The sequence below is a fragment of the Nocardia pneumoniae NBRC 100136 genome, from assembly GCF_000308755.1.
Lineage (GTDB): Bacteria > Actinomycetota > Actinomycetes > Mycobacteriales > Mycobacteriaceae > Nocardia > Nocardia pneumoniae.
Window position 1 is genome coordinate 1 of record NZ_BAGF01000067.1, and the last position, 46522, is coordinate 46522.

Annotated in this window: 38 protein-coding genes and 1 tRNA gene; 21 read left to right on the forward strand and 18 right to left on the reverse strand. The window is 68.2% G+C overall.

The annotated features are described in order from the left end of the window. The first annotated feature begins 11 nt into the window (after positions 1–11). Entirely contained in the window at positions 12–149 is a 138-nt protein-coding gene (locus ON34_RS36210) for a hypothetical protein (protein WP_245548122.1), read from the forward strand. A 130-nt stretch (positions 150–279) separates the two neighbouring features. Here the strand turns inward: ON34_RS36210 and ON34_RS21250 are convergent, their stop codons facing one another. Continuing rightward, complete coding sequence (locus tag ON34_RS21250) at positions 280–1380, reverse strand: 4Fe-4S binding protein (RefSeq protein WP_063821719.1); 1101 nt, start codon at positions 1378–1380, stop codon at positions 280–282. A 271-nt stretch (positions 1381–1651) separates the two neighbouring features. On the opposite strand from ON34_RS21250, the gene ON34_RS21255 reads away from it, so the two are divergent. Then, positions 1652–1996 carry a hypothetical protein gene (locus tag ON34_RS21255; protein ID WP_040782125.1) on the forward strand — a complete coding sequence of 115 codons (345 nt, stop codon included), beginning with the start codon at positions 1652–1654 and terminating at the stop codon, positions 1994–1996. Positions 1997–2153: 157 nt separating this feature from the next. On the opposite strand, the gene ON34_RS21260 is transcribed toward ON34_RS21255, so the two are convergent. Then, positions 2154–3062, reverse strand: coding sequence for an SMP-30/gluconolactonase/LRE family protein (locus ON34_RS21260; RefSeq protein WP_040782062.1), 909 nt, complete (start codon positions 3060–3062; stop codon positions 2154–2156). A gap of 107 nt (positions 3063–3169) precedes the next feature. On the opposite strand from ON34_RS21260, the gene ON34_RS21265 reads away from it, so the two are divergent. The 4 genes from ON34_RS21265 to ON34_RS21280 are packed head-to-tail and all read left to right on the forward strand — an operon-like array spanning position 3170 to position 6485. Then, on the forward strand, positions 3170–3883 hold the full coding sequence (locus ON34_RS21265) for an alpha/beta hydrolase (protein WP_040782064.1): 714 nt from the start codon (positions 3170–3172) through the stop codon (positions 3881–3883). Between the two features lie 37 nt (positions 3884–3920). Further along, the gene (locus ON34_RS21270) at positions 3921–4355 is read left to right on the forward strand and encodes a hypothetical protein (protein ID WP_083889607.1); all 435 of its coding nucleotides are present in this window, start codon (positions 3921–3923) and stop codon (positions 4353–4355) included. Further along, a complete protein-coding gene (locus ON34_RS21275; protein ID WP_157172366.1) occupies positions 4348–5643 on the forward strand; it encodes a WXG100 family type VII secretion target in 1296 nt (431 codons plus the stop codon). Before ON34_RS21270 ends, ON34_RS21275 begins: the two co-directional genes overlap by 8 nt. Then, positions 5625–6485, forward strand: a complete 861-nt coding sequence (locus ON34_RS21280) for an ESX secretion-associated protein EspG (RefSeq protein ID WP_245548120.1) — start codon at positions 5625–5627, stop codon at positions 6483–6485. Before ON34_RS21275 ends, ON34_RS21280 begins: the two co-directional genes overlap by 19 nt. A gap of 97 nt (positions 6486–6582) precedes the next feature. On the opposite strand, the gene ON34_RS21285 is transcribed toward ON34_RS21280, so the two are convergent. Further along, on the reverse strand, positions 6583–6930 hold the full coding sequence (locus ON34_RS21285; RefSeq protein WP_040782131.1) for a DoxX family protein: 348 nt from the start codon (positions 6928–6930) through the stop codon (positions 6583–6585). 178 nt (positions 6931–7108) lie between these two features. Between ON34_RS21285 and ON34_RS21290 the strand changes: the two genes are divergently transcribed. Next, entirely contained in the window at positions 7109–7633 is a 525-nt protein-coding gene (locus ON34_RS21290) for a gamma carbonic anhydrase family protein (RefSeq protein ID WP_040782070.1), read from the forward strand. A gap of 6 nt (positions 7634–7639) precedes the next feature. On the opposite strand, the gene ON34_RS21295 is transcribed toward ON34_RS21290, so the two are convergent. Further along, complete coding sequence (locus tag ON34_RS21295) at positions 7640–8263, reverse strand: phosphoribosyltransferase (protein ID WP_040782072.1); 624 nt, start codon at positions 8261–8263, stop codon at positions 7640–7642. A gap of 11 nt (positions 8264–8274) precedes the next feature. Then, positions 8275–9129, reverse strand: a complete 855-nt coding sequence (locus ON34_RS21300; RefSeq protein ID WP_083889608.1) for a carbon-nitrogen hydrolase family protein — start codon at positions 9127–9129, stop codon at positions 8275–8277. 62 nt (positions 9130–9191) lie between these two features. Between ON34_RS21300 and ON34_RS21305 the strand changes: the two genes are divergently transcribed. Both ON34_RS21305 and ON34_RS37710 read left to right on the forward strand, forming a co-directional pair. Continuing rightward, on the forward strand, positions 9192–10979 hold the full coding sequence (locus ON34_RS21305) for a DEAD/DEAH box helicase (RefSeq protein ID WP_040782074.1): 1788 nt from the start codon (positions 9192–9194) through the stop codon (positions 10977–10979). A gap of 214 nt (positions 10980–11193) precedes the next feature. Further along, positions 11194–15105, forward strand: a complete 3912-nt coding sequence (locus ON34_RS37710; protein ID WP_245548123.1) for an AAA domain-containing protein — start codon at positions 11194–11196, stop codon at positions 15103–15105. A gap of 6 nt (positions 15106–15111) precedes the next feature. On the opposite strand, the gene ON34_RS21320 is transcribed toward ON34_RS37710, so the two are convergent. After that, on the reverse strand, positions 15112–16290 hold the full coding sequence (locus tag ON34_RS21320) for an alanine racemase (RefSeq protein ID WP_040782076.1): 1179 nt from the start codon (positions 16288–16290) through the stop codon (positions 15112–15114). Positions 16291–16339: 49 nt separating this feature from the next. Then, positions 16340–16822, reverse strand: a complete 483-nt coding sequence (locus ON34_RS21325; RefSeq protein ID WP_040782078.1) for a hypothetical protein — start codon at positions 16820–16822, stop codon at positions 16340–16342. Between the two features lie 413 nt (positions 16823–17235). Between ON34_RS21325 and ON34_RS21330 the strand changes: the two genes are divergently transcribed. Further along, positions 17236–17982 carry a tyrosine-protein phosphatase gene (locus ON34_RS21330; RefSeq protein WP_040782080.1) on the forward strand — a complete coding sequence of 249 codons (747 nt, stop codon included), beginning with the start codon at positions 17236–17238 and terminating at the stop codon, positions 17980–17982. A 7-nt stretch (positions 17983–17989) separates the two neighbouring features. Here the strand turns inward: ON34_RS21330 and ON34_RS21335 are convergent, their stop codons facing one another. Both ON34_RS21335 and ON34_RS21340 read right to left on the reverse strand, forming a co-directional pair. Beyond that, entirely contained in the window at positions 17990–19246 is a 1257-nt protein-coding gene (locus tag ON34_RS21335) for a class I adenylate-forming enzyme family protein (protein WP_040782082.1), read from the reverse strand. 92 nt (positions 19247–19338) lie between these two features. After that, the gene (locus ON34_RS21340) at positions 19339–20133 is read right to left on the reverse strand and encodes an enoyl-CoA hydratase/isomerase family protein (RefSeq protein WP_040782084.1); all 795 of its coding nucleotides are present in this window, start codon (positions 20131–20133) and stop codon (positions 19339–19341) included. 107 nt (positions 20134–20240) lie between these two features. Here ON34_RS21340 and ON34_RS21345 point away from each other — a divergent pair, with 107 nt between their 5' ends. From ON34_RS21345 to ON34_RS21370, 6 genes are all read left to right on the forward strand, one after another. Then, a complete protein-coding gene (locus ON34_RS21345; RefSeq protein ID WP_040782086.1) occupies positions 20241–21266 on the forward strand; it encodes a glutathione S-transferase family protein in 1026 nt (341 codons plus the stop codon). Positions 21267–21407: 141 nt separating this feature from the next. After that, the gene (locus ON34_RS21350) at positions 21408–22139 is read left to right on the forward strand and encodes a hypothetical protein (RefSeq protein ID WP_051022941.1); all 732 of its coding nucleotides are present in this window, start codon (positions 21408–21410) and stop codon (positions 22137–22139) included. Beyond that, the gene (locus ON34_RS21355) at positions 22136–23128 is read left to right on the forward strand and encodes an ATP-binding cassette domain-containing protein (protein WP_040782090.1); all 993 of its coding nucleotides are present in this window, start codon (positions 22136–22138) and stop codon (positions 23126–23128) included. The genes ON34_RS21350 and ON34_RS21355 overlap by 4 nt, the downstream gene beginning before the upstream one ends. Next, the gene (locus tag ON34_RS21360; protein WP_040782093.1) at positions 23125–23907 is read left to right on the forward strand and encodes an ABC transporter permease; all 783 of its coding nucleotides are present in this window, start codon (positions 23125–23127) and stop codon (positions 23905–23907) included. The genes ON34_RS21355 and ON34_RS21360 overlap by 4 nt, the downstream gene beginning before the upstream one ends. Positions 23908–23958: 51 nt before the next feature. Further along, positions 23959–28176, forward strand: coding sequence for an ABC transporter ATP-binding protein (locus tag ON34_RS37715; protein WP_085997120.1), 4218 nt, complete (start codon positions 23959–23961; stop codon positions 28174–28176). Between the two features lie 105 nt (positions 28177–28281). Beyond that, positions 28282–32070, forward strand: a complete 3789-nt coding sequence (locus ON34_RS21370; RefSeq protein ID WP_063821720.1) for a multifunctional oxoglutarate decarboxylase/oxoglutarate dehydrogenase thiamine pyrophosphate-binding subunit/dihydrolipoyllysine-residue succinyltransferase subunit — start codon at positions 28282–28284, stop codon at positions 32068–32070. 229 nt (positions 32071–32299) lie between these two features. Here ON34_RS21370 and ON34_RS21375 read toward each other — a convergent pair. The 5 genes from ON34_RS21375 to ON34_RS21395 form a co-directional block, all read right to left on the reverse strand. Beyond that, positions 32300–32365 (reverse strand) — tRNA-Asn (locus ON34_RS21375). Positions 32366–32644: 279 nt separating this feature from the next. Next, a complete protein-coding gene (locus ON34_RS21380; protein WP_040782097.1) occupies positions 32645–33379 on the reverse strand; it encodes a DUF7873 family protein in 735 nt (244 codons plus the stop codon). Positions 33380–33579: 200 nt separating this feature from the next. After that, entirely contained in the window at positions 33580–34824 is a 1245-nt protein-coding gene (locus ON34_RS21385; protein ID WP_157172367.1) for an ABC transporter substrate-binding protein, read from the reverse strand. Positions 34825–34912: 88 nt separating this feature from the next. Then, on the reverse strand, positions 34913–35662 hold the full coding sequence (locus ON34_RS21390; protein WP_040782102.1) for an ABC transporter ATP-binding protein: 750 nt from the start codon (positions 35660–35662) through the stop codon (positions 34913–34915). Then, a complete protein-coding gene (locus tag ON34_RS21395) occupies positions 35659–38601 on the reverse strand; it encodes a branched-chain amino acid ABC transporter permease/ATP-binding protein (protein WP_245548121.1) in 2943 nt (980 codons plus the stop codon). Before ON34_RS21395 ends, ON34_RS21390 begins: the two co-directional genes overlap by 4 nt. A 355-nt stretch (positions 38602–38956) precedes the next feature. Here ON34_RS21395 and ON34_RS21400 point away from each other — a divergent pair, with 355 nt between their 5' ends. From ON34_RS21400 to ON34_RS21415, 4 genes are read left to right on the forward strand one after another with little or no spacing between them, the layout of a single operon-like run. Beyond that, positions 38957–39295 carry an ESX-1 secretion-associated protein gene (locus ON34_RS21400; RefSeq protein ID WP_040782105.1) on the forward strand — a complete coding sequence of 113 codons (339 nt, stop codon included), beginning with the start codon at positions 38957–38959 and terminating at the stop codon, positions 39293–39295. Beyond that, on the forward strand, positions 39292–39597 hold the full coding sequence (locus tag ON34_RS21405; protein WP_040782108.1) for a WXG100 family type VII secretion target: 306 nt from the start codon (positions 39292–39294) through the stop codon (positions 39595–39597). Before ON34_RS21400 ends, ON34_RS21405 begins: the two co-directional genes overlap by 4 nt. Further along, the gene (locus ON34_RS21410) at positions 39594–40955 is read left to right on the forward strand and encodes a hypothetical protein (RefSeq protein ID WP_051022942.1); all 1362 of its coding nucleotides are present in this window, start codon (positions 39594–39596) and stop codon (positions 40953–40955) included. The genes ON34_RS21405 and ON34_RS21410 overlap by 4 nt, the downstream gene beginning before the upstream one ends. Positions 40956–40965: 10 nt before the next feature. Then, entirely contained in the window at positions 40966–41262 is a 297-nt protein-coding gene (locus ON34_RS21415) for a hypothetical protein (protein ID WP_040782111.1), read from the forward strand. Between the two features lie 180 nt (positions 41263–41442). On the opposite strand, the gene ON34_RS21420 is transcribed toward ON34_RS21415, so the two are convergent. The 3 genes from ON34_RS21420 to ON34_RS21425 all read right to left on the reverse strand — a co-directional run bounded on the left by ON34_RS21420 (position 41443) and on the right by ON34_RS21425 (position 43491). Further along, complete coding sequence (locus ON34_RS21420; protein WP_040782114.1) at positions 41443–42351, reverse strand: phosphotransferase; 909 nt, start codon at positions 42349–42351, stop codon at positions 41443–41445. Between the two features lie 102 nt (positions 42352–42453). Further along, on the reverse strand, positions 42454–42588 hold the full coding sequence (locus tag ON34_RS38140) for a hypothetical protein (RefSeq protein WP_281032459.1): 135 nt from the start codon (positions 42586–42588) through the stop codon (positions 42454–42456). A gap of 57 nt (positions 42589–42645) precedes the next feature. Beyond that, positions 42646–43491 (reverse strand): helix-turn-helix domain-containing protein, encoded by an 846-nt coding sequence (locus ON34_RS21425; RefSeq protein WP_040782117.1) that lies wholly within the window; start codon positions 43489–43491, stop codon positions 42646–42648. A 608-nt stretch (positions 43492–44099) separates the two neighbouring features. On the opposite strand from ON34_RS21425, the gene ON34_RS21435 reads away from it, so the two are divergent. Continuing rightward, positions 44100–44315: a hypothetical protein gene (locus ON34_RS21435; protein WP_040782119.1), complete on the forward strand. Its 216-nt coding sequence runs from the start codon at positions 44100–44102 to the stop codon at positions 44313–44315. A 322-nt stretch (positions 44316–44637) separates the two neighbouring features. Here the strand turns inward: ON34_RS21435 and ON34_RS21440 are convergent. After that, positions 44638–46522, reverse strand: a 1885-nt coding sequence (locus ON34_RS21440; protein ID WP_218003921.1) for a nuclease-related domain-containing protein, incomplete at its 5' end; no start/stop codon positions are given.

Consider the following 46522-nt stretch of genomic DNA (forward strand, 5'->3'; position numbering starts at 1 on the left):
AAGTCGGCGCCGTGACCCTGGACTGCGACGTCCTCAGCGTCGACGGCAGCGACCTGCGCATCATGATCTACACAGCCCAACCCGGCACCGAAGACGCCGCCCGCTTGGCGCTCCTGAGCGTCATCGGGACGCAGACCCTCGTCGAATAGCCCCCGGGGCGATGCGGAGCGCGGACATGTGTGCCAAGGGTCGTCAACTCCGAATACCTGTGATCTCGCCGAGGCGTCAGCCCGTGTGAACACCCGCTCCGCGGTGGGGTCCCCCCGGCGAGGCCGGTGATCAGTCCGGGGCGTTACGCGGGCGAGGCCGGGGGCCGATCTGATCGAGTAGCGCGTTGACCTCGTCCGGGAAGCCATTGGTTACCGGCTTCGGGGTCTTGTTCGGAAAGCGACGCGCGACGTGTTCCTCGGCCGCGGATCCCGGGAGCACGTAGACGGGTTCCGGTTTGTTCTGCAACGGACGCACGACCTCGTCCAGATGCCCCTTCCGGTCGTCGAGGAAAGCGCCGATCACGTCCTCACCGGCCGGGCATACGGCCATGCAGTAACCGGCCTTGTAGCTGGGTTTGAACGACAGGCTCTGCCACATCGAAAACGACTCGCCCGTGGTGACGCGTTCGCGATACTCGTCGCGGTCGGCGCTGTCGGCGATGGTTTCGGCCCAATCGGTGAAGCCGCCCATGAACTCGCGATAGTTGTGCGTGTAGCACGCCTGGAAATCGAAACCACCGTCATTGGTGATCGCGCCGACCGGGCACGCGGACACGCACAGCTTGCACTCGAGACACGGGTTGAAATCCAGGGCCGCGCTCGGCTCATCGATCACGGCATCGGTGACGACTGTGCCGAGCAGGATGAAATTGCCGAACTTCGGGTGAATAACGTTGCGGTGTATACCCATGACGCCCAAGCCCGCGGCCTGCGCCACCACCTTGTGGGCGATCACCCAGATGCGCCCCGGGAACTGAGCGACCTCCATCGGATATCCGGGCGCGGGGTAGACAGCGCGGTAACCGGCATCTTGGAGCGCCCTGGTGATGCGGCGCGACACTTCGTTGGTTTCGTCGTCGGCGTGGTTGAACTCGGTATTGGCGAGGCTGCGCTGCGGACTGCGCAGATTGTCGCGATTCATCCGCACGCAGAACGCCACGAACGTGCGGGCTGCGGGCAGGATCCCACGCGCGTGCTCGAATTCCTCCGCCACCCGCGGATCGTCGACCGGAACGAAGCCCACGTCGTCCGCACCGGCGGCGAGACAGATCTCGCGCAGGCGGGAGGTGGTCAGTACCGGATCGGGCGTCGTCCGCGCCCGATCGGTCATCTTCTTGACGGTCGGGTGGTCCGCCAGCCGCCGCCTCGTTGGTTCCTGCTCCGTCGACATCGGTCCCTCCTGATCTTCACGAGACCGAAACGGCCTCAACAAGATAGACCCCGCGAGTCACCGAAACTCATCGCTGGCTCGCCGCCGTTTCCGGGCTGATCGATCGGTCCAGGTGCGGGGACACCGAAGCGTGACTGTTCGCAGCCCGGGATTCGCACGCCTCGCTGGGCGGGCGTCGTTCCGGATGTCACTCACCCTTCCCGATTGCCGAGGGCGCACTAGGTTGGATTCGACACTTGTTCGGCGATCACGACAACCGATGGAGCTGAGAATGGCGTTCGGAACGGTAGCGCGCGGATTCAACGCCGGGTTCATGGCACTCACCAAGGCGCCGTGGATCGGGCCGCTGGTGAGCCGGAACATCACGGAGATCACCTACGTCGGCCGACGGTCCGGACGGACGATCAGCACACCGGTCGCATTCCGGCGCTCCGGCGACGAGGTCACGATCAATGTGGCCCTGCCGGACCGGAAGACGTGGTGGCGCAACTTTCTCGGCGCGGGCGGTCCCCTCTCGCTGCGGCTGGACGGCGTCGAACGATCCGGGCATGCCGTCGCCCGGCGCGATGACAAGGGCCGGGTCAGTGTCGAGGTGCGCTTGACCGACGGCGACTAGCCTGCGGCAATGCCATCCCCGGCTGGAGCCGACGGCTCGGCAAGACGACAACGTGGCGGCAAAGCGGAAGAGTCGAGCACCGGCAGGCCGGCGGGAACGGCGGGGTCGACCACCGATCTCCGATCGCCGCCGTACCCGCCCCGAGGGAACCAGTAGCCTAGTGCGCCAGGCGGATTCGCAGAATCGTGCCACCCTCGGTGCTCGCGAGCAGTTCATCCGGGCGGCCGGGGATGGCGGCGACGGCGGTCAGCGGCTGGCCGTTGAGGACCGCGCACGCGGCGCCGGTGGCGGGATCGACGCGCACCAATTGGCCTGCGAGGGTGCTCACGTAGAGGACGCCCGCCTGGTCGGCCAGGAGGTCGTCGGCGAAATCCGGCAGACCGGGCAGCGGCGAGGTCAGGTCGGCGACGGTGCCGCGGTCGGCGGGCGCGGCGAGCGGGATGCGGACGATCCGGCCCAACGGGCCGCCGTTGGCGGTCACGTAGAGCACGCCGTCGTGGACGGCCGCGCCGTTGGCGGCCAGCCCGGCGACCGACTCGCTCCACGCGGCGTCGACGACTCCGTCCGGACGCACCTTGACAACGCCGGAAAGGGTCGCGACGTATAGGTTTCCGGCCGGGTCGAACACCGCGCCATTCGGCATCGTGAAGCCGGAAACGAAGATCTCCGGCTTCGGCACGGCCGCGCTCGGATCGAAGCGGATCACCCCGCCGGGCCGGACGACGCTGACCGGCGCGTCACCGTAGACCACGTAGAGCAGTCCATCCGGGCCGAGCCGGACCGCGCCGGGAAATTCCACCGGAACGGTCGCGGTCAGCCTGCCCGCGGCGTCGTAGCGCTGGACCTCGTTGCGGTACAGCCGGGAAACCCACAGATTGCCCTGCGCGTCGTACCCCAGGTTCTCCGACCAGTCGAGCACCGGCAGTCCGGCGGGCACGGCGGTCGCCGCCACGGCGGGCGCGCAGGAAGCGACGGACGGCGCCGCGGCGGCGGGCGCGAACGCACCGGCAAGGATTACCGCGGCGGCGGACAACAGCAAGGCGCCTGGACGGCAGAACGTTCGCAACGGGCACCTCGGCTCGGGATAAGGGGCGGTTCGCCGCGCAGTGTAGCCGCCATTCGCCGAAAATCGTGCGACACCATCAACGACACGATTTTTGGCACTATCGGTGCATGCCCTTCTTCGACGGCACGCGCGGCCGGATGCACTATCGGCGGTGGCCGATCGGAAACGCGCTGTACAGCGTGGTTTTGTTACCTGGCATCGGGCAGCACAGCGGTCACTATCACCGCTTCGCGCGCGCCATGAAATCCGCCGATGCCGAAGTGTGGGCGTTGGACACCTTCGGACATGGGTTGAGCGAGGGCGATCCACAGCGGCCGGGCACTCTCACGGAGCTGGTGGAGGACGCGACGCGGTTCGTCGAGCTGGTCCGAGCTGAACGGCAGCCCGTGATCCTCATGGGTCACTCGCTCGGCGCGGTCACGGCGCTGGCCATGTTGGGTGCCGCCGTGCCGGACCCAGCGGAGGCAATACCGGATTCGGCCGCCAGGGACTACCCGCTGCGACCCGCCCTGCCCGCGCGGGAACTGGCGGGACTCGTACTGTCCGGCGTCCCGAAGCGCGCGCTCGGCGGTGGAGCGCCGGGCGCGCCGGGAACCCCACTGCCACGCGAACTTCCAGTGCTCGCCGTGCACGGCGTGGATGATCGGCGCGCGCCGATCGATGCGATCAGGGTATGGACTAACCGCCACGAATCGGTAGATTTGCGGGAGTACACCGACGCAGGGCACGACCTGCTGCACGAGCCGGTGCATGCGCGAGTCACCGCCGACATCGCGAACTGGATGCAGGGTGTCGTCGTGGGGTTGGCACGACATCCGTGAACCGAACACGCTCTTCGGATGAGGAAGGGGGACGCAGATGCCATCGCAGGAGAACGGGTTCGGCGGAGAGCCACCCGCGGAGGTCACCGCGCCCGGTATCGATGTCGCCGCGCTGAACCGGGCGGTCGACGAGGGCGCACTGTGGATCGACGGCCTGCTGGTCGCCGACGGTGCGCACGAGCGGTGCGCACGACAGTACGAGCAACTCGCCGACCGCGTCGAGGCGCAGATTCGTATCCTGAGCGCGGCCACCTCGCTACCCGGTTTCGGCGGATTCGCCTCGGGTGACGCGCTGCGCGGCGGCTTCGAGCGCAAGGCCGACGGCGCGATCGCCCGGCTCGCCGAATACGCCGCCGGGGCACGGGAACTCGCGCAGACCTTCCGTGCCGCCGCAGCCGCGTATCAGAACGCCGACCACGCGCTCGCGGTGGCGGTCGAACGGATCGACGTGACGGGAGCCGCTCATGCGTAGGATGCCGCGCGCCGGTGAGCGGGCCACGCACCGGCGCACCGACCCCGCCTACTCGCCGAACGTCGAGGTCTTCGACAACCTCACCCACGCCGAGATCCACGCCAAGGTCCAGCTGCTGGATCCCGGCGTTCTCTCGGGTGGCCAGCAGGCCTGGAGAGACGCGGCGGCGAACCTCGCCGACGCGATCTGCCAGGCGCACACCGAGATTCGCGCCGCCATCGCCGACGGCTGGCGCGGCACGGCCGCCGAGAGTGCGGACGCGGTGGTGCGCGTGTTCGAGCACAACGGCCAAGAACTGGCCGACGTGTTCGCCGTGGTCGCACAACGCCTCGGCCAGGCGAGCGACGCGGCGGAGGCGCTGCGGGCCGCGGTATCCGAACCCGCCGACGGCACGCCGGATCTCGGTGCCGCGCTGCTGGATCCAGATCGGGCGACCAGCAATGTCGAGGGCCAGAAGGCCAGCGAGCACGCGCGTCAGGATGTCGTGCGCGCGATGAACGACATCTACGCGGGCGTGTTCATCCGGACCGGCACCGACGTGCCCGCGTTCCCCGACGAGCTGGACGACCCCGCGCCCGCCCCGTCCGCTGCCGCACCGGCGAACAGAATCACCGGAGCCGAGTCGATTTCACGTGATGGGCAGGCTTTTTCGCTCGAGAACACCCCGCAGGGGCTGAACCGGACAGCGGACTCGAGTCCGAGCTCGAGCGCGGCAACCACCGCGACAACTCCCGCTGACGACAATCCGGCGACGACAACCGCGGGCGTCACGCCGACCGGCGCCCCGGTCGCGGGCGACTCACCGACGGCCACGCCCCGGGTCGTGCCCGCCGCCGATACCCCGCTCTCGACGGTCCCGGCCGCATCCGGAGTCCGCACCGTTCCCACCGCGAGCGCACCAGCACCGACGACCGCCCCTGTCTCGGTGAGCGGCGAGCCGGTCATCGTGCCCGGCTCGGGGAGCCAACTCGCGCCCGAGGACCAACGCAAGCGTGACGAGCGGCGCAAGGACAACGACGGCGGCGACGCGGTCACCGGCCTCGGCGCGGGCGCGGTGGGCGGTCTGATGGGCGGCGCGCTGGCCGCGACCGACACCCCGCGATCGGGAGCGAGCCCGGCCGCGAACGCGGCGAGCGCACGAGCCGTGCCCGTCGACGACGAAGACGACGAGTTCGACCTGGACGACGTGCCGACCTTCTTGGAGCCCTCCGACGACGGCGGTGAACTCATCGGCTCGATGGATCCGACCACGCCGCCCGTGCTGGGCGAATGGGCCGAGTACGAGTGAACTGGACGCTGACCCCGGACCAGTTCGCACTGGCTTGGTCACGCACCGACGGCGATCGAATCCCGTATCCCCTCGCCGTGCGCCTGTCCGCACGCGACACCGGCGAGCGCACCGCGCAACTGCCCGCGCTCGAGCGCTGGTGCGATGATGTGCTGGACGCGGATCTGGAAGCGGCGCTGCGCGTTCTCGCGCAACCCGACCTGCGGATCGAGGTGTTCGGTCAGCGTGATTCGGCACCGGCCCCGCCGGCCTCCGTTCCGCACCGGGATGAGCCGCTGACGCCGCCTCCGGCACCGTCTGCGAATGGCGGGCAGGCCTCCGGCGCGGCTTCGCGGCCGGTCCGGATTCTCGGCGCCGTCACCGGCAACGTCGCGGTGGTCGCGGCGCAGCGCGCGGGGGCGACGGCGGATCGCGGGGGTGACGTGCGGTTGTTCGTCGGCACCTCGAAAACTCTGTGCCCACGGGTGGTTTCGATGCTGCCGGAAAACGTCCCCGGCACCCTCGGGCGCCTGACCGCTCCCCTGGCCCAGGTCGGCGAGGACAGCCGCAACCTGGTCACGGTTCCGGTCGCCGGTCCGTCCACACCGGCCCGGATCCGCAAGCTGCTGAAGCAACCGCGCGACGGCATCGGCCAGATCGTCGTCTCCGCCCGCCGCGGCACCGGCGAGCCGCGCCCGTTCGGCGTGCTGTGCTGGATCGACGTCGTGGCCGACGGCCGGTACGCCGTGCGCACCGGCACCGACGTCGACATCGTCGCCGTGACCGCGGACCGTTTCGCCGCCCAGCTGCGCCCGCTGGTCAGCGCCGCCGCGCGCACGTCCACGGCCTACGCTCAGCGCTGAACCGCCCGACGGGCCTTCGATGGAACTCCCCTGATCAGCGCGCGGCCCGGAACGATCACGTCCCGGGCCGGATCCGCGGCGCACTGGCGGTTGGAGTTCAGATGGCCGCCTGCAAAGCCAGAGTGGCGATCGCCGGGGCCATGTACAGCAGCGGAAACGGAGTGGTCTTGTAGGAGCGCGCACGCAGAGTGGTCACCACGGCACCGGCGAAATACAGGATGAGACCGATGGCCGCGGCGACGCCGACGGCCGGGATGAAGAAGCCGACCACGAGGCCTACCGCCCCGGCGGCTTTGGCCGCGCCGAGCCAGATCCACCAGGACTCCGGTACGCCGTACTCCACCAAGGGCTCCACGACGAACTTCTGCCTGGTGAGGAGGGAATAGGCGGAGAAGCCGATCCACAAGGCGGCCAGAACACCAACGATGTAATAAGCGGTGGTCATCGGAATCACGTTCCCTTCACAGTTCGTTTTCACGTATCTGTCGAAGTGACGACGTACCGGGCGCGGGTGTGACATGCGATGACAGCCATGGGACGTGGTAGCGGGGCGCAGTGGCTATCGGAACGGCCGATCGGGGTGACCGGATCGACGGCGTGATCGGACCGCTTACGGTGTACGAGTGCCACTCTACGAATTCGAAGGCAAACGGCCCCAGGTCGATCCCTCGGCGTTCATCGCGCCGACCGCGACGCTGATCGGCGATGTGCGGGTCGAGGCGGGCGCGTCGATCTGGTACGGCGCGGTGCTGCGGGCGGACCTGGCGCCGATCGTCATCCGGGAACGCGCCAATATCCAGGACAACGCGGTCCTGCACGTGCCGCCGGACGTGCCGATGGAGATCGGTTCCGGCGCCACCATCGCCCACAGCGTGGTCTTCCACGGCGCCGCGGTCGGCGCCGAGGCCATCGTCGGCAACGGCACCACGGTGCTGGACCTGGCGAAGATCGGGGCGGGCAGCATGATCGCCGCGCACTCGCTGGTTCCGCCCGGCGCCGAGATTCCCGACGGCGTGCTCGCAGCGGGATCGCCCGCCGAGGTGAAGCGCCCGATCGAGGGCACCCAAGCCCAGATGTGGGTGCGGCTGAACCCCGGCTTCTACGCGGAGCTGGCGCAACGCCATCGCAAGGGCATCACCGAGATCTGAGCGCGCTCAGCACAGCAGCGCGGTGACCTCCGCGTCCCCGAGCTGATGGAAGTCACGGTAGGCGCCGCCGACGCCGCCGAGCGAGCGCGGCACCCAGGGACAGATCACCTCGTCGGCCTCGTCGGCCACCCGGCGCATCGCCTCCGTCGAGGCGACCGGGACCGCGGCCACCACCCGTGCGGGCTGGTGCAGGCGCGCGACCCGGCAGGCGGCCGCGACGGTGGCGCCGGTCGCCATCCCGTCGTCGACGATCACCACCGTGCGCCCCTCCAGCGGAATCGGCTCGGCGTCGCCGCGCAGCACCCGCTTGCGCCGCTCCAACTCGGCGCGCTCCCGGGTCTCGATCGCGTCCACATGCTGCTGCGAGACGCCGGTGTGCGCCAGCACGTCCGAGTTGAGGACACGCACGCCGTCCTCGCCGATGGCGCCCATGGCCAGCTCCGGCTGCCACGGCACGCCCAACTTGCGGACCAAGAGGACGTCGAGGTCACCGCCGATCACCTCGCGCACCGCGGCGGCCACCGGGACCCCGCCCCGCGGCAGGCCGAGCACCAGCGGGTTCGACGCCCGCAGGTGTTCCAGATGCGCACCCAGCGCGCGGCCGGCCGAGGTCCGATCGGTGTAGACCATCGATCCGAACGCTACTCCGGTCCGCGCTCGGTGATGGAGAATCGGCGCAACGCGAGGCTCGGGTTGGTGACGCGCACCTTGCTCAGGTACGCCAGGTCGATGCCCGCGGTCAGCACACCCGGCTCGTCGCCGAGTTCCGCGAGCACCGCGCCGGTGGGGTCCACGATCATCGAAGCGCCCGCGCCGCGCGGCGCCGCCTGATCGGCGGCAGCCACGTACACGGTGTTCTCGATGGCGCGCGCACGCACCAGCGTGCTCCACTGGTCCACCTTGCCCGGCCCGGGAATCCACTGCGCTGGCAGCAGCAGCACCTGCGCGCCCGCGGCGGCGACCCGCCGCACGCCTTCCGGGAAGCGCAGATCGAAGCAGGTCTGCATGCCGAATGTGACATCCCCGACGGTGAAGGTGGCCGGCGCCTCGATCGCACCCGGCTCGACCACGTCGGATTCGAGGTGCCCGAAGGCGTCGTAGAGGTGCACCTTCCGGTAGCGCGTGACCAGGTCGCCGTCGGGTCCGAGCACGACGAGGGTGTTGCGGATCCGGTCGCCGCCCGGGGCGACTCGCTCCACCGTCCCGGCGACCAGGAACACCCCGAACTCGCGGGCGATATCGCCGAGGCCGGTGACGAACGGGCCGGTCAGCGGCTCGGCGACGGCGACGACCCGCTCGTCGAGCCGGGTCACGGCGAACATCGAGTACTCCGGCGCCACCACCACGCGCGCCCCACGCTCGCGGGCCGTGCGCACGTGGTCGCGCAGCGCGACGAGGTTGGCCGAGGGGTCGGTCGAGGGCGCGAACTGGACGACCGCCACGTCCAGCAGATCCGGCGTCCGTTCCTGATGCGCGGGCGAGTCGTGCAGTTGCATAGGTCTCACCGTATTGGGGCGGTGGCCGGGACGACCAGCGCCAGGCAGTAAACTCCTGGTCAATGAGTACCAATCAGGTCGACAGCGTTCCTGGCGACGACGACAGGGACACCGACGGCCCGTCCTTCGCCGATCTCGGTATCGATGACCGCATCCTCGCCGCCATCGCCGACGTCGGTTACGAATCGCCTTCGCCGATCCAGGCCGCGACGATTCCCCCGCTGCTCGCCGGCGCCGATGTGGTCGGTCTCGCGCAGACCGGCACCGGCAAGACCGCCGCCTTCGCCATCCCGATCCTGATGGGGCTGGAGGCCACCGGCCGCAGTCCGCGCGCCCTCGTGCTGGCCCCGACCCGTGAGCTCGCGATCCAGGTCGCCGAGGCGTTCGGCCGCTACGCCGCGCACATCCCCGGCCTGCATGTGCTGCCGATCTACGGCGGCCAGAGCTACGGCGTCCAGCTGTCGGGCCTGCGCCGCGGCGCGCACGTCGTGGTCGGCACGCCGGGCCGGGTGATCGACCACCTGGAGAAGGGCACGCTCGACCTGTCGCAGCTGCAGTATCTGGTGCTCGACGAGGCCGACGAGATGCTCAAGATGGGCTTCCAGGAGGACGTCGAGCGCATCCTCGCCGACACCCCCTCGGACAAGCAGGTGGCGCTGTTCTCCGCGACCATGCCCGCCGCGATCCGCAAGATCTCCAAGCAGTACCTGCACGATCCGGTCGAGATCACGGTCAAGGCGAAGACCTCGACGGCCACCAACATCACCCAGCGCTGGGTGCAGGTCTCGCATCAGCGCAAGCTGGACGCGCTGACCCGGATCCTCGAGGTCGAGTCGTTCGAGGCGATGATCATCTTCGTCCGCACCAAGCAGGCCACCGAGGAGCTCGCCGAGAAACTGCGCGCCAGGGGTTTCTCCGCCGCCGCGATCAACGGCGACATCGCGCAGAACCAGCGCGAGCGCACGATCGGTCAGCTGAAGTCGGGTTCGCTCGACATCCTGGTCGCCACCGACGTCGCCGCCCGCGGGCTGGACGTGGACCGCATCTCGCACGTGGTCAACTACGACATCCCGCACGACACCGAGTCCTACGTGCACCGGATCGGCCGCACCGGCCGGGCCGGTCGCAGCGGTGAGGCGCTGCTGTTCGTGGCGCCGCGCGAACGGCATCTGCTCAAGTCGATCGAGCGGGCCACCCGGCACCCGCTGACCGAAATGCAGCTGCCCAGTGTGGAAGACGTCAACGCCCAGCGCGTCACCAAGTTCGGCGACACCATCACCGAGAACCTCACCTCGTCGAATCTCGCGCTGTTCCGCAAGCTGATCGAGGACTACGAGCGCGAGCACAACATCCCGCTGGCCGATATCGCGGCGGCGCTGGCGGTCGGCTCGTACGACGGCGACAACTTCTTCATGGAGCCCGAGCCGGAGCCGGTCGAGCGCCCGCAGCGCGATCGTCCGCTGCGCGAGCGGCCGCCCCGGCGGTTCGAGGACGACCGCGGCGGCTCGCACCATCGCGTCAGCGGAACCGAGCTGGCGACCTACCGGATCAGCGTCGGCAAGCGGCATCGCGTGGTGCCCGGCGCGATCGTCGGCGCGATCGCCAACGAAGGCGGCCTGCGCCGCAGCGATTTCGGGCACATCAGCATCCGTCCCGACCACAGCCTCGTCGAGCTGCCCGCGCAACTGCCCGCGGAGACGCTCGAGGCATTGCGGCGCACCAGGATCAGTGGTGTGCTGATTCAGCTGCAGCTGGACTCGGGTCCGCCGCAGCATCGCTCGTTCAGCCGCGGCCAGCGCCGGGAGCGGGAGGGCGCCAAGCGACCGGAGCGCCGTAAGCCACGCTCCTGAACCGGGGAGGGTACGCCGAGGTAGACGCGGAACGCAGCCGGACGAAGTCCGTCCGCAGGCCCATGCCGGGCCGGGCGAAGGCTCGAGCAGCCGCTCATGCGCCGGGTCGAGCGCAGGCGAGGCGGCCGCATAGCTACAGTGTTGCCGTCCGTGCGTAACGAGGCGCACACGGCAGCGGGTGTCCCGCGAAGACACAGGAGGGCCGCGATTGTTCGTGTTCGGTGATCGTGTCGTCTGCACCGCCGTCGATCTCGTGCGCGCGGCGCACTGCGAGTTCGCAGTATTGCGCGCCCTCGATACCGAACTGGGCACTCTCCCGGGCGAACCCGGCATCGCCACACCGACGCCCGAACTCGCGCCCGGAATCGATGACGCTCGGCGACGCCGTCTCGCCGACTACCGTGCCCGCTTCGGCGGAGCGGTCGTGGAGATCGACCGGCCACCGGACAACCTCGGAGATCCGGCCGAAGTGAGCGGTCGCGCATCGACTCCCAGCGATGGAGCGAGCGGTCGCGCATCAACTCCCAGCGATGGAGCGAGCGGTCGCGCATCAGCGCGGATCGCGGCCCTGACGGCCGCGCACAATGACACGGTCGCGGCCCTGCGCGCGGGCGCGCACGTCGTCTACGGCGCGACCTTCTTCGACGGCCGTTTCCACAGCTCCTGCGACTTTCTGGTCCGCGCGGAACATCGAGTCCGCTACACCGTGCACGGCGCCGCGCCCACGGCGGCGGATCGCGTGAGCACCGCGCTCGAACTCGCCGCCTGCGCCGCCGCCCTCGACCGTTCCGGCGCGCTGTCCGCGCCTTTCGTCCGGCTGCACGTGGGCGAGGAGAGCGTGGCCGAGTCGCTGAGCGAGTTGCTGCCGGTGTACCGGGCGCGCAGGCGCCGGGTGGAACGCATCCTGGACGAGAAACTCGGCGAACTCCTGCCGGTCCAGTGGGGCGACCCGCGCTATCTCGCCTGCGGCAGCTGCCGCACCTGCACCGCCGCCCTGTCGGCCGCGCGCGATCTGCTGCTCGTGGCCGGAATGCCGTCGGCGGTCCGCGCTCGCCTGCGGGAAGCGGGAGTGAGCACCATCGACCGGCTGGCCGCCGCCGAGGTCTCGGTGCCGGGTGTGCCGCCGCGCACCGTCACGGCGCTGCGCCGCCAGGCGGAAATCCAACTGGTGAGCGAAGTTTCGGGCGGGCCCAGGTACGCGCTGACCGACCCGACCGCGCTCGGCGCGCTGCCGCCATCCTCCCCCGGCGACCTCGCACTCACCATCGGGGGAGGCGGACGGATGCCCCGCACGGTCGAGATCGGCGGTCCGGACACGGTGCACCTGTCCCTGCGCGGGCCGTCCGACCCGAACGAGCCGGGCGGTGCGACCAAGGAACGCCGCGCGGTCGAGCAGGTGCTCGACTATCTGGCGCAGCGGCGGCAGACGTATCCGGACCTGCACATCTATCACTACACCTCGGCGGTGCGCACGGCGCTGCTGCACTGCACCGGACAGCACGGCGTCGGCGAGGAGTTCGTCGACGAATTGCTCCGCGCAGGCGTCCTGGTCGACCTGTACCCGGTCGTCCGCAACGCGATGATCGTCGGCGAGCCGTCCTACGACCTGGACACACTGCGGCACCTGTGGCCCGATGCGGAGTCTTCGAGCGACACTCACCCCGTATTGCGGCTGCGCGATTGGCTGCTCGACCGTGCGTCCGAGCACCGCATCGCACGTCATCCCCGAGACCGTTCGTGGAGCACGGTGCCCATCCCAGGCCAGGCGGAGCCTGCGGTACCGTCCCGGCGACCGTCACCGGGGGCTGCCGCAGCGGAATACGCCGCGCGACCCGAGGACGCACCACATCCTGCCGACCACGCCGCCGAACAGTACATCGCACCGCACGCACGCCCCAGTTCATGGAGCGCGACGGCCGTCCCGGGCACGCCCGACCCCACGCCGACATCACGGCCATCGTCGCCAGGGGCCGCCGCAGCGGAATACGCCGCGCGACCCGAGGACGCACCACATCCTGCCGACCACGCCGCCGAACAGTACATCGCACCGCACGCACGCCCCAGTTCATGGAGCGCGACGGCCGTCCCGGGCGCACCCGAGCCCGCGTCCACGTCACAGCCACGGTCGCCGGGGGCTGCCGCAGCGGAATACGGCGCGCGACCGGAGGACGCACGACATCCAGCCGACCATGCCGCCGAGCAGCGCAACGCACCGCAGGCACGACCCAATTCGTGGTCCACGGCGGCCGTCCCGGGCGCGCCGGAGCTCGTGCCGCCGTCACGGCCATCATCGCTGGAGGCCGCCTTGGCGGAATACGCCGCGGGGCTGGGCGATTCCCTGCACCCCGCGGCCTTGATGGCCGCCGCGCTCGGCTATCAGCGGCGCGAGCGGCAGCCGCTGTGGTGGGCACACGCCGATCGGCTCAGCCATCCGGTGGACGAATGGACCGACGCGCCAGGCGTTCTCGTCGCCGACTGGGGCACCGTCGACACCAAATGGCATCGCCGCCCCGACCGCCCGACCATGCGGCGGTATCTGACGCTGACCGGCCGGATCGGAACCGGCTCGAGCGGCGCGGCCGGGCCGAGTGTCCTCGCCCCCGGCACCACGGTCTACACCTTCTACGACCAGCCGCCACCCGGGGGCATGGTCACCGCGGTAGGCCACCGGGCCACCGCGACGGCGACGGTGCTCGGCTGCTCGGTGAACACCGAGTTCGACGACACGGTCCGGCTGGAGGAATTGCTGCCCGAAGGCTGCGAACCCTACGACGAGCTGCCGACCGCCATCGCGCCCGATCTGCCCGCATGGGACGAAAACGCCGAACTCGCGGTCGAACTGGCGGCGCAACAATTGCTGATGACCCTCCCGGACACGCCGCGGGAAGCGGTCTTCGACATCCTCGCGCGCCGCCCACCCCGGCTCCACGGCGGGACAAGGCTGCCGGAAGTGCACGGCGATCACGCCGCGGCGATCACCACGGCCGTGCGTGCGCTCGACCGCTCCTACGTCGCGGTGCAGGGTCCGTCGGGGACCGGGAAGACCTCGACCACGGCCCGGGTGCTGGAGCGCCTGGTCACCAAGCACAACTGGCGGGTCGGCATCGTCGCGCGCGACCACGCGACCGTGGAGAACCTGCTCGACGCGATCGTGCGGGTCGGCGTGCTGCCCGAGCTGGTCGCCAAGAAGGACGCGGCGGCCGTCGCCCCGGAATGGGCCGTGATCGACGCCGCCCGCTATCGGCGTTTCCTGGACAACGCGATCAGCGGCTGCGTACTCGGCGGCACACCGGCCGATTTCGCGGACGAGGATCTGGTGCCGCGCGAGAGCCTCGATCTGCTTCTGATCGCCGACGCGGGCCGCTTCGCGCTGGCCGACACCGTGGCCGTCGCCGCGAGCGCACGCAACCTGCTGCTGCTCGGCGATCCCGTGCCGTCCACCGCGCGGGGCACCCATCCCGCTCCGGTCGGCGAATCGGTGCTCGGCTGGCTCACCGAGGGGCGCCAGACGCTGCCGCCCGAGCGCGGCTACTTCCTGGACCGCACCTGGCGGATGCATCCCGCGGTCTGCGAGCCCGTCTCGCGGCTGTACTACGACGGACGCCTGCGCTCCAATGAAACGGTCACGCTGGCAAGGCATCTGGACGGCGAGGAGCCCGGTGTGCGCACCGTCCTGGTCGACCACCACGGCAATGCCACCACCTCCCCCGCCGAGGCGCGTGAGGTGGTGCGCCGGGTCCGCGCGCTGCTCGGCATGTCCTGGACGATCGGCGCGACCACGCGCAGGGTGCACCCGCACGACATCTTCGTGGTCGCGCCGTACGCCGCGCAGGTGGGACGGATCCGGACCATGCTGGCCCGCGCCAAGATCGAGGACGTGCTGGTGGGCACGCCGGATCGATTCCGCGGCAGGGAAGCGGCGGTGGTGCTGCTTTCGATGACCACCTCCAGCCCCGCCGACGCTCCTTACGGCATGCGGTCGCTGCTGTCGCGGGGGCTGATCCGCGCCGCGCTGTGCCGGGCCATGTGGAAGGCGATCATCATCCGCTCACCGCTGCTCACCGAATACCTGCCCGCCGGTATGGATGAGCTGGCCGACCTGGGCGCGTTCCTGCGGCTCGGCTGACCGCGGTCAGCCGAAGCAGACGCCTTCGCCGCGGTAGGTCGGCACGGAGACGCGGGTGCCGTCGGCGTCGACCAGATGCAGCGTGTCGAACCGCTCGCACAGTTCACCAGCCTTCGCGTGCCGGAACCACACCCGATCGCCGATCCGCAGTTCCGCGGCACCCGACAGCGGTGTCTGCACCTCTCCAGCGCCTTCGGTGCCGAGCAGCTTCAATCCGCTGGGCCACACCGGTTTCGGTACCCGGGACGGCCCGGCCGGGCCGGAGGCGATGTAGCCGCCCGCGAAGACCGTGGCGATCTTCCGCGTCGGCCGCCGCAGTACGGAAGTCGCGAAATACAGGGCGGGCCTGGGGGTGAACGATCGGTAGTGGTCGAACAGCGTCGGCACGTACAAGCCTGATCCGGCGGTCACCTCGGTCACGTCCCGGTCGGCGACGCTGACTTCGATGGATCCGGTGCCGCCACTGTTGACGATCTCCAGCTTGCCGGTCACCGAGCGGACCGCGTCGAGCACCTTCGCGCGCCGCTTGACGATCTCCGCCGCCGATGCCCGCTTCACCAGGCGCACCGCGGCGTTGGCGTCGGGCAGCCCGGCGATCTGCGCCTCGTAGGTCATCACGCCGACCACGTCGAAACCGCAGCGCAGCGCGTCGCGTGCCAGGGCGGCCGCTTGCTGCGGCGTGCGCACCGGGGATCGGCGGACACCGAGGTGCAGCGGGCCGATGCGCAGGGAGGCGTCCACGTCCAGGCAGACCCTGGGGCGCACCCGGTCGGTGCCGAGGGCGGAGCGGGTCAGGTCGAGCTGGGCGGCGTCATCGATCATGAGCGTGATCGATCGCAGCAGGATGTCGTCGGCGGCCAGCTCGGCGAGCGCGGCGCGGTCCACGGTCGGATAGCCGAGCAGGACGTCGCGTGCCCCATGGCGCACCAGCCAGATGGCCTCACGCAGGGAATAGGACATGATGCCCGCGAAACCGCCCGCGGCGGTGAGATCGGCGCCGAGGACTTCGGCGAGAACGGCGCGGCAGCGCACGGATTTGCTGGCCACGCGCACCGGGACGCCACCGGCGCGACGCACGAGGTCGGCAGCGTTGGCGCGCAGGACGGTCAGGTCGAGGGCGGCCAGGGGCGGGTCCAGCTCGGCGGTGGCCGCGTGCAGCCCCGCGATCGGCGACGTCTCGGTCACCAGGACAACTCAACCATCAAACTGGTCGATCGTCCAGTATTCCGACGCGCTAGCGATCGATACCTTTCGCGGCCATGGCGCCGACCAGATCGTCCAGCACCACCAGCATGGCCTCGTCGTTGCAGTCGGCCAGCCAGCGCAGAATGGCGCCCCGGACGAGCGAGACGACATAGGCGGAGATCGACTCCACCGGTTCGAGCCATTGCGTGCCCGACCGCTCAGCGCACAGCTCCAGGAACGCGGCGACCTCGGTTTCCATCCCCTGGTAGGCCGCCGACGCGATCGGGTCGGCAACTCGGTCGGTCCGCATGTCCCAGCGGGCGCGCAGCAACTGGACTGCCGCCTCGTATGCTTCGATGTGCTTGGTCGGGGCCTCTGTGATCAACGGCCAGTACGCACTGACACCGGCATGCAGGAGCACCCGCAGGGCGCGAACCCCCGTGTAATCGAGCGTGGCCGCTGCCGCTTCGACCGCCTCACGTATGGCAGGCCGTAGCCGGTCCTTGGTTATTACTTCTCCACCTGCGCTCAACGACGACTCCCTCGGCGAAAGAACACTTACGCACCTCGGTCGGCACGACTCGCTGAACATGGCGGGCAACTTCGGAAAACTCCACGCTGCCCGGTCCAACGTTCATCAATGTTAGAGGTTTTTCCGAGTTTAGAAACGGGTTCATTGGGTATTTCCGGACTGTAGGAATGTTTTGTTACGTAACCGGGATCGCTATGCGATCAGGCCGTGTCGCCCGGAATCCTCGCTACGGCGGGGGATCTCAGCCCGCGCGCCGTTCGACAGAACGTAGATGAGGTTACGGTCCGAAGCCGGGGCGCCCCAAATTTTGTGACGAACCGCACACTGGAACCGCACAAATCGGTCAGCTTATTGTGCAGGGTTCGATCCGCGATGGACATCCTTTCGTTCCGCGGGGCCGATAGCCTGGATCGGTGACTCTCTCGCCGCCCGCCGATCAGTACTTCCTCTCCGGCACCTTCAACTTCCGGGATACCGGCGGCCTGCGCACCGATGACGGCGCCAAGGTCCGCCCCGGGGTGCTGCTGCGCTCGGCCCAGCTGAGCGGACTCGACGAGGCTGGCCACGCCGCGCTGGGCGAACTGGGTGTCACCGACGTCCACGACCTGCGCGGACACCGCGAGATCCAGCACATCGGCGCCGACCGGCTGCCTACGGGCGTCCGGCTGACGGTCACCCCGTTCGACTCCAGAATGGCCGAGGCGCCGCCGCACGAGGCCACCGCGCGGACCGCCTACACGCACATGCTCGAGGTCTACCGGATGTTCCCCGCGCTGCCCGAGGCGCACACCGCCATCGCGGCGCTCGCCGAATCCATCGTGCGCGGCACCGGGGCCGTGCTGGTGCACTGCGCGGCGGGCAAGGATCGCACCGGCTGGGCCGTCGCGACACTGCTGCGCGCGGTCGGCGTCACCGAAGCCGACGTGCGGGCCGACTACCTGGAGAGCAACGGCGCCGTCCCGGCGCTGCGCTCCTTGATGACGTCGAAACTGCTCGGCGGCGAGGAGCTCTCGGTGGACCTGCTCGGCGTGCGGGAGGAATACCTGGAAACCGCCACGGAGTCGATGCGGGAACTGCACGGCGATCTGCGCGGCTATCTCGCGGCCGTCGGCCTGACGCCCGATCTGCTCGCGCGCTTGCGCACGCGCATGCTGGAATGAGCCGGGATCACTCGGCGGGCACCGCTTCCCGGCGCACCAAGCCGTCGGCGCCGATCGTCACCTGATCGCCGGTGTGGAACCAGGTTCCGGTGAACCGCGCCGCGGTGGTGGTCGGGTCGTCCCAGTAGCGCGGCGTGACGTTCGGCCCGCGGCACAGCAGTTCCCCGTGCCCAGCCGTCGCCTTCGGCCCCCACAGCGCCAATTCGGTACCGCCGAACGGGAATCCGAGCACGGCGTCCCCGTCCGACGGGTCCGCCGCCTGCTCGGCGTCGTCCACCGCGAGACCGATGCCGCTGGTCTCGGTCGCGCCCCAGACCGACCACTGCCGCGCGGCCGGGAACACACCGCGCAGTTCGGCCGTCAGATCGACCGGGGTAGTCGGCGCCGCGGCTCGTTCGGCACGGTGACCGGCCTTGCTGATCCGCGCGACGCCCTCGGTGCACAGTCCCTCGGCGCGCAGCTCGGCCAGCTCGGGCACCAGGCCCGCGAAGATCCGCGGCGTCGCGGAGACCATGTCGATGCGCTCGGCCGCGATCGCCTCGGCCATGCCGCGGCTGTCCCTGGCGAGCACGACCGTGCCACCGACGGCGAAGGTCGGCAAAAGCTGATCGACACAGCCGCTGGCGTGCGCCAACGGCAGCAGCACCAGATTGCGCAGACCGTCGGTCGGCAGATCCAGGGCGGCGACCATCGAGCGCACCGCGGACAGCAGGTTCTCGTTGGTCAGCTCCACGCCCTTGGGGGTGCGGGTGCCGCTGGTGTAACACAGCAGCGCCAGATCACTCAGCGCCGCACCGTCATCGATGTACGCGGCGCCGTCGGGCAGCTCGGCCTCGCCTCCCGGACGGCCGAGCACGAAATCGGCGCGGCTGTCGATGATCACTCGCTCGGCCACCGCCTCGGGCAAGCCGTCGTGCACCAGCACCGGCACCGCGCCGCTGAGCAGGGCGCCGAGGAAGGCTTGCACCCAGCGCGCGCCCGAGGGCATGTGGATGGCGACCCGATCGCCGTAGCCGATCCCGTGCTCCTGCAAGCCGCCCGCGATCCGGGACGCGGAGTGCCACAGCTCCCGATAGGTCAGCCGCGGGCCGCCGACCTCCACCAACGCCTCGCGGGTGGAAAACGCGTGAACCTGGAGATCCAATAGCTCGGTCAGCGCTGGGGTGAGGTTTCCGTAGCGCAGCACGCCGTCGGCGCCTCGGGCCAGCGGCTTGTCCCAGACATGCGGGCCGGTCAGGGGGTATTCGACGAGCAACTGCGACATTCGTCCTCCGCGTGCCTCGAGGGAGCAGGCACTGCGACTATATGACTCGGGTCACAATCTCGCTGGGATAGGCGACGAACGTGTCCGACCTGTCACCGGCCGGTGTAGCTGGCCTTGCCCGGACCCACCTCGAGAAAGCTGCGCACGGCGCCTTGGAGATCGTCGGTGCCGAACAGCACGCCGGACACCTCCGGTGTCACCGAATCCGCATGTGCCACACCGCCGGAACGCCACGCCTCGATGATCCGCTTGGTCGCCGCGTGCGCCTTCGTCGGGCCGTCGGCCAGCCGGTGGGTCAGCGCCATGGCCGCCGCGTCGACGTCGTCGTGCACCGCGTTCACCACACCCCACTCGGCCATCGTCGCCGCGTCGTAGAGGTCGCCGGTCATCACGAACTCGCGCGCCCGTCCCGACCCGGCGCGCTCGGCCAGACGCTGCGGGCCGCCCATCGACGGCGTCAGTCCGACCACGGTCTCCACCAGCCCGAACTTCGCCTTCGGCGCGGCGAGCAGGATGTCGCAGGCGAGCGCGATCTCGAACGCCGCGGTCAGGGTCAGCCCGTGCGCGGCGAACACCACCGGGCACGGCAGCGCCTCCAGCGGGTGGATGATCCGCGCGAACAGCGTTCGCCACAGCTCGGCGCCCTGCTCGACGGTCAGGCCGTCGAAGACGTGCACGTCCACGCCACCGGACACCACTTTGCCCTCGGCGCGCAGCAGCACCGCGCGCGGCGGTCGCGCGGACAACTCGGCGATGTCGGCGATCAGCGCGTCCAGCATCGCCCGATCGAACAGGTTGAGCGGCGGATGGGCGAGCGTGAGGGTCGCCACCTCGGCTCCGGCGTCGGTGCGGTCGCGTTCCAGGCGGGTGGCCTTCGTTTCACTCATCCGGCCAGCCTAAGCGCACGCTCCGCCAACGCTGCGGCCCTGCGCGGGCTGAGGACGGACTAGGTCCGACAGCGCCCACCAGGGCCTGGATCTGCGAAACTGTCCAGGTGACCAAGTCGGCTAGCGAAAGCGGTTCCTACGTCGAGCCCGGCGAGTTCAAGAGGGACACGAACTACATCACCACCCGGATCACGGCCGACGGCCGCGACGGCTATCCGGTCGAGCCGGGGCGCTACCGGCTCGTCGCGGCGCGCGCCTGCCCGTGGGCCAACCGCACCGTGATCGTGCGGCGTCTGCTCGGGCTCGAGCAGGTGCTCTCGCTCGGCCTGTGCGGTCCCACGCACGACAAGCTGAGCTGGACTTTCGACCTGGATCCCGGCGGCGTCGACCCGGTGCTCGGCATCCCCCGGTTGCGCGACGCCTACCTGGCGCGGTTCCCGGACTACCCGCGCGGCATCACCGTGCCCGCCATCGTGGACGTGCCGACCGGGCAGGTGGTCACCAACGACTACGCCCAGATCACCCTGGATTTCTCCACCGAGTGGACCGACTACCACCGGCCCGGCGCACCGCGGCTGTACCCCGAACCGTTGCGCGCGGAGATCGACGAGGTGAACCTCGCGGTGTTCCGCGACGTCAACAACGGCGTCTACCGGTGCGGGTTCGCCGGTGCGCAGGACGCTTACGACGCCGCGTACGACCGGCTCTTCAACCGGCTGGACTGGCTCTCGGAACGCCTTGCGGGACAACGCTATCTGGTCGGCGACACGATCACCGAAGCGGACATACGACTATTTACCACGCTGGTGCGCTTCGACGCCGTCTACCACGGGCACTTCAAGTGCAACCGGTCCAAACTCACCGAGATGCCGGTGCTGTGGGCGTACGCGCGCGATCTGTACCAGACCCCCGGCTTCGGCGACACCATCGACTTCGGGCAGATCAAGACGCACTACTACGTCGTGCATCGGGACATCAACCCGACCGGAATCGTCCCGAAGGGGCCCGACCTGGCGAACTGGTTGACCCCGCACGGCCGAGAAGCCCTCGGCGGCAGACCATTCGGCGACGGAACCCCGCCGCCCCCGCCACCGTTGGCCGAACGCGTACCGGCGGTGCAGGGCCCCGCATGACGGTCCCCGGCCGTAGCCGAACAGGCAGAGGCAGCCGACCGGTGGAACCGATCCGCCTGGGTACTTCGTTGTCATGACGAGCTGACGGCAACCGGTGCCATACAGTTCAACCCAGCAGACCGGAAGAGGAGGATGCCGCCGATGCTCAAAGGTGCGTTCGAGAAAACGGTGGTCGAGCTGCTCGATACCGGGTCACGCTTGCAGGCGCCCGCGGTGGCCAAGTACGTGGATCGGATCCGGCGCTCCCACCCCGACGAAAACCCCGCGCAGATCATCGAGCGGTTGGAGAAGCAATACCTGCTCGCGGTGACCGGCAGCGGTGGCGCGGTGGGCGCGACCGCCGCGCTCCCCGGCGTCGGCACCATCGCCGCGGTCGCCGCGGTGAGCGCGGAAACCACCTTCTTCATGGAGGCGTCGGCGGTGTTCACCCTCGCGGTGGCCGCGGTGCACGGCATTTCGCCGCAGGATCAGGAGCAGCGCAGGGCCTTGGTGCTGGCCGTGGTGCTGGGCGAGAGCGGCATGGAGATCGTGCAGAAAACCGTCGGCACCTCCGCGAAGAACTGGGGCACGGCGTTCGCCAACCGGATTCCCGGGCTGTCGAGCATGAACGATTCGCTGCTGAAGCGGTTCATCATCCGATTCATCACCAAGCGCGCCGCCTTGATGGCGGGCAAGGTGCTGCCCGCTGGCATCGGCGCCGTGATCGGCGGCGCGGGCAACCGCGCGCTCGGCAAGGCCACGATCACCAACGCGCGCAAGGCATTCGGGCCGCCACCGGTCACCTGGCCCGCCGACCGGCACCTGATCATCGACGCCGATCCGCTCACCGCGATCGACCCGGCGAAGCCGCAACCTCCGGCCACGCCACGATGAGCGCGGCTCGTCCGGTCGCGTTCGCGGTCCGGGGATTGACCAAGCGGTACGACCTGGCGACCGCCGTGACGGACGTCAGCTTCACCGTGCCCTCCGGCACCACCGCGGCACTGGTCGGTCCGCGCGGGGCGGGCAAGACCACCATCCTGCGGGCGCTGCTCGGACTCGTCGCCCCCAGTTCCGGCACCGCGTCACTGGGCGGACCCGGCTCGGCGCGACCCGACGCCGCTGTTTCCGCGCGGGTGGTCGGCGGTGTGCTCGCGCCCCGTGGACTGCTTCCGGCTCGGACTGCGCGGCAGCACTTGCTGATCTACGCGGCCGCGGCGGGTCTCCTGGACGCACGCGTGGGCGAGGTGCTCGAACTCGTCGGGCTGGACGAGCACGGCGCGACCAAGATCGTCAATCTGTCGATCGGGCAGCAGACCAGGCTCGCGCTGGCCGCCGCGCTGCTCGGCGATCCCCCGCTGCTGGTGCTCGACGATCCGATGGACGGGCTCGACCCCGCCGAACGCGGCTGGTTGCAGGAATTCCTGCGCAGGCACACCCGCCGCGGCGGCAGCGCCCTGCTGTCCAGCGAGAGCCTCGCCGCCGTGCTGCCCGGCGCCGACCACCTGATCGTGCTGAACGAGGGCGCGGTGGTGTACCAGGGCAGCCCGGCTCGGCTGCGGCGCGGACATCCGGACCGGCTGGTCGTCGCCGCGTCACCGCCCATCGCGCTGGCGACCATGCTCGCGGCACAGGGATTCACCGACGCGGTGATCCGCCCGGATGGCCGCCTCGCGGTCGCCGAGGCCACCGAGGCGCAGATCAGAGCGGCCGCGACCGCGGCGAAAGTGCGGATCGACAGCATCGTCGCCGACCCCATCCACCCCGACCGGGTGCTCGCGTCGCTGACCAGACCCACCGCCGCGCCCGCGCCGCACTACCCCGGCCTCGCCGCGCCCAGCACCCAGCAACCGTCGCCGCTGCCCTACGGAATCCCACGATGATCGCAATCCTGCCCGCGGACCTGGTGCCGACCGTCAACTCCGAGATCCGCAAGGTCGTCACGATGCCGCGCGGCCAGGTACTCGCGGCCACCGTGCTCGCGATCGCGCTGATCGCGAGCATCGCCTCGGCGAGCCTGGCCGGACCACCGGACCCGCGCGGCGAGCCCGCCACCGGCGCCGCGACGATCGGGCTCTACGTCGCTCTGGGCGTGGTCGCGCTGGCGGCCGCCGTCTTCGGCGCGGTGGGCACCGGGGCGGAGTACCGGTACCACACGATGCCGGTGAGCGTGCTGTTCACCGCAGACCGCGATCGGCTGGCGGCCGCGAAGTTCCTGGTCATCGGGAGTTGCGCGGTGGCGGCCGGGGTGGCCGTGGAACTGGTCTCCCTCGGCGGCCTGTTCGGCGCGGGTCGCGACAAGATCGCCGTCACCGCGGAGTTGTTCGCCGTGCTCGGCGGCGGGCTGCTCGCCGCGGTGTGCTGGTCGCTGATCGGCGCGAGCGCGGGCATCCTGGCGCGGTCCTCCGCCAAGGCGGCAGCGCTGCTGCTCGGCTGGATCGGACTCGCCGAACCCCTGCTGTGGCTGGTCAGCCGTGGTCTCGGCATCCCAGGTGTGGTGACCGTGCTGCCCGTCTCCGCCACCGTCGGCACCATCGCCGTCGGCTCCTTCCCGGACAGCGATTTCCTCGCCCCCACCCCGGCCGCCGTCGTAGTGCTGCTGCTGTGGACCATCGGCCTGGGCGCCGCGAGCTGGTGGAGCCTGCGCACCCGCGACCTGTGACGTGACCCCACGCCGGGAACAACGGCCTGTCGGTGGGCGTCGGTACCGTCGATGAGGAACGCGGTACGACGAAGGGGGCGAGCGGACGTGGTCGACGGGGGCGGCAGACCGGGATGGATACGCAGGGTGTGGGCCGAGTGCCGGCCCCACCGCGCGGTGCTCGCCGGGATCGCGGCGGCGATTCTCGGCGGCGCGGTCATCGAGACGGCCGGGCCGCTGCTGACCAAGAAGGCGATCGACGCGGCCGGGATCGGTGACACCGCGGCGATCGGCGCGGTCGCGGGCCTGTTCCTGGCGCTGGCCGTCGGCCGTTCCGCGGCCGGATTCGGGCGGAGATTGCTGGCCGGACGGCTGTCCCTGGACGTGCAGCACGCGCTGCGCGTGAACCTGCTCGGGTCACTGCAACGGTTGGACGGCATCGGCCAGGACACCTTGCGCACCGGGCAGGTGGTGTCCCGGTCGATCACCGATCTGCAGCTGGTCCAGGGCCTGATGGCGATGGCCCCGCTGTCGGGCATGGCGCTGCTGGAATTCGTGCTGGCCGCCGTGGTCATGATCTGGCTCTCACCGCCCCTGGCCGCCGTCGCGCTGCTGGTGGTGCCCGCGATCGGACTGGTGGTCTATCGGATGCGCCCGCGCCTGCACGCGGCGACCTGGTCCGCCCAGCAGCGCGCGGCCGACCTCGCCCAGCACGTCGAGGAGACGGTCACCGGGGTGCGGGTGGTGAAGGGCTTCGGTCAGGAAGCCCGGATGGTCGACCTGCTGGAGCGCCACGGCCGCACCCTGTTCGCGGAGCGGATGCGCGCCGCGAAGATCGACGCCCGCTTCGCGCCGACGGTCGCGACGATTCCGCAGCTCGGCATGGTCGCGGTCATCGCGCTCGGCGGACTGCTCGCCCTGCACGGCAGCATCGGGATCGGCACCTTCGTCGCGTTCGCCGCGTACGTCGCCGTCATGACCGGCACCGCGCGCATCCTCTCGTCGGTGATCGTCATGGCCCAGCTGACCAGGGCGGCGGCCGAACGGGTGTTCCAGGTGATCGACACCGCGCCGGTCATCGCCGACCCGGATCGCCCGGTGGAGCTGCCGGACGGACCGCTCGGCATCGAACTCGACGCGGTCACTTTCGGTTTCGATCCCGATCAGCCCGTTCTGCGCGAACTCGACCTGCGCATCCGGCCCGGGGAGACGGTGGCCGTCATCGGCCCCGCCGGGTCGGGCAAATCCACGCTGGCCCTGCTGCTGCCCCGGTTCTACGCACCGGACTCCGGCCACATCCGGCTGTTCGCCGATGCCGCGCCGCGGCGCACCAACCCGGGCGATGGGTTCATCGACACCTGGAACAGTCCACACCCCGCGCCGCGCACCGACTCGGCTGACCCGTTCACCGTCACGCGGAACAGTTCACGCACCGCGGCGAACACCGACATGGCCGACGCATCGGCTGTCAATCGGAGCCGGTCGAGCAACGCATCGAGCGCCGATCCGGCGAACGTGTTCACCGCCGCGCGGAACAATCCACACCCCTCGCCGCCCACCGACTCGGCTGACCCGTTCACCGTCACGCGGAACAGTTCACGCACCGCGGCGAACACCGACATGGCCGACGCATCGGCAGCGATGCGGCCGAGCACGGACCCTGTGGATGCGTTCACCGTCGCACGGAATGGCGCACGCGCCACGACACTCACGGCGGAAACGGTCGGTGTCGACATCGCCGACGTGCGCGCCGCCGACCTGCGCGCGGCCATCGGTGTCGTCTTCGACGATCCCTTCCTGTTCTCCGACACGATCGCCGCCAACATCGCACTCGGGCGGCCGGAGGCCACCGACGAGGAGATCAGGCAGGCGGCCGTGCAAGCCGCGGCCGACGAGTTCATCACCGAACTTCCGGACGGATACGACACGGTGGTCGGCGAGCGCGGCCTGACCCTCTCCGGCGGCCAGCGGCAGCGGATCGCGCTGGCCAGAGCACTGCTGGCGCGCCCGCGCATCCTGGTGCTCGACGACGCCACCTCGGCGGTGGACGCGGTGACCGAGGCGGCGATCTTCGACGCGCTGCCCGACCGCGGCGGGCGGACCACGCTGATCCTGGCGCATCGGGAATCGACGCTCGCCCACGCCGACCGCGTGATCAGGCTGCCCGCGCCCGCCGGACACGTCGCCCCGGCGCCGGACATCACCGCGTCCGGGGCCGAAAAGGGGCGAGCACCAAGTCGTTCCGACGGCGGCCGCTTCGCGGGCGCGGCGGCCGACGTCAGCGAGACCCCGGAACTACGCCGCACCATCGAGCGCCTGCCACCAGCCACCGAGCAACCCGGCCTGGACGTCGATCGTTTCCGTGCGCCCGATCCGCGCTTCGGGCTGCGCCGCATGCTGCGCCCCGTGCGCTGGCTGGTCCTGACGGTCATGGCGCTGCTGGCGGCCGACGCGGTGATCGGCATCGCATTCCCGCCACTGGTGCGTTACGCGATCGACGGTGGCGTGCTGGGCGAGGATTCCGCGGCGCTGGTCCGCGCGACGCTGCTCGGCGCGGTACTCGCCGCCGCGGGGTGGGCTGTCGGCGCCGCGACCACCGTGCTGACCGCGCGTACCGGGGAACGGATGCTGTTCGGCTTGCGGGTCCGCAGCTTTGCGCATCTCCAGCGACTCGGGCTGGACTACTACGAACGCGAGCTGTCCGGGCGGATCATGACCCGGATGACCACCGACGTCGACGCGCTGTCGACGTTTCTGCAGACCGGGGTGGCCACCACCCTGGTCGGCCTGCTGACGCTGGTCGGCATCGCGGTCGCGTTGCTGGTCATCGATGTCTCGCTGGCGCTGGTCGTGCTGGCGACGGTGCCCGCGCTGGTGATCGCGACGGTGCTGTTCCGGCGGGTGTCGTCCATCGCGTACACCGTCTCGCGAGAGCACGTGTCGGCGGTCAACGCCGACTTCCAAGAGAACGTGACGGGGTTGCGCGCGGTGCAGGCGAACCGGCACGAGCCCCGCGCGGCCCGCCGCTTCGCGGAGTATTCGCAGCGCTACCGCGACAGCCGTTTGCGAGCCCAGCGGGCAATCGCGCTGTACTTCGCGTTCGTCGTCGGATGGGCGGACGTGGCGCTGGCCGCGGTGGTGTTCTTCGGTGCGCGCGAGGTCGCCGCCGGTGCGACCAGCGCGGGGACGCTGGTCGCGTTCGTGCTGTATCTCCAACTGCTGTTCGGTCCGATCCTGCAGCTGTCCCAGGTCTTCGACAGTTATCAGCAGGCCAGAGTCGGTCTGCGCCGGATAGGGGATCTGCTGCGCACGCCGTCCTCGATCACCGCCGATCCGGCCGATCCGGTGCCGATCGCGCAGGGTTTGCACGGCGATGTCGCCTTCGACAACGTCCGGTTCCGGTACGCGGGCAGCCGGGTTCCGGCCCTGGACGGCGTTTCCCTGCACATCCCGGCGGGTTCCACCCTGGCGCTGGTCGGGCCGACCGGCGCGGGCAAGTCGACCGTCGTGAAGTTGCTGGCGCGTCTGTACGACCTGCCCCGGCACGCGTCGAACCCGTCCGGCGGGCACCCGGAAGAGCTGGATTTCCCGCAGACCCCAGCGGCGGCGGCCAGCGCGCCACAGCACAGGGCCGCCAGTTCGAAAAGCAACGGTGACCGTGACTCGGACCCTGGCGCGATCCGTGTGGACGACGCCGACATCCGCGATTACCGCCTCGCCGACTACCGGTCGCGGCTCGGCATCGTCCCGCAGGAAGCTCACCTGTTCACCGGAGACGTGGCGAGCAACATTGCATTCGGGAAACCATTCGCGACCGCCGAGGAGATCGCCGCGGCCGCCGCCGCGGTGGGCGCGACCGACATGATCGCCGCCCTCCCGCTCGGGATGCGCCAGCCGGTCGGCGAACGCGGCCGCGGCCTGTCGGCGGGCCAGCGTCAGCTGATCGCGCTGGCCCGCGCCGAACTGGTGGCCCCGGATTTGCTGCTGCTCGACGAGGCCACCGCGACGCTCGACCCGGAGACCGAGGCATCGGTGCTGGCAGCGAGCCGATCGCTGAGTCGCGACCGCACCACCGTGATCGTCGCGCACCGGCTCGGCACCGCCGCGCGCGCCGACCGGATCGCCGTGGTCGACCACGGCCGGATCGTGGAATTCGGCCCCCACGCGGAGCTCCTCGCCGCGGGCGGACCGTATGCCCGACTGTGGGCAGCGGCGCGCGAGTCCGGGGGAATATTCTCGAGTACTGACGAGTCGTCACCTATGAGGTCGGGGGTGTCGGGTGGTCAGTGAATCCGCCGATTTGCTGCTGGGCCTATCCTCAGATAGGGCGCATCGGCGCGCATCCGCTGATCCCCGTGCCGGGCACGTCACAAACGTCGCAGCGCGAAGAACGAAATGAGGCGAACACCTGCTGTGAGCAGCTCAACTTCCCAGTTCGGTCAGAATCAATGGCTGGTCGACGAGATGTATCAGAAGTTCAAACAGGATCCATCTTCCGTCGACGAGAGCTGGCACGAGTTCCTGGCCGACTACACGCCTGAGGCGAGTGGCGACTCCGGCAACAGCCAGACCGCCCCCGCTCCGGCGCAGGCCGCCGCTCCGGCTCCGGCTCCGGTCACCCCGGCCCCCAAGCCTGCCGCCGCCAAGCCTGCCCCCGCTCCGGCCCCCGCGCCCGCGGCTCCGAAAGCGCCCGCCCAGCCCGCTCCGAAGCCCGCGGCGGTGACCGCCCGCACTCCGCAGACCACCCCCGCGCCCACGTCGAACGCCGCGCCCACCTCCGGCCCGAAGCAGCAGGCCGACACCGCCACAGACGAGGCCAAGGTGCTGCGCGGCGCCGCCGCTGCGGTCGCGAAGAACATGGCCGCTTCGCTGAGCATCCCCACCGCGACCAGCGTGCGCGCCATCCCGGCCAAGCTGATGATCGACAACCGTCTGGTCATCAACAACCACCTCGCCCGCACCAGGGGCGGCAAGATCTCCTTCACCCACCTGCTCGGCTACGCCATCGTGCAGGCGGTCAAGGCGTTCCCCAACATGAACCGGCACTACGCCGAGATCGACGGCAAGCCGAACGCGGTCACCCCCGCGCACACCAACCTCGGCCTCGCCATCGACCTGCCCGGTAAGGACGGCAACCGCGCACTGGTCGTCGCGGCCATCAAGGGCTGCGAGGAGATGACCTTCGGCCAGTTCCACACCGCCTACGAGGACATCGTCCGCCGCGCCCGCGACGGCAAGCTCACCGCCGAGGACTTCTCCGGCGTCACCATCTCGCTGACCAACCCGGGCACCATCGGCACCGTGCACTCGGTGCCGCGCCTGATGAACGGTCAGGGCGCGATCATCGGCGCCGGCGCGATGGAGTACCCCGCCGAGTTCCAGGGCATGAGCGACGAGCGCATCGCCGAACTGGGCGTCGGCAAGCTGATGACGCTCACCTCCACCTACGACCACCGCATCATCCAGGGCGCGGAGTCCGGTGACTTCCTCCGGACCATCCACCAACTGCTCATCGCCGACGAGTTCTACGACGAGATCTTCCACGGTCTCGGCGTGCCGTACGAGCCGGTCCGCTGGCGCAAGGACATCCGGGAACGCGGCGTCGACAAGAGCGCCCGCGTGCTGGAGATGATCGCGGCCTACCGCAACCGCGGCCACCTGATGGCCGACACCGATCCGCTGCGGCTGGTCAAGGACAAGTTCCGCAGCCACCCGGACCTCGACGTCACCCAGCACGGCCTGACCCTGTGGGACCTGGACCGCACGTTCAACGTGGCGGGCTTCCACGGCCAGGAGCGGATGAAACTGCGCGACGTGCTGTCCATCCTGCGCGACGCGTACTGCCGCCACGTCGGCGTCGAGTACACCCACATCCTCGATCCCGAGCAGCTGCAGTGGATCCAGGAGCGGGTGGAGCAGAAGCACGCGAAACCCACTGTCGCACAGCAGAAGTACATCCTGAACCGGCTCAACGCGGCGGAGGCCTTCGAGACCTTCCTGCAGACCAAGTACGTCGGGCAGAAGCGTTTCTCGCTGGAGGGCGCCGAGGCCGTCATCCCGATGATGGACGCGGTGATCGACCAGTGCGCCGAGCACAGCCTCGACGAGGTCGTCATCGGAATGCCGCACCGCGGTCGCCTCAACGTGCTGGCCAATATCGTCGGCAAGCCGTACTCGAAGATCTTCACCGAGTTCGAGGGCAACATGAACCCGGCGGCCACGCACGGCTCCGGCGACGTGAAGTACCACCTCGGCGCGCAGGGCACCTACCTGCAGATGTTCGGCGACAACGAGATCGAGGTCTCGCTCACCGCCAACCCCTCGCACCTGGAGGCGGTCGACCCGGTCCTGGAGGGCCTGGTCCGTGCCAAGCAGGACCTGCTGGACAAGGGCGACGGGCCGGAGGGCTACTCGGTCGTGCCGCTGATGCTGCACGGTGACGCCGCGTTCGCGGGTCAGGGCGTGGTCGCCGAGACGCTGAACCTGTCGGGTCTACGCGGCTACCGCGTCGGCGGCACCATCCACATCGTGGTGAACAACCAGATCGGGTTCACCACCTCGCCGGAGAACAGCCGCTCCACCGAGTACTCCACCGACATCGCGAAGTTCATCGGCGCGCCGATCTTCCACGTCAACGGCGACGACCCGGAGGCGTGCGACTGGGTGGCGCGTCTCGCGGTCGACTTCCGGCAGAAGTTCCGCAAGGACGTCGTGATCGACATGATCTGCTACCGCCGCCGCGGCCACAACGAGGGCGACGACCCGTCGATGACCCAGCCGTACATGTACGACGTCATCGACACCAAGCGCTCGGTCCGCAAGGCGTACACCGAGAGCCTGATCGGTCGTGGCGACATCTCGCTGAAAGAGGCCGAGGACGCCCTGCGCGACTACCAGGGCCAGCTGGAGCGGGTGTTCAACGAGGTCCGCGAGCTGGAGAAATACTCGCCGGGGCCGAGCGAGTCGGTCGAGGGCGACCAGCCGGTGCCCGCGACCGTCGTGACGGCCGTGGACAAGGCGGTCCTGCAACGGATCGGCGACGCGTTCCTCAACGTGCCCGACGGCTTCAACGTGCACCCGCGCGTCAAGCCGGTGCTGGAGAAGCGCCGCGAGATGGCCTACGAGGGCAAGGTCGACTGGGCCTTCGCCGAGCTGCTCGCGTTCGGCACGCTGATCGACGAGGGTCGCGCGGTGCGCCTGACCGGTCAGGACTCCCGCCGCGGCACGTTCACCCAGCGGCACGCGGTGATCATCGACCGCAAGACCGCCGAGGAGTACACCCCGCTGCACAACATCGGCAGCGAGAACCCGGGTTGGTTCGCGGTGCACGACTCCGCGCTGAGCGAATTCGCCGCCGTCGGCTTCGAATACGGTTACTCCCTGGGCAACCCCAACGCCCTGGTGTTGTGGGAGGCGCAGTTCGGTGACTTCGTCAACGGCGCGCAGTCGATCATCGACGAGTTCATCTCCTCCGGTGAGGCCAAGTGGGGCCAGCTGTCCGACGTCGTGCTGCTGCTGCCGCACGGCCACGAGGGCCAGGGCCCGGACCACACCTCCGGCCGCATCGAGCGCTTCTTGCAGTTGTGCGCGGAGGGCTCGATGACCGTCGCGGTGCCGTCCACCCCGGCGAACTACTTCCACCTGCTGCGCCGCCACGCACTGGACGGCATCCGCCGCCCGCTGATCGTCTTCACCCCGAAGTCGATGCTGCGCAACAAGGCCGTGGTCTCGGATCTGAAGGACTTCACCGAGAGCAAGTTCCGCTCGGTCTTCGACGAACCCGCCTACGAGCAGGGCATCGGCGACCGCGGCAAGGTCAAGCGCATCCTGATGACCAGCGGCAAGCTCTACTACGAGCTGGCCGCCGAGAAGGCCAAGCAGAAGCGCGAAGACGTCGCCATCGTCCGCATCGAGCAGCTCTACCCGCTGCCCACCTTCCGCCTGAACGAGGCCCTCGGCGGCTACCCGAACGCCACCGACCTCGTCTGGGTCCAGGAGGAACCGGCCAACCAGGGCGCCTGGCCCTTCTTCGGCCTCAACCTCCCGGAAGTCCTCCCCGACCGCCTCGGCAAACTCCGCCGCATCTCCCGCCGCGCCATGTCGGCCCCGTCCTCGGGGTCCAGCAAGGTGCACGCGGTGGAACAGGCGGAGATCATCGCCGAAGCGTTCGAGCCGACGGCGTAGTCCCCTGACCCGAAGCCGGGCCGAATCGCTTCTTACCCAAAGCGATTCGGCCCGGTTCGCGTTTTCGGAACCCGACGGTTCAGAGCGCCGGAACCAAGCCTCGCTGTCATTGCGGATGAGTGCCGTCCATGGCCATTGCCGTCAGCGATCACCACGACGTCGGGATCGAGCTGCCGAACTGCGACGGCAAGCGGAGGGGCCGGGCTATACCCTGCCCGGCCCCTCCTGTTTACGAGCGGGATTCGAACCCGCACTCGTCGGATCAACAGTCCGATGCTCTGCCGATTGAGCTATCGCTGCACCATCTGTGACCACTGCGCCCGCGAGTGCGGCTCAGCATGATGTACCCCGCGCGTTGCCTTTACGCTACAGCGCCACGGAGAGGCGCTGCCCGGACTCGAACCGGGATTTCGGGGGTGCGTCGCGTCCACACCCATGAGCTCGAGGTCGATGGTGTTGTTGAGCTTGGAGCAAGAGCTTGAGTCTCATCGGCTGGGCACTGCCCGGCCGTCAGCTTGAGCTTCAATTTCAGCTTGTGCTCCATCCCCCCGAAGGGGGAGTCTGTGGGCCCCGGTTATCCGAAGAGGTAGCCGAGGATTGCCTCGCCCGGCTCGACGTCGGTCACCGCGGTCGAATTCGCTGCCTCCCGAGCGTACTTCACCGCATCGGTCAGCTTCCCGAGCCGAGCACGCATCTCGCTGACCTCCTTGGCCGGCAACGCTCCCGAGAACTTCGTGGTCGTCCAGCGTCCGACCACCACGTCCTCGTGATAGACCTGCACCTGGGCCGGGTGCTTGTCGGTGGCGGCGGCCAGCACATGGTTGCGTGGCACCTTCTTGGTCCGCACCGTCTGGCTGGGCTCGGTCGCGAAGCAATCCGCGACCTCGTCGAACGACCAAGCCTCGGCCGGGTCGAGCGTCGGCAGCTTGGCGATGAACGACTTCAGTTCACCCAGCTGCTTCTCCAGGAACAGCAGATAGGTCACCGGCAGGTCCGTGGCCAGTGTGTTTCCGTCCACCACCAGGTCGGCCTTCGCCGAGCAGTTGGCCACGTCCTTCGTTGCGGTGACGTTCAACAGCCTGGTCAGGGTTGCCGTGACGTCCGCGATCACCTCACTGACCCGGACCTGCACCCGCTTCGACTCCGGCGGGAGCGCCTCACCTTCGTCGTCCAACGGCCGGTAGGTACGGGCAATGCCGGCCAGCAGCTCGGTCTTGCTCACCCGCTGGTACGCGGCGGCCAGGTCGGCGTTCGCCTGAGACTTCACACCCTTCTCGACGGCGATGAGCTGGTTCAGCTTGGTGGTCACGATATTCCTCTCCGTTGCCCGATCCGACAACGGTGCTACCGTAGAGGAGCCGAGATCGCCTACACCAGCGAATTTCCCGTTCTGCCAATACTATTGGGCAGGATCAGCCCCTGACAGCCTCTGTTTCCAGGGTGGCGAGGCGGCGGAGGACAGCCGCCACCTCGCCGTACACCGGAACAGTCGGCCCTGGGTTCGGACCGTCAGGACGGCGCGAGCGCCTTCATCAGCGCAGCAGCGGTCGCCTCGTCGATGCATGTCGGCTTACCACCGTTGTCGGAGTGGTATGCACCGCCTTTGGTGTTTCCGGTGAAGTAGCACAGCGGGAACGCCGGTTTGCCTTCCGGGAAGGTCAGCGGCGGAGCGAGACCGTCGAGGGTCTCGTCGCGCAGAGCGCGCAGCCCCTTGATCACATCGGCGCTCGTCGAAGACGGGGAAAGGTTGGCGGCTTTGGCCGCCGCCAGGAACAGCTGCCCGCCTGCCCACGGCCACAGCAGCGGCGCGCTGAAGTCCCCGCTGGCCCGAAGGCCGGGAATGTATTCGTCGAGTGCGTCGCCGAAGGCCTTGATGGCCGGATTCGAGTCATCGGTGTACAAAGCGTTGGAGCCTGCGAAGATGCTGCCGTCGAAGTTCGGGTCCGCCGCCCATCCCTTCTGGAGGCTCGCGCCGGAAGGAGCCTGCATCGGTTGGTAGCCTTGCTGCGCGCACGATGCCGCGATGCGCGAAATCGCCTCGACCGAGACGGCGGGGAATACGGCGTCGACACCCTTGTCCCTGAATGCCAGGCATGGAGCGATGTAGTTCGGCGCGGCGATCGCGACTTTCTCCGCGGCGAATCCGAGACCGGCCTGTTTTGCCATCGGCTCCAGCATCTGTGGAAGCTGCTCGCAGACCGGGATCTCGGCGCAATAGAAGACGCCCAGGGTCTTGGCGCCCGCCTTCTTGGCCTGGGCCACCTCGCCCAGCATCAGCACCGGCAGCGTGGTGCCGGAGGCGAAGAAGTTCGGATCGGCGATGAACGGGGCATCGACGGGCTGTCCGCCGATGACCGGAATGCCCTTGCTGTCGACGTAGCTCTGCCAACTCGAAGTGACCAGGCTCGTCTGGCCGACGATCGCGACCACCTTGTCCTGTTCGACCAGTTTCTTCGCGACCGCCAGCGCTGTCGTCGGATTCTGCTCGTCGTCGTAGGAGATGAGCTTGACCGGGTGCCCATTGATTCCGCCATGATCATTGACCGAGGACGCCCAGGCCTGCAGCACGTTGGCGGCGTGTCCGAGCGATCCGGCGGCAGGGCCGGTGCAGCTGCAAATCGACCCGATGAGAATCGGATCGCCCTGAAGCCCGCCGTCGGAAACTTTCACCGGGCCAATGGATGTGGACCCGTCGCTCGTCGAGTCAGCGGAACATGATGTGAGCGCGAGCGCTGCCGCCAGCGCCGGAGCCACGTACCACAGGAACCTTCTCTTCTTCATTGCTCCACTCCTCTGTGGATACCGAACATTCGATTCGCTACGCCCATGGCCCGGTAACGGTTCATGGGTGTCCCGCCGGCGATGCCGGCAAGTCTGTGTGCCCGCTGTCGATGCCGAGATAGTTCTCCAGCACGGCATCTCGGTCGATCTCCGTGGCGGGTCCGGCGAACGCGACCGTGCCGCGGCTGAGCAACACCACGTGGTCGGCCATCGTCAGGGCGTGGTCGACGTACTGCTCGACCAACACGATCGCCGAGCCGGTGGTACGCAATTCGCCGAGCGCCGCGAAGATCTCCTCCACAACCAGGGGAGCCAGGCCCATGGAGACCTCATCGAGCAGGACAACCGCCGGATCGGCCAGCCACGCGCGTGCCAGTGCGAGCATCTGCTGCTGCCCACCGGACAGCGAACCCGCCCGTTGATCGAGCTTCGCCCGCAGTGCGGGGAAGACGTCCAGCACCTCGTCGGCGCTACCTCGGCGCCACGGCGGTGTCAGCAGGCGCAGGTTCTCGCGGACCGTCAGATCTGCGAACACCCCTCGGCCCTCGGGGATCAGGCACAGCCCCGCGCGGGTGCGGCGGGCAGGGGGAGCGCCGGTCAGATCGGCGCCGCCGATCGACACTGTCCCCGATCGCGGCCGCAGTAGCCCGGAGGCCACCCGCAGCAGCGTCGACTTTCCGGCACCGTTCGGCCCGAGCAACGCCACGACCGACCGAGGTGGCACCGCCAGGTCGACGTCGTGGAGCACGATCGTGGAGCCGTATCCCGCCGTGATCGAGCGCAATTCGAGTGCGAAGTCGGTGCCGGTCATGCTACGGGTACCTCCAGCCGTTGTTCGTCGGTAACGGGCTCGCCGAGGTAGGCGTGCTGCACCAGCTCCGAAGCCCGGACCTGCGCGGGTGAGCCCCGGAATATCAGGCGACCGAAGTCGAGGACGAAGATCTCGTCGCAGATCTCGAGCACCAGCGACATGTCGTGCTCGACCAGGACGATCCCGACGCCGCGCGCGGCGACGACGTTTCGCAGGATCTGCCCGAAGCGCGCAGTCTCCGAGCGATCGAGGCCCGCGCTCGGCTCGTCGAGCAACAGGATCCGATACGGCCCGGCGAGACACCGGGCGAGTTCGACCAGTCTTCGCTGCCCGGTGGACAGCGCACCGACGCGGGTATGCGCGATGGATTCGATACCGCACAACGCCATGGCGGAAGCCGCCGCGGTGCGCGTCTTCCGGTAATGTCCATGGGCCGCGAACAGGTGTGCCAGCGGGTTCGCCCCGGCGAGTGGCCCTTCGGCTCCCATCGCGACGTTCTCGGCGACAGTAAGGGAATCGAACAGCTCGGTCCGCTGAAAGGTTCGCCCGATGCCGAGCCGCGCACGGCGTGCGGTCGACGCTCGGCTGATCGCCCGATCCTGCAGTCGCACTTCGCCATTGGCCGGTACGAGACCGGTGCAGGCATCGAACGTGGTGGTCTTGCCCGCCCCGTTGGGGCCGATAAGTCCGGTGATCCGCCCGGTGTGCGCCTCGAACGAGAAGCCATCGACGGCCACCACACCGCCGAAGCGGACCGAAAGATCGCGAACCACCAGCGCGGTCGCGGGCTGCCTGGTGGGCGGCTCCGCCGCGACGACCGCCGATGACCGGTCGCGGCGAAACGCGCTGTCAAGCCAGGACCGGATCGGTCCGGGAACCTCCAGGCGGCTCGCGGTGGCGGCACGGAGCACCACCAGGATGCCGAACAGGACCTGGAGCCACTGCGACATCCCGGCGACCGGAAGATAAGACGGCACCAGGACGAGCGCCGCCGCGGCCAGCAGCGAATACCATGGCTCCCGGCCCACCATGATGACGATGACCGCGAAATAGGTGACCGAAAGCAGCGGCTGGTAGTTGGTCGCCGAGGCGGTGGTCTGCGCCATTCCGGCGAGTGCGCCACCCAACGCCGCGAGGAACGCCGAAACACAGAAGACCAGAACGCGCGTGACTTCGATCGTGACACCGTTGGTCCGCAACGCGGTCGGCGATTCGGCCAGACCCCGGAGCAATCGTCCGAGCCTGCTCTTGTCCAACGCCACCACCAGCAGGGTGCCCACGGTGGCCAGCACCAGCACGAGCCGGTAGAACGCCGGGTCGGAGTCGAGCCCGAATACGCTGGGGCGCGGCATCTCGAGGCCGAGGCCACTGGTGCCGAACATATAGGGCTGGGAATAGAACATCACTTGCAGCACGACGCCGAATCCGAAGGTCGCCAATGCCAGATACAGGCCACTGAGGCGAATGGCTGGAATCGACAACACCGCACCGATCGGCACGACCACGAGTCCGCAGCCGATGAGCGCCAGCGGCCACGGCAATCCCCGATCGACAGCGAAGTGCGAGAACGCGCACGCACCGATGGCGGTGAACGCCACGTGGCACAGCGAGACCTGCCCAGACGTGCGGACCAGCAGGCCCAGCGACAGGAAGACGAGCGTCATCGCCAGCGCTACAGTCCAATCCGTCAGGTGGATGCCCGCGAACGACGGAACCAGCGCGAGCACCACCAACACGATGGCCCCGCCAACGGATTGCACCGGTGTCGGAGTAGTCCAGCCGGATCGGATCCGCCGGACCGCCCGTTCCCGGTCCACCAGGTAGCGACGCGGCATCATCAGCAATACGAGGAACAACGCCAAGAACGGCAATGCGGCGGGGACTCCCGCAGCCAGCCCCGTGGTGAAGTAGCGGGTAGCCAGCGCGGCAAGCACTCCGATGACCAGTCCTCCGCCGAAACTCCATGGCAGACTGGTGAATCGGCCGATGGCCGCCGCTCCGAACGCCTGGACGACCAGCAACGTCAGCTGCATGGGATCGAGCGGAATCAACGGTGCGAACAGCACCCCGGACAACGACGCCAAACCCGTGCCGATGCACCAGGCCCATCGTCGCGTGCTCACCGGGCTGGTTCCGGCCAGGTCCAGCAACGCGGCATTCCCGACGACCGCACGCATGGCTATGCCGCGCCGGGTGAACCGCAGCGCGGCCGACAACGCGGCGGTCGCGACTACCGCGACCACGAACGTGGTGACATCCGACCACTGCACCTGCACGCCGAAGGCGGCGAATCCCCCCTGCGGCAGAACGACCGGGACGATGCGCGTCGTCGTCCGCCCGTAGAACAGCGTCACCCCCGCCTCGACAACCAGCAGAACGCCGACCGTCGCGGCGATCCGCAATTCCACTGTCGCGCGGTCGACGACCCGAGCCAGCAACTCCAGCGCCAACCCCATGGCCGGACCGACGCCGAGAACACAGATCGCGGCGGCGAGCTGCCAGGCGACGCCATTGACGACGTGCAATGAGTAGAACGCGTACGCCGACACCGTAGCCATCGCACCGTGGGCGAAGTTGAAAACTCCCGACGTCTTGTAGGTGAGCACCAAACCCACCGCGGCCAGCCCATAAACCGAGCCGGATACGATTCCCGCGATCACGAACGGCAAGAGATCTGCCACGATGTACTCCAATTTCCGCTGATCATCGGCACTGCGAGACTGTGCGGATGCGTCGGCGCTGTCTTGCCCGACTCGGTCGGCTACTGGTCGAGCGACCACCCGCACGGAAAGGGCGTCAGCGCTCTTTGGTATAAATGGTTCTGTCGGTGAAGAACTGGACGATTGACTCGGTGATGCCGTCTCCGGGGTTCGATGGGACAGATGACACGCACTGGGGTGAATGCGTGCCAGCCAGTGTTGATCGTTGTCCAGCGCCACACCATGCAATCCCGTAGCTTCTGCCTCGCAACCGAATTCGACGGCATCAAAACGTAAATCCCAAGGTCGATGGTTCAGTCGCCGAACTCAGCTGTCTGCCGAGCGGCCAACTGCGTGCCGTATCTCCCGCCGCGCCATGTCGGCCCCCTCCTCGGGTCCAGCAAGGTGCACGCGGCGGAACAGGCGGAGATCATCGCGGAGGCGTTTGGGCCGACTGGGTAGTCCTGACCGGAACGGGGCGGATCTCTCTCTTTCGCAGAGTGATCCGGCCCGGTATTGCAGTTTCAGGAGACCAGCTCCACACGTGGAAGTCGGCAGTAGACACCCTCGAGACTCCCCCGGTACCCTTCGGCGTATGAGCGACGGGGGGAGTCCGGGACCTGGTCCGAGCTTGTCGGTTGTGCCGGAGAAGGTGCGCGAGGTAGGCCAGTACGTCTACGACGTGGCCGAAGCCCTGCGCTCGGCGCTGGATTCCGCTGCCAAGGACGTGGATTCCCTGGTCAATGGCTCTTGGACTGGTGATCTGGCAGCTGAATTCGGCCAAGGGTGGACCGAAGTCCATGACGGCGGCGTCCAGATCATCACCGCGCTGACCGGCATGGCCGAAAAGCTCGGTGTCACCGCCGACACCTACCAGGCCCGCGACGAGAACACCGCCACCGCCCTGAACGCCTCCAGCCTGGATCTGCCATGAGCTCGCAGTTCTCCGTCGACCTCGACCACCTCGACCAGATCGTCGCCCGCCTGTCCGGTCTTGCCGGATTCATCGCCGACCACCTCGACGAAATCGACGACAAAGTCGCGACTTTGCAGGGCAGCGGCTGGGAAAGCGTCGCCGCCCAGGCATATGCCGACGCCCACCGCCAATGGGCGACGGGTGCACGCGAATTCGCCGAAGGCATCCGCGACATGAGCGATGCCGCCCGCACGGCGCACGAAGACTACACATACGCGATCGAGCTCAACCGCAAGATGCTGCGAGGCGGCCAGCCGTGATCGTCGACTGGCAGGTCTACTACGACGCCGCCAAGAAGTGTCATGATCTCGCCGCCGACCTCCGCCGAGCCGACAAACCAGTGCACGACGCCGTGAAAGGCGAATGCGCGGGCATGGCCGGTGACGCACCCGGCTGCAAGCAATGGGGCGAGAAATATGATCAAGTCGCGCGCAGCACGATGCAGACGTGCACGAACCTGGCCGATGCCCTGACCAACTACGGCTACGTCCTCGCCGCGAACGGCTACAACCACGGGATCAGGAACAAGAGCAATCCGCCGCCGCCACGCCCAGATGTCCGTGCGATGACCGAATACAAGGTCACGATCCCGACATCGGTGCGCGACAACGGAAGCGGTGTAAAGCACAACGGGGGTGTCGAGGAGTTCTTCGCCGTACTCGTTGCCAAGATCCTGGAAGAATTCGGAAAACTTCCCAACGGAGACGTCGACAAACTCGCCAAAGCATCTACCACCTGGGATAGCTTCGGCAAGAACGAAACCATCACCGGCGCCGCCGCCCGCATCAGCGCGATCGCCGCCATGTTCGACGGCATGGACGATCCGCTGAATCGACAGATGATCCAGGACCAGTTCAATGTCTTGCGCACCGCCGCCGACGGGGTCGCTACGGCATCACTCAACGTTGCCGCGCCCGTCGCGAGCTACCACACCGGAACCCTGGACGTCAGCCGCGGCATCCAATCCGCGATCACCACCGCCGAGTGGGCAATCGGACTGATCGTGGTAGCCGCCGCTGCCACCGCCCTGCTCAGCTTCGGCGGTAGCCTCGCCGCAGGGGGAGGAGGCGTCGCCGCCGCCGTCGCCGAAACCATCGCGACCATCCGCAGCCTCTACCAGGCCAGCAACCTCATCAGGGTGGTCGGCCTCACTGCTGCCGCAGCCGGTGCCGTCGGCGTCATCAGCGCCTTCGACAAGGTTCCCGACCTGACCTCCATCTCCACCTCCCTCGCCACCATCATCGCCATGCGGGTGCTGATCGATGGCGATGACGACGAACGAGCAAGCGGCGGCCCCGACGTTTCTTCGCAGATCCAAAATCCATCGCTGACCGACAAGTCCGAAGAATATGTCCGATCGAAACACTTCCCAGGCGGAAGCCAGGTGACCGACAAGAAGAGTATCTTCTATCCCGAAGAGGATATAGATGCGCTGGTCGAAGCAGCCGAGAACCAGCCTGCAACAGGCCCGAACAAGAACGGAAATTATGAGCGGATAGTGGAAGCTGACCACAGCATCGGCAATCTATCGAAGTCAGCGGGCGGTGCGCCGACCAGACGCTACGTGGTTGTGCAGGACAAGTACGGCGGCGTGATCACCATGTACCCGATACCATAGAAAGAGAATCGTGGCAATCGATATCGTTCTTCAGGCGCAGGACCATTCGCCCATCGCCAGCGCCGACCCAGACCCGACCGGGATTCTCGGTGATCTCTGTGCCGAAGCTCCCCAAGGCACGTTGCTTCAGTCGATACATCCGCATGCAGACACCATGTTCAATGCGTATCAGCTGAAGACGCTGGTCACCGAAATCGATACCATGCTGGCGCGTTCCGAATCCCATCGGCCTGTATGGGAGGGCTTGCGCTCTCTGGCGATCGAAGCGATCCAGTGCCGTGGATATCTTTGGTTCAGCGGCGACTGAACAACACTCCCCTTCACATTCCGCCATTTCTGAAGAGCTTTGGCTGTTCGAAAAACTATCTGAGACTGAACCTCACACTGGCGCTTACGGCTTCCCATCAGGGAATGACCGTTGGGAAACCACCTAGCCGCAGGGCCTGCACGGGCCACAACCTGCAGGAACCGCCAGTACCGGATGTTCTCACGACACCGCCGTCCACTGCACCTTGCGATCCCCGCTGCGCAGAGACGAGATGCGTATCCTCAGCTGTTCGGCCGCCGCGGACTTGTCAGGTGCCAGCCGGATATACGCGCCGATAGAGTGCAGTTCGGCGATATCACGGAGAAGATGCCAATGTGGCCAAGCCAAGAGGTCATATCCGTAGGCGTCGAGGAACCGACGCCGGTCAATCTCTGGGGCGTGAAAGTGATCTGGCAGTCCACTGATGAGATCCAGTTCCCGTGGGCCGATGCAGCACTGATCCCAGTCGATCAGGACGAACCCGTGATCTAGCTGGACAGCGTTCTCGGAGTGGGCGTCTGCGTGGATCAGGCCATAGCCCAGCGGGAACTCGGCGGCGTAGTACGCCTCGAGGAGTTCCGCGGCGCGGGTGGCGATCCATACACGGTCATCGATGTCCAGCGCAGGCCGCGTCCGGCTGCCGTCCAAGGCGAGCGCCTCACGCAACCGATGCAATGGTCTGTATTCAGGTACCGGGAAGGGTGGCCGCGGCAGGCGGTGTAACCGCCGGAGCGCCTGTGCGATATCAGTCGACGTCGCTGGCGTGCGCGTCGGACAGTATGGCCAAAAGGTGGCCACCGCCCCGGCCGCGATGACGGGTTGCTCACCGGGAAGCGGGCATAGCCCGATCGGATGACCGCCTTGTTCGTTCAGCCACCGGGTGACGACGATGCTCGTGTTGGCACGTGCTCGCCGAAGGTTCGTGTCCGGAGCGAGCCGCACGATCACGTCGCCGTTGTCCGAATCCGATAGCAGGTATACCGCGTTCGACCGGTGATGCAGCAGTTGCGCGCCATCAGCGGCGATCCCGAATGCCGCGCATGCCGCTTTCAGCGCATCAGGGCCGGAGAGTCCACTGTCGTCGGTCACAGCGCGACAGGAGTAACCATGCGGATCTCCTCCCGCATGTCAGTGCCCAAGAGGCGGGATCTCAGAGCGACGAGCGATGTTCCGATTCCAACATGGGCCACTTCAGACGCCAAGATCGTCGAACTCGCCCGCTTTGCACCCCTCCAGCCAGGCGGCGAACTCGGCGCGGGTGAACTCCAGGGTCCGGCTTCCGTACGTTGCCCTTGCGGACCAGTACGCCGCCCAGAGTTGCGACAATTCAAAGACAAGTCTCTGAGTTGGTGAAGCTCGACCTCCACGGGTCTAGGCTGTCCTTCAGCATCTCTCCGGCTCGAGCACTGAACCCCGGCCTGGCTCGGTACGATCCCTACTCCAATTCTCGGCCAGCCGCAATATGTACTGACGTGAGTCCTTTGGAGACAACGCGATCCGGCACGCGTGGTCGAATACAGCTGAGAAAGAGGCGACTTCGGCCGCATCGGTAATGAACTGTCCACTACCATGCCTTTCGAAATGCACCCGTTCAGAGCCTCCCCACGGGTGGGCCATGATCGTGAAGTCCCCCATCCGCAGGGCTTCGTACATTCCTGTGTCGAAGGTGCTGATTCTGATCGTTACGTTCGGCAGGTCCGCTAGTTCGGCCATCGCAGTCAACTGCTCTGCCATCACCGAACCGTCGCCCATACGAAGATGCAGAACCGACTCCGGCTGGACAACGTCAATCGACAGATCACCATTGCGTACACGCTTCTGTCTATGGAGTCGCTGGTCGATCATCCGTCGGGTGGATGTGTCCGACATGCCAACAATGCCCACCGTGCTGCACATGCTTGCGAGATACCGAGGCGTCTGCAGTAGCCCGTGCACCGCCCTCGGCTCGTGTGTGCGAATCTTGGTCGCGGACTGCTCCATTGCGAGGTACGCCACCAACCACTCTGGTATCTCGTCAACCTGTGGCACGATGCCATTGAGCATCGCATCCAACTCCCGCATGGACACACCTATCGCCTCGGCATACCGCTCCCGCTGGGTCAGTTGCGGCGTGGATTCACCACGCTCCCACTTACCTAGCGTTGTTCTGTCGACCCCCACGAACTCTGCGATCTGCTCCTGAGTCTTCCCCGATGCCTTCCGCGCGTCGATCAGCCGCTTGCGTCGCATGGACGCATCATAGACATCTCTTGATCGCCGTGGATCACATTCGTTTGAAGCGTCAAGCTATCAATGCGCCCGGGAGGGAAGTGACGCCGCGAAACCCTTCGCAACCCGATCCGACGCCGTCATCACGTCGGCCGGGCGCACCCACAGACATGAACAGGCATCCAGGGGGTCACTATGTCCGCATCCGCCGTAGCGGACGCGCTCGGCCGCTGTCACTACTACCGCACCGTGTGCCAATTGCCGTGCCACATCGATGGATCCGGACGGATCGCGGTCACTATCGGCGGTCGAGTCCGCGCGCTCACAACTCCGGAACCACTTGGCCGCGCGATCAGTGAATATCTGCTTGCCCGGTCGCTGGCAGGACCGGTCGTGTGGCACCGATCGCGGCGATACACGTTCCTCGCAGCCTATTCCGCTGAGTCCGAGGACAATTCGCTGTACGCACGCACTCTGCTGCGCACCAACTCGCTGATCATCCCGCCGCTCGGCCTTGTCGCACTCCCGTCCCCCAGTGACCACGTCTACCGCCGATGGATAGAACCGGCTCGCGACGGCTACCGGCCATGCCTGAAGACTGTGCTCGACGCCCTGATTGCCTGCGCGCCATGAGCGGCCCCGCGACACCTCGTCCTGGCGAGCCCGACTTTCACCTGAGCATCATCCTGCGGGGAGCCCGGCTGGACTACGCCGCCTGCCGCACCGCAGCACTCCGCTTCATCACCGAATGGCACGCCCGCCAGCACGAACCGATCACCGTCATTCCCGGCCCTACACACGGCCTCGTTCGGCTGCCCTGCGAGCGACTCTACCTCGGGCCATGAACCTGTTGCGGTTACTCGGAAGGTCCCCACCTGTTCGTCCGGCGTCGACAATGCCGTTCACCCGGCCGGGACGGCATCGTGGTGTTCATCTGACCGACGTGTTGGCGTTCCGGCAGTACCGCCGTGCCGAGCGTGCCGCCGGATTGTCCGAGCTGACCAGGATTTCCGAAGATTTGGGTCTTTACGACGATGTTCCCTCAGAACCGCTCAGGCGACATGACTGATGCAGCGGGTATTCCTCGAGACTTGCGTCCACGGATCCGGGCTTGGAGCATCGCTGACCGCCCGCACACCGCCACACGGTCTCCAGCAGCCGACGGTGTCAACAATCAGAGCGGAACGGGAGGCACAGCGGCAGTAGATCGAATCGAGCCGGGGTTTCGGTGACGGTTGGGGGTGGTGGGACCACCTCGGTGGTGGGCGGGGGCTCGGTGGTCGGTGGGGGCAATGGGGTCTGCTGTACGGCGTCGCCCTGCGGGGTGGAGCAGGCGGCGGCCAGCACCCAGATGGTGCCGATGACGACTGCGATCAATGCCACCGCCGCGATCTGCTGGGGACGGTGGCGGACCGGGCCTGGTTGGTCGGGCGTGCTGGTGCGCGTGCGTGGAGGCACAGTGATCATTTGCCGGAGATCGGCGATGCGTGGGCGACGTTCGACGAGGCGCGGTGCGGTGGGTCGTCGCGGTGGACGGGCTTCGGTCTGCTCGTCGGACCACCATTGCGGCAGATTCGGCAGAGGTGACGGTGTGGAGTGAGGGCGCGATGGCTGGGCGTCGGACTCGATCCACGACGACCACCGGTCCGTGAAGGGTGACGACAACGGAGCTGCTGGTTCTGCGACATCCGGCGTCGCATCCGACCGCGTGGGTTCGGGTGCTACAGGTCCCGATGCAAAGGAGATTGGCGCATAGGGGTCGGGCTCGGCGCGTTGCGTCTGTGCGTACCTTTGGGCGAGCAGACCGTCGAAGTGATGCGGCTTCGATATCGGTTCCGCCTCATTGCCTTCCGGCTCCTCCGCGATATCGAGCGATTGCCGATCCTCGACCGACGGCGAAGTGTGTGCGTGTTGACGGCCTACCAGGTCGGGATCGACTGTCGCGTCTGACGCAACAGGTTCCGACGTCTCGGACCGCGCCCGGATGTGTGCCGCGGCGAGCGGCGGTGCTGGCCGGTCTGATTCGACCGCCGCCCTATTCCCTAGGTCCTCGTTCTCCAGCGGTTGCATCGAGCCGGATGCGCTGAGTTCCGGTGCTGTTGGCACCACGTCCGGCCGCTCGAGTGCGGAATGCGACGACACCTCCACATCAGTAGCCACGCCGACCGCATCCGAGCCTTCCACGGAAAGCGTGCCATCGATTGCCGTTGGCACCACACCCGGCCGCTCGAGTGCGGAATGCGACGACACGTCCACATCAGCAGGTACGCCTACCGCATTCGAGCCGTCCGCGGAAAGCGTGCCATCGATTGCCGTTGGCACCACACCCGGCCGCTCGAATGTGGAATGCGACGACACGTCCACATCAGCACGCACGCCTACCGCATCCGAATCTTCTGCGGAAAGCATGCCGTCAATTGCTGTCGGCACCGATTCCGGCCGCTCGAGCGCGGAATGCGACGACGGCACGTCCACATCAGTAGCCACGCCGACCGCGTCCGAGTCTTCCGCAGAAGGCAGCCCCTCGACCGGCGCTACTCCTTCGAGCACCACCGCGCTCTCGTCGCACAACGTCGACTCCGGCGGAAAACCGTCCGCGACAAGGTCTTCGACGCTGACCTGATCGGCGAGGTTCAAATCGCCCAGCAGGGCGTGCACGCGTTCGGCGGTCCAGATGAGCTTTCGGCTCGCCGTGCGGTGGAACCACGCACGCAACTCGACGGGAGTGTTCCCGAGTACCACCCCGCAACCCTTGCGCCGGGATTCTATGTTCAACGTGACGGTCGATTCCCGGGGCGGCACCACCACGATCAGGCCGTCGACGTACGCCTCGGGGTGGTGCTTGCGGACCAGTTCCTTCAGGTTGAAGACGTTGTTCGTCACCTGGTCGAACGGGCTGCTGTCGTCGTCGCCGACGGGGATCGGGTCGCCCTCGAACCCGGACAGCCGCCAGCGGCCGTTGGCCTGGACCGAGAGAACGCCGGTCATGGCTTCCGGCGCGGTGGCCTTTACGTCGATCACGACCGCCGCCCTAGGGGTGATCACGACCAGA

What these genes read in the sequence shown, in the direction of transcription:
- ON34_RS21370 (WP_063821720.1), top strand. Translation starts at nt 28,282, where the DNA reads ATGAGGCGAACACCTGCTGTGAGCAGCTCAACTTCCCAGTTCGGTCAG.
- ON34_RS21250 (WP_063821719.1), bottom strand. Translation starts at nt 1,380, where the DNA reads ATGTCGACGGAGCAGGAACCAACGAGGCGGCGGCTGGCGGACCACCCG.
- ON34_RS21350 (WP_051022941.1), top strand. Translation starts at nt 21,408, where the DNA reads ATGCTCAAAGGTGCGTTCGAGAAAACGGTGGTCGAGCTGCTCGATACC.
- ON34_RS21270 (WP_083889607.1), top strand. Translation starts at nt 3,921, where the DNA reads ATGCCATCGCAGGAGAACGGGTTCGGCGGAGAGCCACCCGCGGAGGTC.
- ON34_RS21280 (WP_245548120.1), top strand. Translation starts at nt 5,625, where the DNA reads ATGGGCCGAGTACGAGTGAACTGGACGCTGACCCCGGACCAGTTCGCA.
- ON34_RS21285 (WP_040782131.1), bottom strand. Translation starts at nt 6,930, where the DNA reads ATGACCACCGCTTATTACATCGTTGGTGTTCTGGCCGCCTTGTGGATC.
- ON34_RS21335 (WP_040782082.1), bottom strand. Translation starts at nt 19,246, where the DNA reads ATGTCGCAGTTGCTCGTCGAATACCCCCTGACCGGCCCGCATGTCTGG.
- ON34_RS21305 (WP_040782074.1), top strand. Translation starts at nt 9,192, where the DNA reads ATGAGTACCAATCAGGTCGACAGCGTTCCTGGCGACGACGACAGGGAC.
- ON34_RS21390 (WP_040782102.1), bottom strand. Translation starts at nt 35,662, where the DNA reads ATGACCGGCACCGACTTCGCACTCGAATTGCGCTCGATCACGGCGGGA.
- ON34_RS21255 (WP_040782125.1), top strand. Translation starts at nt 1,652, where the DNA reads ATGGCGTTCGGAACGGTAGCGCGCGGATTCAACGCCGGGTTCATGGCA.
- ON34_RS21435 (WP_040782119.1), top strand. Translation starts at nt 44,100, where the DNA reads ATGAGCGGCCCCGCGACACCTCGTCCTGGCGAGCCCGACTTTCACCTG.
- ON34_RS21405 (WP_040782108.1), top strand. Translation starts at nt 39,292, where the DNA reads ATGAGCTCGCAGTTCTCCGTCGACCTCGACCACCTCGACCAGATCGTC.
- ON34_RS21275 (WP_157172366.1), top strand. Translation starts at nt 4,348, where the DNA reads ATGCGTAGGATGCCGCGCGCCGGTGAGCGGGCCACGCACCGGCGCACC.
- ON34_RS21360 (WP_040782093.1), top strand. Translation starts at nt 23,125, where the DNA reads ATGATCGCAATCCTGCCCGCGGACCTGGTGCCGACCGTCAACTCCGAG.
- ON34_RS21300 (WP_083889608.1), bottom strand. Translation starts at nt 9,129, where the DNA reads ATGCAACTGCACGACTCGCCCGCGCATCAGGAACGGACGCCGGATCTG.
- ON34_RS21340 (WP_040782084.1), bottom strand. Translation starts at nt 20,133, where the DNA reads ATGAGTGAAACGAAGGCCACCCGCCTGGAACGCGACCGCACCGACGCC.
- ON34_RS21265 (WP_040782064.1), top strand. Translation starts at nt 3,170, where the DNA reads ATGCCCTTCTTCGACGGCACGCGCGGCCGGATGCACTATCGGCGGTGG.
- ON34_RS21355 (WP_040782090.1), top strand. Translation starts at nt 22,136, where the DNA reads ATGAGCGCGGCTCGTCCGGTCGCGTTCGCGGTCCGGGGATTGACCAAG.
- ON34_RS21295 (WP_040782072.1), bottom strand. Translation starts at nt 8,263, where the DNA reads ATGGTCTACACCGATCGGACCTCGGCCGGCCGCGCGCTGGGTGCGCAT.
- ON34_RS21425 (WP_040782117.1), bottom strand. Translation starts at nt 43,491, where the DNA reads ATGCGACGCAAGCGGCTGATCGACGCGCGGAAGGCATCGGGGAAGACT.
- ON34_RS21400 (WP_040782105.1), top strand. Translation starts at nt 38,957, where the DNA reads ATGAGCGACGGGGGGAGTCCGGGACCTGGTCCGAGCTTGTCGGTTGTG.
- ON34_RS37715 (WP_085997120.1), top strand. Translation starts at nt 23,959, where the DNA reads ATGAGGAACGCGGTACGACGAAGGGGGCGAGCGGACGTGGTCGACGGG.